We start from the raw sequence: 46,462 nt of genomic DNA, 5'->3' as shown, positions 1-46,462 counted from the left end.
CTTCCGTCCGGGAAGGAGTGCGCACGATGCCGTCCTGGCGGCGCAATCGTTCGTGCAGTCCGGACGGCGGATCGTTGTGGACGTGGATCTGGAGAAGTTCTTCGACCGGGTTGACCATGACATCCTGATCGACCGTCTGCGCAAGAAAACCGACAAGGCCATCAAGGCGTTCAAGGAGCGCATTCGCGAACTGACACCGCGCGTGACGGGTCGATCCCTGAAAGCGGTGGCAGAACGGCTGCGTATCTTCGTGTGCGGATGGAAAGCCTACTTCCGGCTGGCGCAAACATCTCGGGTCTGGCAAAGGCTGGACGAATGGATGCGTCACCGTTTGAGGGCTATCCAGCTCAAGCAATGGAAGCACGGCAGGACTATCTTCCGGGAACTGACGGTTCGGGGGGCAAAACCCGATGTGGCCCTACAGGTGGCGGCAAACGCCCGCCGCTGGTGGCGCAACAGCGGCAAGCTCATCAACGCCGTCCTCACCATCAGATGGGCCGACCAACTCGGAATGCCCAGACTCGCATAACCTCAATCCCTCGAACCGCCCGGTGCGGACCCGCATGCCGGGTGGTGTGGCAGGGGAGCGATCAAATATGATCGCCCCCTATGCCGATTTCCCTTGAGCGATCCGTCTTATGCGGCCTCGGTCGTGTGCGCCTTGCGAACTTCTTCGTCCGTGAGGATGCCGCTGGCGCGCAGCAGCGCCGCGAACCGGCCGTTGCTATGGCTGAGCTCATCGAAGCTGCCTTCTTCGACGACACGGCCACCGTCCAGGAACAGGACCTTGTCTGCTTCGCGAACAGTCGAAAGACGGTGCGCGATGATGAAGGTCGTGCGGTTCTGGCGCAGGTTGTCGATTGCGGCCTTAACGCGATTTTCGGTTTCGACGTCAAGCGCGCTTGTCGCTTCGTCGAGCACGAGGATCGGGGCATCCTTGAGGATGGCGCGGGCAATCGCCACACGCTGACGTTCGCCGCCGGAAAGCCTGTTGCCGCGTTCGCCGACATGGGTGTCGTACTGCTCTTCGCGCGTCTCGATGAAGTCGGCGGCAGCGGCCGCTTCAGCTGCTCGACGCATGTCCTCATCCGAGGCGCCTTCCCGGCCGAGGCGAATGTTGTCGCTGATCGAGCGGTTGAGCAGGCCGGCATCCTGGAACACCGTCGCGATATAGCGGCGCAGCGACTTGCGGGTGATCTTCGTCGTGTCGTGACCATCGACGAGGATCTGGCCGCTATCCGGGTCATACACGCGCTGCAGCAGGTTGATCATCGTGGTCTTGCCCGAACCGGTCGGACCGACGATCGCAACCGTCTGACCAGCCTTGGCGGTAAAGGACACGTTGTGCAAGCCCTGCGCGGTGTTGCCGAAGCGGAACGACACGTTGCGGAATTCGACTTCACCCTTCACGTCGGCGATATCGTCATTGCCGGCAGGCTCTTCGCGTTCACGTACGGAGTCTTCGAGCGAGTAGAAATCCTCGAGCTTCGAACGGGCCTCGAAAATCTGCGTGGCAAACTGGCGCATCTGGTCGAGACGCGAGATCAGCAGGTTCGCAAAGCCGATGAAGGCAATCACGTCGCCGATGCGCAGCTCGCCGGACTGAACCATGAGCGTGCCGATGACCAGGATGATCATCATCGCAATGGTCGAAGCCATGCGGTTCATGGCGCCCGCGAGAGCCCACCAGTCGAGAACCGGATACTGAGCCTGCAGCAGGCGCTCGGCAAACGACTTCAGTGCCTTGGTTTCTGCTTCGATGCGATTGTAGCTATGGAGGACCGATACGTTGCTGATCGAGTCGCTGACGTGTGAGAAAACGGTGTGGTAGTGGTTTTCGACCGACGCCTGGCCATCCTTGGTGCGGCTCATGACGAGACGACCAATCAGCCAATAGGCGACGCCGAGCACGACCAGCACGCCCGAAAGACGCAGGTCCATCGACATCGCAGTCGGCACCAGAAGCGCGATGGCAACGGCAGTCGCCAGGTGGTTGCGCATGAACTCGAGCCAAAGGCCAAAGAGCGTTTCGCATGCGCGCAGCAGCGTATGCAGCGCATTCGACGTGCCACGCTGATGATGCCAGGACAGCGGCATGGAGATGATACGGCCGAACGCTTCCGTCAGCAGTGTGGCGCGGCGGCCATGGGCCAGCCGGTCGGCCTCACGAGCGACAAGAACGAACGCTATGGTGTTGAAAACGGCAAAGCCGGCCCACATGAAAAGGATGGGTTTGACTTCGCCCTTGCCTGAAATTGCATCGATGATGCGACCGAACAAAATCGGTTCGGCGATTGTGATCGCGGCAAGCACGATGTTCGCAATAACGACCAGGGATACGCGGAGCTTGTAGGCGCCGAGATAGCGCAAAGCTCTAGCATAGACCTTGAATAGCGACACGGCGATACCTCTTGTGCATGTGCGAAATAATGGACGCTGCAACGCTACAAAAAGATACCTGAACCAGCGATTAACGAAGCGTTCAGACGAGCGGTCGCGGCAAATTTCTTTTAGGGAGCGCACCCACAGCAATCCATTCCGAGGGACTGAACTTTTTTGGGACGTATCGCAAATCTCGCAATTTTCACTTGCGTTGCATGGTCGCGCTGGCACACCATAGATTGACGTCTAAATGCGTCGCAGGGGCGCCCAACCAAACACTTCCCTTGGTCGTGATCATTCGGCTAGGAGCCCAACTGGCGTAGGGGCATTTATTTTGAGTATTCATTCATTAATTCAATTGCTTGTCGTTCTGGAAGAGTGTCGAAGACCCGAAGGAGTTGTTGGCGAACTGGAGCATGTCATCCACGCCTACGGCTTCCAGTATTATGGCCTTTTGCGACACCTGAAGGCGACTGAAGATCCAATCAGTCTTATGTTTGCCGGTCATTGGCCAGAGAAATGGCCGCAGATCTATATTTCGAAGAAGTATGTTCTGAGCGACCCGACGGTACGTTATCTCGCATATGCGCAAAGGCCGTTTCGCTGGAGGGACAGCCTGGCGGCCTTCCGGAAGGATCCGCACCATCGCCGGATGGAGCAAATGATGGCCGACGCACATAGCCATGGCCTGAAGGACGGCTACATTTTCCCAATCCAGGGCAGAAACGGCATCCTCGGCAACATGAGCGTAGGCGGGACACCCGTAGACCTCTCTCCTGTCGAGATTTCGCTCTTTGATGCCATTGCCCGAAAGGCTTTCTGGCGTCTCCTTGAGCTGAAGGGGGAGGCGGATGCGCTCGAAGAAGTTTCCGGCATCGACACGCGTTTGACGCGCCGGGAGATGGAAATACTTCAATATCTCGCGGAAGGCATGACCTCGGTTGAGATTGGCAAACGCCTCAAGATTTCAAACCACACCGTCGACTGGTACATGAACGGCCTACAAGACAAGCTGAAGGCAAAGAATAGACAGCATGCGGTCGCTGTCGCCTTCCGGCATGGGCTGATCACCTAGTCTTAGAGAAATTCTATTTCGGACGGTTCCGGAAATTGAACTTTCCGTGACAGCGCGTTAAGACTTCTCTTCGCGGGTGCAGCATTGCCCGTTTCGATGCCGTGAGGAGACTGCATTGCCCATATCCAAGATACTTGTTGCCAACCGTTCGGAAATTGCCATCCGCGTGTTTCGCGCGGCCAACGAGCTCGGGATAAAAACGGTCGCGATATGGGCGGAAGAAGACAAACTGGCACTGCACAGGTTCAAGGCAGACGAAAGCTATCAGGTCGGCCGCGGCCCGCATCTTGCCCGCGACCTCGGTCCGATCGAGAGCTATCTGTCGATCGATGAGGTGATCCGCGTCGCCAAGCTTTCCGGCGCCGATGCGATCCATCCCGGCTACGGCCTGCTGTCGGAAAGCCCGGAATTCGTCGATGCCTGCAACAAGGCAGGCATCATCTTCATCGGTCCGACGGCCGATACAATGCGCCAGCTCGGCAACAAAGTCGCCGCGCGCAATCTGGCAATCTCCGTCGGCGTGCCTGTCGTGCCGGCAACGGAACCGTTGCCGGATGATATGGCTGAGGTCGCCAAGATGGCGGCGGCGATCGGCTACCCCGTGATGCTGAAGGCCTCCTGGGGTGGCGGCGGACGCGGCATGCGCGTCATCCGCTCGGAAGCCGACCTTGCACGCGAGGTGACGGAGGCCAAGCGCGAAGCGATGGCGGCCTTTGGTAAGGACGAGGTTTATCTCGAAAAGCTCGTCGAGCGTGCGCGCCATGTCGAAAGCCAGATCCTTGGCGACACGCATGGCAATGTCGTTCATCTCTTCGAGCGCGACTGCTCGATCCAGCGCCGCAACCAGAAGGTCGTCGAGCGTGCGCCGGCGCCTTACCTGTCGGAAGCCCAGCGCCAGGAACTGGCGGCATACTCGCTGAAGATCGCGGGTGCCACCAACTACATCGGTGCGGGCACCGTCGAATATCTGATGGATGCCGACACCGGCAAATTCTACTTCATCGAAGTCAATCCGCGCATCCAGGTCGAGCACACGGTCACCGAAGTCGTTACAGGCATCGATATCGTCAAGGCGCAGATCCACATCCTTGATGGCTTTGCGATCGGTACACCGGAATCGGGCGTTCCCGAGCAGAAGGACATTCGCCTCAACGGCCATGCCCTGCAGTGCCGCATCACGACAGAGGATCCGGAGCACAACTTCATTCCGGACTACGGCCGCATCACCGCCTATCGTTCGGCATCCGGCTTCGGCATCCGTCTCGATGGCGGCACCTCCTATTCCGGCGCGATCATCACCCGGTACTACGATCCGCTGCTGGTCAAGGTCACTGCCTGGGCCCCGAACCCGCTGGAAGCGATCTCCCGCATGGACCGTGCATTGCGTGAGTTCCGTATCCGCGGCGTTGCGACGAACCTCACCTTCCTGGAAGCGATCATCACGCATCCGAATTTCAAGGATAACAGCTACACCACGCGCTTCATCGACTCGACGCCGGAGCTCTTCCAGCAGGTCAAGCGACAGGATCGCGCGACGAAGCTTCTGACTTACCTCGCTGATGTGACGGTCAACGGCCATCCGGAAGCCAAGGATCGACCGAAGCCGTCCGCCGATATCGCCGAGCCGATCGTCCCTTATACCAACGGTAGCGGCATCGCCGACGGCACCAAGCAGCTTCTCGACAAGCTCGGTCCGAAGAAGTTCGGCGAGTGGATGCGCAACGAAAAGCGCATCCTGATGACCGATACGACGATGCGCGACGGCCACCAGTCGCTGCTTGCGACCCGCATGCGCACCTATGACATCGCGCGGATCGCCGGCACCTATGCACACGCTTTGCCGAACCTCCTTTCGCTCGAATGCTGGGGCGGCGCGACGTTTGACGTTTCGATGCGCTTCCTGACGGAAGATCCGTGGGAGCRCCTGTCGCTCGTGCGCGAATCCGCGCCTAACCTGCTTTTGCAGATGCTGCTGCGCGGAGCAAACGGCGTCGGCTACAAGAATTACCCTGACAACGTCGTCAAATACTTCGTCCGGCAGGCTGCTGCCGGCGGCATCGATCTCTTCCGCGTCTTCGACTGCCTGAACTGGGTCGAGAACATGCGCGTATCGATGGATGCGGTGGCCGAGGAGAACAAGCTCTGCGAAGCGGCAATCTGCTACACCGGCGATATCCTGAATTCGGCGCGCCCGAAGTACGATCTCAAGTACTATACGGACCTTGCCGTTGAGCTCGAAAGAGCCGGCGCGCATATCATCGCGCTGAAGGATATGGCGGGCCTGCTGAAGCCGGCTGCCGCCAAGGTGCTGTTCAAGGCGCTGCGCGACGCCACCAGCCTGCCGATCCACTTCCACACGCACGACACCTCGGGCATTGCAGCGGCGACGGTTCTCGCGGCGGTCGATGCCGGCGTCGACGCGGTCGATGCGGCGATGGACGCGTTGTCCGGCAATACCTCGCAGCCCTGCCTTGGCTCGATCGTTGAAGCGCTGCGCGGCTCCGAACGCGATCCCGGTCTCGATCCGGAATGGATCCGCCGTATCTCCTTCTATTGGGAAGCGGTGCGCCATCAGTACGCGGCCTTCGAAAGCGACCTCAAGGGACCGGCCTCCGAAGTCTATCTGCACGAAATGCCGGGCGGCCAGTTCACGAACCTCAAGGAACAGGCCCGTTCGCTCGGTCTCGAGACGCGCTGGCACGAAGTGGCGCAGGCCTATGCCGACGCCAACCAGATGTTCGGCGATATCGTCAAGGTGACGCCGTCCTCGAAGGTCGTCGGCGACATGGCGCTGATGATGGTCAGCCAAGACCTGACGGTTGCCGATGTCGTCAGCGCCGACAAGGAAGTCTCCTTCCCGGAATCTGTTGTCTCGATGCTGAAGGGCGATCTCGGTCAGCCTCCATCAGGCTGGCCGGAGGCGCTGCAGAAGAAGGCACTGAAGGGCGATGCGCCCTATACGGTGCGTCCGGGTTCGCTGCTTGCCGACGCTGACCTCGATGCCGAGCGCAAAGCGATCGAGACCAAGCTGGAGCGCGAGGTCAATGACTTCGAATTCGCCTCCTACCTGATGTATCCGAAAGTCTTCACCGACTTTGCGCTGGCCTCCGACACCTACGGCCCGGTCTCCGTCCTGCCGACGCCGGCCTATTTCTACGGCCTTGCCGACGGCGAGGAACTGTTTGCCGATATCGAAAAGGGCAAGACGCTCGTCGTCGTCAACCAGGCGATGAGCCAGACCGACGAGCAAGGCATGGTGACTGTCTTCTTCGAACTCAACGGCCAGCCGCGCCGCATCAAGGTGCCGGATCGCGCGCATGGTGCGACCGGTGCCGCCGCCCGCCGCAAGGCGGAACCGGGCAATGCCGCGCATGTCGGTGCGCCGATGCCAGGCGTCATCTCGCGCGTCTTTGTCTCGCCCGGCCAGGCGGTCAATGCCGGTGACGTGCTTGTTTCTATCGAGGCTATGAAGATGGAAACGGCGATCCACGCCGAAAAGGACGGTGCGATCGCGGAAGTGCTTGTCAAAGCCGGCGACCAGATCGACGCCAAGGATCTGTTGGTCAGCTACGCGGGCTGACGAAGATGCGAAGGACAAAAAGAGGGTGGCCTTCGGGCCGCCCTTCTGCTTTTTATGCGCGAATTGATATGAGCAAGCTCAAGATTGTCGTCGAAAGACGTGAGGAACCAGCTCGACCGGCTTGCTTGTGGGGGAACGCGCTGCGCGCTGTCGCTCCACGCGCCCCTTAAATATCGTAGGTATGGGCGGCGTTGATCGTCGAGATGAAGCGTTTGGTGCGCTCTCGCTCCGGCGCCGTGAAGATGTTCCTTGCGCTTCCCGTCTCGACCACACTGCCGGCCTCGAGGAAGACAACGTCGTTGGCGATCTTCGAGGCAAGGCGCAGGTCATGCGTCGCCATTACCATCGTCGTGCCCTCGCGGGCGAGACGGCCGAGAACATCGACGACTTCGGCGGAAAGCTCGGGGTCGAGCGCCGATGTCGGTTCATCGCAGAGAAGAACTCGCGGAGAGGGAGCGAGCGCGCGGGCGATTGCGACGCGCTGCTGTTGTCCACCCGAGAGCGTCGAAGGCCAGGCGTCGGCCTTGTGCGCCATGTTGACCTTTGTCAGCAATTCCATCGCCCGTTCACGCGCCTTTTCCTTCGGCCACTTGAGCACGGTGATGAGGCCCTCCATTACATTCTCGATGGCCGTCTGATGCGGAAAGAGCTGGAAGTTCTGGAATACCATTCCGGTCTGCCGGCGGATCTTCTGGATCGCCTGCCAGCCGGTCTTCTGGCCTGGCGTAAAGCTTATTTTCTCGTCGCCGAGGCGGATCGTACCTGCTGTCGGGATCTCCAGCAGGTTGATGCATCGCAGCAGCGTGCTCTTGCCTCCGCCCGAGGGGCCGACGAGTGCGGTGACGCTGCCTTCCGGAATCCGGATGCTGATGTCTTTCAGGATGACGGCGTCGCCGAAGCGCTTTTCGATATGGGAAAGCTCGATCATGCGTTTGCCTCCAGCATGCCGCCATAGCGCGCGAAGCGACGCTCGAGGCGAACCTGCAACGCTGATAGGACGGAGCTCAAAGCAAGGTATATCAATGCGGCCTGGATGTAGAGGATGAGCGGCTCGTAAGTGGTCGCGACGATGCGCTGCGCAGCCTGGAACAGCTCCGGGACCGTAATGGCGGCCGCCAGCGACGTGTCCTTCACCAGCGAGATGAACGTATTGGAGAGCGGCGGTACAGCAACGCGCCCGGCCTGGGGCAGGATCGTGCGGCTCATCGCCTGGCGCCAGCTCATGCCGATCGAATAGGCCGCTTCCCACTGCCCCTTCGGCACGGAGGAGATAACGGCGCGGATGATTTCGGAGCTATAGGCGCCGATGTTGAGGGTGAAGCCGATCAGTGCTGCCGGAAAGGCGTCGAGCAGGATGCCGATGCTCGGCAGGCCGTAAAAGATGACGAAGAGTTGCACCAGCAGCGGTGTGCCCCTGATGGCCCAGACATAGAAGCGCGCGATGGCGGCGATCGGCGCCGGCGCGAAAAGCCGTGCGATTGCCGTCAGCAGTCCAAGGATGAGACCGAGTGTGAATGACAGGAGCGTCAGCGGGATCGTGAAGATCAGGCCGGCCCAGAGGAGCGGACCAAGCGACTCCGCCATCAGTTGAAGCCAGTGCGGCAAGGTTCAATCCTCAAAGAAGATGCGTCCAGCGAGGTTTCGCTGAACGCTTTCTCGGGAACATATAAAGGATGTGGCGGCGGCAGCAAGCCGCCTGCGTTACGAGTTACTTCGAAACGTCCTGACCGAAGTACTTGTTGGAGATCTTCTTGTAGGTGCCGTCGGCCTTGATGTCGGCCAGTGCCTTGTTGATGGCTTCCAGTAGCTCCGGCTCACCCTTGCGGATGATGATGCCGGAAAAATCGGCATTTTCCTGCTGGGCGACGATCTTCACCGGAGCGTCAGGCTTGTGCTTCTTGAAGTCGAGGAAGGAGAGGCTGTCGTTGATCGTCGCGTCTGCACGCTTGGTCAATACGAGCTGGATCGACTGGTCGAAACCATCGGTACCGACGAGTTCTGCGCCGGACTGTTCGGCAAGCTTGCCGAAGTTGCTGGTCAGCGACTGAGCCGACTTCTTGCCCTTCAGGTCCGCAAAGCCCTTGATGCTGTCGTCGCCGTCGCGAATGATGAGAACGGCCTTGGATGCGATGTAGGGCTCGGAAAAATCGTACTTCTGCTTGCGGGCTTCGGTGATACCGACCTGGTTGATGACCGTGTCGTAGCGCTTGGCATCAAGACCGGCGATCAGGCCGTCCCATTTGCCTTCGACGAATTCGGCCTTGACGCCGAGCTTGGCAGCAACCGCCTCGCCGATCTCCACGTCGAAGCCGACCAGCTTGCCGCTATCGTCATGATAGGTGAACGGGGCGTAAGTACCCTCCGTGCCGATCTTGAAGACACCCGCAGACTTGATGGCAGCGAGGTTTTCGCCGGCAACGGCGGGAAGAAGGGCGGCGGCCTGGATCAGTGCTGCAGCGGCGATAGTCTTCAGGAGGTTCATCTTTTTATCCAATTCACAAGGTGTTTGATGCACGAAAAATCGCAGAAAAGCTGATCGCTGCGAAGCGTAGAAAACTGCGAAGAAAATCGGCATCTGCGAATATTTTTCTCATTTATCACAGATTTGGCGCGCCCCGTTTCAGTTTGTGAAGATCGAGATAGCGCACCACACTTGCGTGCACGTTTGTATCCGTTTATGCATGTTTTTATCAGTTTTTGATCAACCAGGCTGAAGTCGGCATGAATGCGAACGAACTTCTCCTGCAGGAGCGCCAAAGCGTCATCCTGCGGAAGCTCCACAGTGATGGTCGGGTGCTAGCGGCAGACCTTGCAGTTGAATTCCGTGTATCCGAAGACACGGTCCGCAGGGACCTGCGCGAGATGGCAGCTGCCGGCCTGTGCGAGCGCGTCTATGGTGGCGCGTTGCCGGTTGCGCCCGCCGGCGGGAGCCTTGGCCACCGGGCAGGGATCGCGCGGGATCGCAAGCAGGCGCTCGCCGTCGCCGCTGTGTCGCAGATCGTTCCCGGCTCGACCGTGTTTTTCGATGCGGGCAGCACCAACCTCGCAATTGCGACGGCCCTGCCAATGGATTTGACCCTGACGGCAGCGACCAACGCGCCAGCGATCGCCGCCGCCCTGATCGAGAAGCCGGCGGTTAACGTGATCCTGATCGGCGGGCTTATCGACCGGCAGGTCAGCGGTGCGCTCGGCGCAAAGGCCATGCGCGACATGGAATCCCTGTCACCCGATCTTTGCATCCTCGGTGCTTGCGGGATAGATCTGACTRCTGGCGTGACGGCCTTCGGCTTCGAAGATGCTGAATTCAAGCGTTTTGCAGCATCGCGAAGCAAGAAGGTTCTGGTCGCCGCGACGTCCGACAAGTTCGGCACTGCCGCGCCACATAGCGTGCTTCCTGTGGCGCAGTGCGAGTGCCTGGTGGTCGAGCAGGACGCCGACCCAGCCATGCTGGCGCGCTATCGCGACAGCGGCTGCAGGACGATCGTGGCTGGCGGAACGACATAACTATCATTCAAGAAACGCGTCGGGCGAGTGCCGACGTCGAGACACTGTGGGAAGAGACATGGATCACGTTAACACAGCGCCGATGGTCAGAAGCGGCTACGTAACGAAGAACAGGATAGCGGTTTCGCTGCTGTTTCTCGTCAATGGCTTCATCGTTGGCTGCTGGGCGCCGAAAATTCCCGAATTCGCAGAGCGCCTGCAGCTGAGCAAGTTTCAGTTGGGTCTGATGATCCTAGTTCTTGGTGTCGGTTCGCTTACCCTGATGCCAATCGCGGGGGCGCAAATCGCGCGCTATGGCTCGAAACTTGTCGCGCAGATCGCTGCGGTGTGCCTTCTGCCAGCGCTGCTTGCACTGACGCTTGCGCCGAACGTTGCGACAGGGGCGATCTCGATCTTTCTGTTTGGCGGCTTCATGGGAGCCATGGACGTTGCCATGAATGCGAATGCGGTTGCGGTCGAGCAATCGATGCGGCGGTCGATCATGTCCTCGTGCCACGCCTTCTGGAGTTTGGGCGGTTTGATCGGCGCCGGCCTCGGTGGCCTGCTGATCGCCAAGGTCGGTGTGCTCTGGCATGCGCAGATTGCGACTGCGCTTGCGGCGATCGTTCTGGGCGTCGCCTGGAGGATGATCCTCGCGGACCCTCCGCATCCCGACGAGAAGAAGGAAAGGCTTCGGCTGCCACTGGTGCCGCTGCCGTGGCTGATGGGGTTGATGGCGCTGTTCTCCATGGTTCCCGAGGGCGCGGTGCTGGATTGGGGCGCGCTCTACCTGCGTGAGGAACTGGGAGCATCGGTGGCGCTTTCCGGCTTCGGCTTTGCGGCGTTTTCGCTGACGATGTCGGTCATGCGGTTTGGCGGCGATCTTGTTCGCGACCGGCTTGGGGGCGTGTTGACGCTTAGGATCTGCACGCTGTTTGCGATATCAGGCATGCTGCTCGCCGCCTTTGCGCCCAATGCGGAAATTGCGATCCTGGGCTTTGCGCTTTGCGGCATCGGGATCTCGAACATGGTTCCGATTGCGTTTTCGGCTGCCGGCAATATTCCGGGCCTGCGCGCCGGCATTGGCCTCTCTGTGGTAACCACCATGGGCTATTCCGGAATGTTGGTGGCTCCCTCCGCGATCGGCTTTGTGGCGGAGCATATCGGATTCAGTGTCGTCTTCATGGCTTTGCCGGTGTTGCTGGTCGTCGTGCTGCTGTTCTCGAACCTTGCACGCTATGCCGACGGCATATCGGGTGGCGGTCACTGAGACGGCTCCAAGCAAAAGTGATGTGCGGGGCGGTTGACAACAAAGCGGGCATGATCCACCTGAAAGACACGAAATTCAGGGGTTCAAGAACTCTATATGTCTTCTGCTGCAGATTTTGATCCGAAGCCGCGCCGCGCATCCGTTGCGGTCGATGTTGGTGGCGTCATCGTGGGTGGTGGTGCGCCTGTTGTCGTCCAGTCGATGACGAATACCGACACTGCGGATATCGACTCCACCGTTGCGCAGGTGGCGGCTCTTTTCAAAGCGGGGTCCGAGATTGTCCGCATCACCGTCGACCGCGACGAGAGCGCGGCCGCGGTTCCGAAAATTCGCGAACGGCTGCTGCGCCTTGGCATGGACGTCCCGCTCGTCGGTGATTTCCACTACATCGGCCACAAGCTTCTTGCCGACCATCCGGCTTGCGCCGAGGCGCTGGCGAAATACCGTATCAATCCGGGCAACGTCGGCTTCAAGGACAAGAAGGACAAGCAGTTCGGCGACATCATCGAGATGGCGATCCGCTACGACAAGCCGGTGCGCATCGGCGTGAACTGGGGCTCGCTGGATCAGGAATTGCTGACGGCGCTGATGGACCAGAACGCCGAGGCTGGGTCACCGCTCTCGGCGCGCCAAGTGACGCGTGAGGCGATCGTGCAGTCCGCCTTGATCTCGGCCAATCTGGCCGAAGAGATCGGTCTGCCGCGCAACCGGATCATTCTGTCGGCCAAGGTCAGCCAGGTCCAGGATCTGATCGCCGTCTATTCTATGCTCTCCGAACGCTCCGACCATGCCCTGCATCTCGGCCTTACCGAAGCCGGCATGGGCAGCAAGGGGATCGTCGCTTCATCGGCTGCCATGGGCTATGTGCTGCAGCAGGGGATCGGCGATACGATCCGCGTGTCGCTGACGCCGGAGCCGAATGGCGACCGGACGCGCGAAGTGCAGGTTGCCCAGGAGCTGCTGCAGGTGATGGGCTTCCGCCAGTTCGTGCCTGTCGTTGCGGCTTGTCCCGGCTGCGGGCGCACGACCTCGACCGTATTCCAGGAACTGGCGCAGAACATCCAGAACGACCTTCGCAAGAACATGCCGGTCTGGCGCGAGAAATATCCGGGTGTCGAAGCGCTGAACGTTGCGGTCATGGGCTGCATCGTCAACGGACCAGGTGAAAGCAAGCACGCCGACATCGGCATCTCCCTGCCTGGCACCGGCGAAACGCCGGCGGCGCCCGTGTTCATCGACGGCAAGAAGGCGTTGACCCTGCGCGGACCGAACATCGCTTCTGACTTTGAGGCGCTCGTGGTCGACTACATCGAAAAGCGCTTCGGGCAGAAGACGGCCGCCGAATAAAGCGGCAATCGAAAACGCTCAGATTCGGCTGGTCAGCAGCTTCAGCCCCGCAACACAGTAGAAGGCGGCCATAGCGCCTTCGATCCAGCGGCGTATGTTGCGGTAAATCTTCAACGCATGTGGTGTCGAGAACAACACTGCGTATCCCATGAAGACGGTAAAGCCTGTCACCATGCACACTCCGATGATCAGGCCGGCGACGGGTGCCGGCGCGCCCTGCGGCATGCCGAGCGCGATGATCGCCAGCCATGCGAAGATGGCCTTCGGATTGGTGATGTGGATACCATAGCCGCGCAGCAACAGGGCCCGCGTCGAAAGGTTCTTCTGCACGACAGCTGTCGGCAGGTCATTGTTGGCGCGTACGGCCTTGAAGGCCTTGTAGGCGAGATAAAGCAGATAGAGGCCGCCGAAGACCTTCAGGATCTCAAGCGCGATGGCGTAGGTCTGGAGGATGGTCGCAAGACCGAGAGCGGCGGCGCATGCCCAGGTGAACGAACCCGCGAAGATGCCAAGCGCGATGGTCATGCCTGCCTTCCGGCCATGCGTCATCGACGTCGACACGATGGCCATGATTGCCGGGCCAGGGCTGATGACGGCGATCAGATAGGCGACGTAGGCCGGCAGGATCTGCGGCAGGTAGGTCAGGATCTCATGCATCTTGCGTCTCTTGTTCGGCCACTCGGCTATTGCCGGTTTTTTTTGGCCCGGCTCCAAGCGAACGACAAGGGACTGCATCTCGTCAGGTGGCGGAAATATTGTCTCGGTGACGCTTTTTCAGCTCTTGCGTCCGGCAATGAAGCGAGCTGCGTCAGTCAGAACTGTGCCGCGCCCGGCATAGGGAGACAGCAGTTCTTCGGCCTCGCGCACATGCTCGGCAAGCTTGGCTTCCGCCCATGCCATGCCGTGCAGTGCCACCAATGTGCCCTTGCTGCGACCGGCGTCCTTACCCGTCGCCTTGCCCATTGTGGCTGCATCGGAGGTGAGATCGAGAATGTCGTCCGCGAGCTGGAAGGCGAGGCCGATCCTCTCGCCGAACTGACGCAGTCGTTTACGATCCTCTGGCGAAGCGCCGGCAATGATGGCGCCGGCTTCGCAGGCAAAGCGGATGAGCGCGCCTGTTTTCATGGCCTGCAGCGTCACGATGCCTTGTTCGTCCGGCGCTTGCTTCTCGGCGGCAAGGTCGAGTGCCTGACCGCCTGCCATGCCTCCGATGCCTGCGGCTCGCGCCAGCGCGAGCGTCAACACCACTTTGGCGGCATCAGGCAATTTCGTTTCGGGCGCAGCGATGATGTCAAAGGCATAGGTGAGCAGACTATCGCCAGTGAGGATGGCGGTCGCCTCATCGTAGGCGATGTGCACGGTCGGTTTGCCTCGACGCAGGTCGTCGTCGTCCATTGCCGGCAGATCGTCGTGAACCAGCGAATAACAGTGCACGCATTCGAGTGCCGCGCCCACACGCAGCGCCGCGTCTCTGTCCCCGCCGAGCAGCGATGCCGCCTCGATGACCAGGAAAGGGCGGAGCCGCTTGCCGCCGTTCAGGCTGGCATAGTGCATGGCTGAACGCAGCCGTTCCGGACGGACGATCTCGCCGTTCAATACGGATGATGACAGCAGAGTGTCGAGCACAGCCTCGACCTCGCGCGCGGTGGCCGTCAATCTGGCTTCGAATGTTTCAGAGCTTGCGTCCATGGCGCGCTGTTTGGCATGAGCTGCCTTCCCTCTGCAACGGAATTGTCGATCATCCGGCGAAGATTTCCTTTGTCTCTGGCAATGCCAGTTCGCAAACGGTATGGAGGAAAAGGGCAAGAGACTGGGTCGGGGAATTGGACATCACGCCGGAGAGAGAGGAAAGCATGACCGTGCCGTTTCACAGGCACGCGTTGTTTTGGCTCAAGGGCCGGCCCGTGATCATGCGCATCGCTCTCGCACTGGCGGCGCTCGTCATTCTTCCCTATGTCCTGATTGTCCTCTATCTGCTGCCTTTCGTTCACCCCGTTTCCACGCTCATGCTTCGCGATCTGGTGCTGCTGCGCGGCTACGACCGGCAATGGGTATCGCTCGACGATATCTCGCCGGTTCTCGTCCAGTCGGTGATGATGTCCGAGGATGGACAATATTGCTTCCACGGCGGTGTCGATTGGGGCGAGATGCGGATGTTGTTGGAGGATACGCTGAGCGGCCAGGCGACCCGTGGCGGCAGTACGATCCCGATGCAGACGGTGAAGAACCTGTTCCTGTGGAATAGCCGGTCCTTCGTTCGCAAGGCGATGGAGCTGCCGTTGGCTGTGACCGCAGATTTCGTCTGGTCGAAGCGGCGCCTGATGGAGATCTATCTCAACATTGCCGAATGGGGGCCGGGGATATACGGCATCGAGGCCGCGGCACGTCACCATTTCAACGTGCCGGCATCGAAATTGACCAGTCGGCAGGCCGCTCTTCTTGCCGTGTCGCTTCCCAACCCCTTCGATCGCAACGCCGGCAAGCCCGGGCGTGGCTTGCGACGGCTCGCCGGCCTGATCGAGCGGCGCGCGCGAGGGTCGGGCGATTACATCAGATGCATTTATGATTGATATCGCAATAAGTCGTTGGTGCTCATGAGTGTCATCTGGCATTCGTGCTTTAAAATTATGGACGGAAATCCCGCCATCAACGACCGGATTACCAGCGATGATTTCTGCCCTTTCGCCCAGCCTTCTGACCTATTCCGCCATTCATAATCCTGTCCCGCCGAGGCATCTCGGGACCCGCTACGACGCAACTGGGACGTTTCTGCGCGAGCCCGGCAATACGGTCGTCTGTCATCTGGTCGAGGGATCGCGCTCGCAGCAGGCGATCGTTGAAGCGCGTGAGACGTTTCTGGCGATGCCGGAAGCTTCGCAGTTCGCCTTCACGCCGATCTCCAGCCTGCACATGACCCTGTTTCAGGGTATTATCGAGTATCGCCGCACGCCGCCTTATTGGCCGGCGGATGTGGCGTTTGACACTGGGATCGAGCGCATGAATGAGATCTTTCTGGATCGGTTGCAATTCTTCGAGCCACTGGGCCCGTTTGAGGTTGAGGTCACGGAGGTCACGCCGGTCGGACTTGCGGTGGACGGCATTACCGCAGCGGACCGGCGGATCATGAAGGAATGGCGTGATGCGTTCGCCCCTGTGTTCGGTTACCGGCACCCTGATCATGACACCTATGCATTCCACGTCACATTCTGCTATCCGGTCGTGAGGCTGCCGGAAGCGGCGCTCCCGGCATGGCAGGCTATGCTCGATAGCGTGCTTGCCACACTGCGCGAAACCGCTCCGGTGATAGAATTGAAGCCTCCGGCCTTCTGCTCTTTCGACGATATGAACCATTTCGATGAGCGGCTTGTGTTCGCGCCTGCAGCGTAAAGGGAGATTTCATGGACAAGCTCACGCTCTACATCGGCAACAAGAACTATTCGTCCTGGTCGCTTCGGCCATGGATCGCCATGACGGCCGCCGGCATTCCCTTCGAGGAGGTGCTGGTTCCCTTCGATTTTCCCGCCGGCAATCCGCGCTTCAGGGAGTTCTCGCCAACGGGGCAGGTCCCTGTGCTTCAGCACGGCGATGTTCGTGTCTGGCAGTCACTGGCGATCATCGAATATGTTGCCGAACTCTTCCCGGAAGCCGGGATATGGCCAAATGAGCGTGGGAAGCGAGCGGTCGCGCGCGCTGTTTCCATGGAAATGCTTGCGGGTTTCAGAGCCCTGCGGAGCGCTTGCCCGATGAATATCCGGCGGCCGAAGGGCAAGATCGCGCTTGCTGACGGGGTCATGGCCGATGTCGCCCGCATCGAGACGATCTGGCGCGACCTGCGCGCCCACTCCGGCGGGCCGTTCCTTTCTGGCGGTTTTTCAGGCGCCGACGCGATGTTCGCGCCGGTTGTCAGTCGTTTCGAGGTATACGACCTGGTATCTGCCGGCGACACGCTCAGTTATATTGCAGCCGTCAAGGCGCATCCCGCCTGGAAAAAGTGGGAAGAGGCGGCGCGAGCCGAGCCCTGGATTGTCGAGGAAGACGAGGTCTAACCCTTGAATCGCAGGAATCTCAAAAAATAAGCTTGGGGACTGGTCAAGCCCCCTCAAGGCATGTATAAGCGCGCAAAATTTCCGAAATCGCGACACGTCGTTTCGGCCGCCGGTCTGGCCGTAGGATGTGTTTGCCCGTGAAGTGGAGTAAGAGAAATGGCTGTACCGAAGAGAAAAACGAGCCCGTCCAAGCGCGGTATGCGGCGCTCTGCCGACGCGCTGAAGGCTGCGACCTACGTTGAAGACAAGAACTCCGGCGAACTGCGCCGTCCGCACCATATCGATCTGAAGACCGGTATGTATCGCGGCCGTCAGGTTCTGACGCCGAAGGAAAGCGCATAATACACTTGCGCTCCGTCTGGGTAAGACTTGCGAGGTCGGCCATGTGCCGGCCTTTTGCTTTTTCCGACGACAGATACATTCTTTGGATGGCTTGAAGTCACGCGGCGATTTACGGCACTATTCTCTCGGTGGGGGAGATATTGCCACATGTTCAATGCTATACCGCTGATGATTATTCCGTTCATTCTCTACAATATGTCGATGCTGGGCTTGATGGGCGGCGGCGGGCTTCCATCGCTCGAAAACGATGTCATCGTTTTGTCGATGATTTCGGGGGCCATGTGGAGCATGTCGCTCGGCGACCTCTTCATCGTCATCGCGCTTGCAGTCCTGTTCTTCGAAATACTGAAGGCGACCCGCTATTACGGCAGCCTTACCAATCACATGTTGTCGATGCTCGTCTTTATTGCCTTCCTGGTCGAGTTTCTCCTCGTCCAGGATGCGGCCACCCAGGTTTTCTTCATCCTGATGACGATTGTGTTGATCGATGTGATTGGCGGCTTTGCCGTATCTATTCGCACCGCCAGGCGCGATGTTTCGATCGGGCTCTGACGCTTAGAGACTATCGAGCTTGTTCTGAAGGGCGCGCAGTTGTTCCTTCAGCTCGTCGATGTCCTTTGCTTCCGCTTTGCGGCTCTCCTTGGCCGGTGGCGTCATGAACGGCGAGAACATCTGCATGGCCTGCTGGAACATTTCGGTATTGCGACGGACCTGGTCTTCGACCAATTGCATCGGCAGTTGCAGGTTTTTGCCGATCGGCGTTTCGCCGAAAGCGCGCGTGACCTGCTCGCGCATCTGCGCCTGCTGTTCTGTAAAGGCGCGCATGGAGTGTTCCAGGAAGCTCGGTACGACCATCTGCATCTGGTCGCCGTAATAGGTAATCAGCTGGCGGAGGAACGAGATCGGCAGGAGCGTGTTGCCCGTCTTGGATTCCTGTTCGAAAATGATTTGTGTCAGTACCGAGTGGGTAATGTCGTCCCCGCTCTTTGCATCCTGGACCGTAAAATCCTCCCCCTTCTTTACCATCTCCGCCAGGTCTTCCAACGTTACGTAAGTGCTGGTACCTGTATTGTAGAGGCGGCGATTGGCGTATTTCTTGATTACGATCTGCCCGTCATTCTTCGCCATATCAGTCTCCCGAAGCCCGTCTGATTGTTATGGAAATTCCTCCACGGAGGAATGTAGACGCAAACGAAGCCCAGTGACAATCTCTTTGTGCGATGCGGCAACCCCTTTTGCAGCAGAGATAATTTGCCCTAGCTTAAGCAGTGCCTAAAATTGAATGTTAGCGTCTTGTCGTTTGACTTGGCGCTGAAGCTTTGTCAGTTTCCTCTGTATCTGATGGAGCTAACAGGAGATCGTCATGTCGAGTTCATCCATCGTCATCGCTAGTGCAGGCCGCACAGCCGTTGGCTCATTTAATGGCGCGTTCGCCACCGTTCCGGCCCATGAACTGGGTGCGGCCGCGGTCAAAGGTGCGCTGGAGCGCGCAGGCGTCGATGCCAGCGAAGTCGATGAAGTCATTCTCGGCCAAGTTCTTCCAGCTGGCGAAGGCCAGAACCCGGCCCGCCAGGCGGCGATGAAGGCGGGTGTTCCCAAGGAGGCGACGGCATGGGGAGTCAACCAGCTCTGTGGCTCCGGCCTTCGGGCCGTCGCGCTCGGCATGCAGCAGATCGCGCTCGGTGACGCAAAGATCATCGTCGCCGGCGGTCAGGAGTCGATGTCGATGGCGCCGCATGCTGCGCATCTGCGCGCCGGCGTCAAAATGGGCGACATGAAGATGGTCGACACCATGATCAAGGATGGCCTGACAGACGCCTTCTACGGCTATCACATGGGCATCACCGCCGAGAACATTGCCCGCCAGTGGCAGCTCTCGCGCGAGGAGCAGGACCGCTTTGCCGTCGCGTCACAAAACAAGGCGGAAGCTGCACAAAAGGCCGGTCGCTTCGCCGATGAAATTATTCCGTTCGTCATTCAGACACGAAAAGGCGACGTGACTGTCGACGCCGACGAGTACATCCGTCATGGCGCCACGTTCGATTCGATGGCCAAACTGCGGCCTGCCTTCGACAAGGAAGGCACGGTGACCGCGGCGAATGCCTCCGGCCTGAATGATGGCGCTGCTGCAGCCGTGCTTATGACTGAAGCTGAGGCCTCCCGTCGTGGTATCCAGCCGCTGGTCCGCATTGTTTCCTGGGCTACGGCAGGCGTTGATCCGCAGGTCATGGGAACCGGACCGATCCCAGCGTCGCGCAAGGCGCTGGAAAAAGCGGGTTGGTCTGTCGGCGATCTCGATCTGGTCGAAGCAAACGAAGCCTTTGCCGCGCAAGCATGCGCGGTCAACAAGGACCTTGGCTGGGATCCTTCGATCGTCAACGTCAACGGTGGCGCGATCGCGATCGGTCACCCAATCGGCGCGTCCGGCGCGCGGGTGCTCAACACGCTCCTCTTCGAGATGAAGCGCCGTGGCGCCAAGAAGGGATTGGCGACGTTGTGCATCGGTGGCGGCATGGGCGTCGCGATGTGCTTTGAAGCTCTTTGAACAGCAGGCAATCCAACCATAACCTGAGCCCCGCAGGATAGCGGGGCCTTCAAATGAGGGAGCGGAACATGAGCAGGGTGGCTGTTGTCACTGGTGGTACCCGCGGCATTGGCGCCGCGATTTCCGTCGCACTGAAGAATGCAGGCTATGCAGTTGCCGCCAACTACGCGGGCAACGACGAGAAGGCGAACGCCTTTCACAGCACGACAGGCATTCCCGTCTTCAAATGGGATGTTTCCGACTATGCATCATGCGGTGAGGGCATCGCGAAGGTAGAGGCTGAACTGGGTCCGGTCGACGTCCTTGTCAACAACGCCGGCATCACCCGGGACGCAATGTTCCACAAGATGACGCCGCAACAGTGGCACGAGGTCGTCAACACCAACCTCACCGGACTCTTTAACATGACGCACCAGGTCTGGGGCGGCATGCGCGACCGAAGCTACGGGCGCATTGTCAACATCTCTTCGATCAACGGCCAGAAGGGGCAGATGGGGCAGGCGAACTATTCGGCTGCCAAGGCTGGTGACCTCGGCTTCACCAAGGCACTCGCGCAGGAGGGTGCTGCCAAGAACATCACCGTGAATGCGATCTGCCCAGGTTATATCGGGACGGAAATGGTTCTCGCAGTCCCGGAGAAAGTCCTCAATGAACGGATTATTCCGCAGATTCCGGTAGGCCGCTTGGGCGAGCCTGAAGAGGTTGCCCGCTGCGTCGTCTTCCTGGTTTCCGATGATGCGGGTTTCATTACCGGATCGACGCTCAGCGTCAATGGCGGCCAGTTGTTCGTTTAGCGGATGGAGGCTGTAAGGCCGTTATCGTGGCTCTCGATCTGCTGCGAATAGCGGCCTTGCTGGCTACGCGTATCGTACGGATTCAAGTATGCCGCATAGGTCGCCATGGCGATCGTCAATATTGCGGCTGCGCCGATAATTCTGGTCATGCCCTGCACTCCGAATTCCCCACGGCCCATTGGTCGTTCAAACCGGTGTCGATATTGGGGCGGATTTGAGGAATTATTAGGCTGTCTTTCAGCCCTTTGGGTGACGCCTTGCCTTAGCCCTGACCGGCACCTTTTGCATTGCGCGATCTTCGCCGCGAAGGGCGGCAGCGGCCGTTGTCACGAATGCAGCCGCAATCAGGATGGCGACCGCGGAATTCAAGATAATCTGGGTCATGGGACCGTTCCTTTCCAAGTCGGCGGGACGTGGCTCGCCGCTGTTCTTGAAAGAAATATGCGCCTCACTCGCACGGTCCGGTAGATTGAACTTTGGCGACCGACTGTCGGCGTGGCGTTGACAATCGGGCGCCGAGCTCTCCTAAAGGTGCGGATTGCGGGGTCGGTATTTTGATACCAGCCGCTGGTTCACCGCTGCAGCGCCCGGCATGTTGGCGCTGAGATAGATCGGTGCGTCGCCGCTCTTCGCAAGCTCCAAAGCAACCTCTGCGAAGATCGCGTTGAGGACCGTTGCACCGATCGCCGTGGAAACCGGGCCGACCTTTAGCTCCGTGCCCGGGAGCGCAATCACCGCATCGCCAGGGGGAAGACCGTTGTCCAGCACGATATCGGCGATGTCGGCCAGCCGCCGTCGGCCGTTTGCAATCGCACTCGAATAGGAGACCGACGTGATCGCGATCACCTTGGCGCCGATTTCGTGGCCATAATCGGCAGCTTCGATCGGCGCTGCATTCACGCCGGAGTTCGATGCGATGATGATGACGTCGCCGGGCTGCATGCCATAGCGTTCGAGTACCGGTCGCACCAATCCTTGCGTGCGCTCGTAAACTGAACTGATTACGGCACTCTCGTGCAGCATTGCGGAACCGACGAGGACCGGGATCGTCAAAGCGAGGCCGCCTGCTCGATAGTGGACCTCTTCCGCCAGCATATGCGAGTGCCCGGTGCCGAACACATAGACCCGCTTGTCGTTGCGGGCGGCTTCCAGGATCGCTTTGGCCGCCAAAGCCATGGGCTCGGCGAGTTCCGTCTTCAAAGCCTCGAGCCGGCTAATCAGATTGGAAAAATAAGCATCGGTGATCGCGGTCATCACATCCTCGCTTTCTAGGCGGCTTCACCGCTGATGAAGGTCCGTGTGACCTCGAGGGCGTCGGTGAGATGCACCAGATCGGCCCGGGCGCCCGGTGACAGGTGTCCGCGGTCGTCAAGGCGCAGGAAGCGCGCCGGGTAGGACGTCGCCATGCGGAGGGTCTCCGCGAGGGTCAGTTCGAGATAGTTAACCCCGTAGCGGATGGTGGACGCCATATCGACATCGGAGCCGGCAAGCGTGCCATCCGAAAGAACCAGCTTCGAGCAGAATCCGCCCCTTTCGCGCCGAACCGTACGACCGTTCAGCGTGAAAGAGTCTTGCTCCGACCCAACCAGCGACATCGCGTCAGTGACGAAAAAGAGCTTGCCCTCACCCCGCTTGGCACGAAGCGCGGTTCGAAGCGCCTTCGGATCGACATGATGGCCGTCGGCGATGATGCCGCACCAGACCGAGGGGTGATCGATGGCCGCACCGACCAGACCGGGGGCCCGGTGGCCAAGCTGGCTCATGGCGTTGAAAAGATGGGTGACGCCACGTGCGCCGGCATCGAACCGTGCCTCTGCCGCCTCGCTGGAGCAATCGGAATGGCCGATGCTGACGGTGACACCGGCTTCGCTGAGTTCGCGCACCTGTTTCGCCGTGACCTGTTCGGCCGCCATCGTTACCAGCAGGGTGCCGATCGCCTCCTTGGCCGCGATGAACGCCTTCACGTCCTTGTCCTCGACCGGGCGCATGAGCTCGGCAAGATGTGCTCCCTTGCGGGCAGGCGCCAGATGCGGGCCCTCGAGGTGCAGACCCGCCACGCCGCGGTTCGACTTGACGGCTTCCTTGGCTGCCTCGATTGCCGCTACTGTCGCGTCCGCGGTATCGGTGATCAGCGTCGGTAGCAGCGCAGTCGTTCCGTAAGGGCGATGACCTTCGGCAATCATGTACATGGAGGCCGGCGACGGCTCGTCGTTGAGCATCCGGCCGCCACCGCCGTTCACTTGCGCATCGATGAAACCCGCGGAAAGCACGCCGCCTTCAAAGCGCGTGTGCTCACCGTCAGGCAGTTCGCCTGCCGCCGCAATTGCCTCGACGCGGCCGTTCGAGACAATGAGCGCCTTGTCGTCATGGAAGCGCTGACCATCGAAGATCCGCGCGCCGGAGAAGATCTTGCGAACCATCACATCGTCTCCGTGACCTTGAGCAGGTTGGCCGGCTTGTCGGGGTCGAATCCTTTCCGACGGGTGACCGACTCGATCAGGCGGTAGTAGACGAGCAGCGAAACGAGTGGGTCGAGCAACCCGCTGCCGGTCGTCGGCACCTGGACATTGATCCCGGAAACCGGCTTGGCCGAGAACGGCACGGTGGTGGCGCCCAGCTTTTGCAGTCGCTCCAGCGCCTGGACGTTGTTGCTGAAGGCCGGATCATCGGGCGTGAAAGCGACGATCGGAAAGCCAGGCTGAACAAGGCGCATCGGACCATGCATCAGCTCGGCAAGGGAGAAGGCTTCTGCATGCAGGCCTGCCGTCTCCTTGGCTTTCAAGGCTGCCTCAAGGGCAATGGCGAAGGCAGGGCCGCGACCGGCGGTGTAGAGCGAGCTGGCGTTGAATAGGACATCCTCTGCCGCCTTCGTATCGATGCCGCTGGTTGCCTGGAGGGCATCGGGCAGCTTTTCCAGGGAGGCGTGCAGATCGCGCTTGCCGCTGATGGCGGCCGTCACACCGGAAAGCGCGGCGACTGAGGCGATGAAGGACTTGGTCGCAGCTACGCTCTTTTCGGCGCCCGCGTTGAGCCCGAGAACGATGTCGGCCTGCTTGGCAAGCGGACTATCGGTGACGTTGACGACAGCGATCGTCGTTGCGCCGCCGCGTTTTGCCGCATCCTGCAAGGCAACGATGTCGGGGCTCGCGCCGGATTGCGACACCGTGAAGTGGATGCCACCCTTCAGATGCAGCGATGCGCCGTAGACCGAGGCGATCGAAGGGCCAACCGATGCGACGGGCACGCCACAGGTGATCTCGAACAGGTATTTGAAGAAGGTCGCGGCGTGGTCCGAAGAGCCGCGCGCCGCGGTCGTCACGACGCTCGGAGCCCCCGATGCAAACAGCTTTGCAATTTCGTCGAGGACGGGTCTTTCTTTCTGCAGCAGCGTTGCGACGACTTCCGGTGACTGGCCGGCTTCCTGCAACATTAGCGATGGGCTTTCACTCATAGGTCATCTCCGATTCTCAATTCCGCAACAAAATCATATGCATCACCACGATAGTGGGAGCGGGTGTATTCAACGATACGCTGGTCTTCCAGACGCGACACACGTTCGATCAGCAGTGCGGGCGCGCCGGCATTCACGTTCAGCGCAGCGGCCGACGACGGATCGAGCGTGACGGCCGTCAATCTCTGCAGCGCTCGGACCGGACGGTGGCCGTTCGCCGCGAGCGCTTCATAAAGAGATCCCTCGCCGCCACCACCTTCTCCCAGAAACTTTATCGGCACGACAGCACGTTCGATGGCAAGCGGGAGCCCGTCGGCAAGGCGCAGACGATCGAGGCGAAGAACAGGTTCATCAAGCCCAAGGCCAAGCAGGAACGCCTCTTCCGGAGATGGCGTATTGACCGTCCGAGACAAGATCCTTGCGGCTGGAGCGCGACCGCGCGAGCGCATGTCGGCAGAAAACGACGAGAGCCGCCACAGCGACTGTTCCATGCGCTCGACCTTGCTGGAAACGAAGGTGCCGCTTCCATGCCGCGACTCGAGCGTGCCGGAATTCATCAGGTCGCGATAGGCGGTCCGAACGGTGACACGCCCGACCTTCAAGGCTTCGGCCAGATCGCGCTCGCCGGGGAGCGCCGTTCCGGGCTTCAGCAACCCTTCCTGGATCAAACCGGTCAGCGCCTGTGCCAGCCGCTTGTAAAGCGGCCCGGTCAACGCCTCGTCGCGCAGGCCACGGCTGTTCAGTTCCGCTATCAGACTGGTTCTATCCATTTCGCAATAATAGAACCTATTTAGAACCAATCGCAAGCAAGAAATGACGCGCAAAAAAACCCCCGCAGGAAGCCTGCGAGGGTTGGCTCATTCGAGAACAAGGCGAGAGCGTTAGCTCTTCGAGAAAATGTAATCCGTTTCCTGACGCAACACTTCACCCGGGCGCAAAACGGCATCGGGGAAGCCCTCGTGGTTGATCGCATCCGGCCAGATCTGTGTTTCCAGGCAGAAGCCGGCGAAGGGACCATACTTGCGTCCATCGAGGCCTGGCACAGGCACGTCGAGTTTGAAGCCGGCGTAGAACTGTACGCCGGGCTCCGTCGTGCGAACTTCCAGCGAAACGCCTGAGTTCAGGCTGCGGGCAAGCGCGACGGAGCGCTTTGCGGTGCGTTCGGTGGAGAGGCAAAAATTGTGATCGTAGAGCGCCTGTTCGCTGCCGCCGAACCGCTTCATGGGCGACATCTCGCGGAAGTCGAAAACCGTTCCGGCGACAGGCCGTACCTCTCCGGTCGGGATCTGCAACTCATTCGTCACGAGGTAGCCGTCGGCTGCAATCATGATGTCGTGGCCGAGCGCATCGTCGCGGCCGTCGAGGTTGAAATAGGCATGCTGGCAGACGTTAGCGATCGTCGGTTGATCGCTCGTCGATTCGTAGGTCACGGAAAATTCGCCGTTGCCGTGTACCCAGTACGTGGCCTGGATGGTGCAGTTGCCCGGATAGCCGCCGCGACCGTCGGGATCGACGATCGTCAACACGACGCGGTCGGCATCATGCTCGACGATTGTCCAGTTCCGCTTGGCGATGTTGTCCTTGCCGCCGTGAAGATGGGTAACGCCCTTCTCGTTGAGATCGAGTTGATAGTTCTTGTCATCCAAAGTGAACTTGCCGCCGCCGATGCGGTTTGCGCAGCGCCCAGGCGTCGCTCCAAAGTAAGAGGAGTGGGCGGGGTAGCTGTCAAAATCGTCGAAGCCAAGCAGCAGCGGCGCATCGTGACCGTCAAGGCGGAGATCCTGAATGACGGCGCCCCAGGTGATGATCTTGGCGGTCAGCCCGCCACCCTTGATCTCGACACGAAAGACAGTCTCGCCCGACTGGGTTTGCCCAAAAACTTCCCGTTTCAACATTTCCGCCATAGCGACCATCCAGATATATCTTTAATTGAGGCAGGGAACCTGCCCCCATTTGCCGCAAACCGCAACGGGTGTCGTAAAAAAGAAGCACCGTCAGACCAAGCGGCGGCCGCTTGGCATCGGCTCCGTCAGTTGCCCTTGCCGATGTCGTTGAGATCGTAAGGTGTCGTCTGGTAGATCTCGTTGATCCAGTTGCCGAACAGCAGGTGCGCGTGGCTGCGCCAGCGATTTTGCGGCGCCAGCGACGGATCGTTGTGCGGGAAATAGTTGTGCGGCATCTTGATCGGCACGCCGGCATTCACGTCGCGGAAGTACTCGTCCGAGAGCGACGTTGAATCGTACTCCACATGATTGAACATATAGAGCCGCTTGCCCTTGCGTTCATGCACCAGGCAGACGCCCATTTCGCTGGATTCCATCAGGATCTCCAGGTCTGGTGACTTTTCGATGTCGCTGCGGCGAACCTCGGTCCAGCGCGACACGGGCACTTCGAAATTGTCGGAGAAACCGTTCAGGTAGACCGACGACGGCTTCAGATTCCGGTGTCGGTAGACACCGAAGGCCTTCTCCTTGAGTTCGTACTTCGGAACGCCGTGGAAATGATAGATCGCGGCCATCGCGCCCCAGCAGACGTTCATCGACGAATGGACGTTGGTTTCCGTCCAGTCGAAAATCTGCTGCATTTCACCCCAATAGTTCACGTCCTCGTAGGGCAGCGTCTCGATCGGCGCGCCTGTTGTGATGAAGCCGTCAAACTTGCGGTCCTTCACTTCCTCCCACGTCTGGTAGAAGGCGAGAAGATGGTCTTCCGAGGTGTTCTTTGCTTTATGGTTGCCCACGCGGATGAGCGAAAGCTCCACCTGCAGCGGCGAAGCGCCGACCAGGCGGGCCATCTGCAATTCCGTCTTGATCTTGTTGGGCATGAGGTTGAGAAGCCCGATCTGCAGCGGCCGGATGTCCTGACGGATTGCCGCCGTCTCGGTCATCACGCGTACGCCTTCCTGAACCAGGGTTTCAAACGCAGGCAAGGTATCGGGGATCTTGATGGGCATTGCGGTCACTCGATCAAAGAAACGAATATATCGCTATCGGTCCGCACGCGGCCCTTTAGCAACTTCTTTAACGTGGCTGCAAGCCGGCCGGCCAAATCACCACGGAGTGCCTTAAATAGCGCCAGTCGGGCTGCGAATCAATTGCTCATACGAAGAGTGGGGTCGATGCGAAGTCACTCACACGTTAAAGGTTGCTAGAATCTGTTGGTGGACACAGCGAATCACCACGTTTATTGAAGTAGAATGACGACTAGGGACGCGTAATGGCAGATGACCTCAAAGGCAGGCCAAGCATTCAAGGGCAGGACAGAGTAGGATACGACCTGAGCCTGGGCTATCGCTTGAGGGTCATGTTCTCGGCTTTCTGGCATTCGCCCGTGCGGGGAAGGGTCTTGGTGATCGCTACTGCGCTGATCGCCATCATTCTTGCGACCGCCTATGCCACCGTCATTCTCAACCAGTGGAACGCGCCTTTTTACGACAGCATCGCGCGGCGCGATCTGCCCGGCTTCTTCCATCAGTTGAAGGTCTTCGCGTTGATCGCCGGCATGCTGCTGCTGCTCAACGTCGTGCAGGCCTGGCTCAATCAGATGACCGCGGTCTACATGCGCGAAGGCCTGACGCGTGATCTTGTCAACCAGTGGCTTCAGCGCAAGCGTGCGCTTCGGCTTTCGGCCAGCGGCCTCATCGGCGTCAATCCCGATCAGCGCTTGCACGAAGACGCCCGCAACCTCGCGGAAAGCACCACGAGCCTGATGATCGGGCTGGTGCAGGCGACGATCCTGCTGATCAGTTTCATCGGCGTTCTGTGGGATCTCTCAAGCGGCTTTATCTTCCGTTTCGGCACGCATTCCTTTTCCATTCCGGGCTATATGGTTTGGGCTGCGATCTTTTATGCGGCGTCCGCATCGATTCTCAGCCAACTGGTGGGCCGCAAGCTTGTAAAGCTCAATGCGGATCGTTTCTCGAAGGAAGCAGAGCTTCGCTTCGCGCTGATGCATGCCAACGAGAACATGCCGGCGATTACCGTGGCACGCGGCGAGGAGAATGAGCAGAAACGCATCGACACCGACATCAGTGCGGTGCTTGCCGTCATCAAGCGGGTGGCGATGGCCAACGTCAACCTCACCTGGGTATCGGCCGGCTACGGTTGGCTCGTCGTTGTCATCCCGATCATTGTTGCCGCACCCGCCTACTTCTCCGGCGGCCTGACGTTTGGCCAGCTGATGGTGTCCGTGGGCGCCTTCAACCAGGTCAACACCGCCCTTCGCTGGTATGTCGCGAATTTCGGTCCCATCGCCGAATGGCGCGCCACGCTGATGCGCGTCACCGATTTCCGGCAGGCGCTCACCAGCATGAATGACGAAATCAATATGAAGGGAACGATCAAGTACGAACGGAACCCTTCCGGGAACTTGACGCTGGAGCATGTCCGGATCGCCGCCAAGATCGGCGAGGACATCGACCAGTGCGGTGGTTTCCGCGTGCACGAAGGCGCGGTGACGATCAAGGCCGGCGAAAAGGTCATGATCAACGGCGACCACAACGTGAATCGTAAATTGCTCTTCCTTGCGCTTTCCGAGCTTTGGCCGTGCGGCGGCGGCAAGATCGGCTTGCCGCCCACGGACGACATGCTTTTCGTCCCGCAGTCGGCCTACATTCCGGGTGGTACGCTTCGCGAAGCATTGGCGTTTCCGGAACCTGTTGACGCCTATCAGAATGCCGATGTCATTGCGGCGCTGGAAAAGGCAGGCCTCCAAAATCTGGTTTCCCGGCTTGATACCCGAGCCCGCTGGGACAAGCTGCTTGACTCTGACGAGCAGCGGGCGATCGGCTTCGCTCGCCTGCTTCTGGTGCGGCCGAAATGGATTGTATTCGACGAAGTGCTGGAGGGCATGGAGCCGGAATGGCAATCGACGATGATGCAGGTCCTCGCCTCCATGCCTGAGGCAACGATGATCTACATCGGTCGGTCAGACACTTACGTCGAGACTTTCAAGCCGCGCGTGCTGCATCTTGAAGCGCTGCATGCGAAGCCCGAAATGAAGGTCGTGGCAAAGGCACCGAACGCGCCGGCGCCAGCACTCTGAGCACTTACATCGGTGTGGTACGGCGCCGTTTGTGCCGACCGTGACATTCGCCGAGGACACAGTGCCATCGGCAGCTCTTTCACCCATTACGATCACGCGCGCTCCTGCGACAAGATCCTTCTTTCCCGCAGGGGCGATGGTAACGATGGGTGTATCGTCGGCAATGGATATCGTCTTTTCCTTGCCCTGATAGGTGAGCGTGATGGTGTGGCCGTCGACTGCCTTGACGGCCTTAGCGACGGTCGCGTTGGTCATCGTGCTGTTCGGTTTCAGGTCCCAGGGGCGACTGCCTTCTCCGGTGCCCTTCATGGCTGCCGGAAAGATCAGCACTTCGAGCGCACCATCGCCACCATCGGCTTTCGGCAACGAGGCGACGCCAACGAAATCCCCTGGCTTGATGTCTTCCACGGAGGCCTTCCTGATGCCGCGGACCTTCCAATCCGGCTTCAATTTTACCGTCTGCTCGGTGCCCTCTCGCGTTTTCACCACCAGCGTGTTGCCGTTCAGGCTTTCGATCGCACCGCGCACACGTTGCGCCTCCTGGGCGAGCGCATTGTGTGACGCGATAGTGAGGAAACCCGCGGCCCAGACGAGCCCGGTCAATGCTTTGAGAATGTGTGGCATGATCTGCTTCCTTGCCGTCGTACGAACTGCGGCTACGGGGCGCAGCTTAGTCCCGCCGGTCGAAGGCTGACGAATCAATGAAAAGTGAAGCCAGATTGCCCAACAACAGATGGGGCGGAATGGGAGGGTATGCTGTCTCAGCCCTCCAACTCCTCCCGCAGCATCTCAAGCTCCAGCCATTCCTCCTCCATCTTCGTCAGGCTGTCGCGGAATTTCTCCATCTCGGCCGCCAGGCGATTGAACGTGGTGGGGTCTTTGCTGAACAGGCTGGGATCTGCCATCCGCTCTTCGCGCTTGGCGATTTCGGCTTCCGCCTTGGCCATTTCCTTCGGAAGATTTTCGAGCGCGAACTTCTGCTTGTAGGAAAGCTTGCCTTTTCCTTTTGCCGTTTCGGCGGAAGCGGCTGCCTCCCGCGGCTTCGCTCGTTCCGCCGCCTTCTCGGCCTTCCGTCGCTCGTCGATAGCGCCCTTTCGTTGTGCCAGCATGTCCGAATAGCCGCCGGCATACTCGATCCAGCGACCGTCAGGTGCATCCGGCACAGCCGGCGCAATTGTAGACGTCACCGTGCGGTCGAGGAAATCGCGGTCGTGGCTGACGAGAATCACGGTGCCGGGGAAGCCGGCGACGATTTCCTGCAGCAGATCCAGCGTCTCGATATCAAGGTCGTTGGTCGGCTCGTCGAGGATCAACAGATTCGCCGGGCGCGACATGATGCGGGCCAGCATCAGCCGTGCGCGCTCGCCGCCTGAAAGGTTCCTGATCGGCGTGCGTGCCTGCTCGGGCTGGAACAGGAACTCCTTCATATAGCCGGTCACGTGCCGCTGCTCGCCGTTGACGAGGAGGTTCTCGCCGCGGCCATCGGTCAGGTAATGGGCGAGCGTCTCTTCCGGATTGAGGTCTTCGCGCTTCTGATCCAGCGTCGCGATTTCCAGATTGGTCCCGAGCTTGACCGTGCCGCTGTCCGGCAAGAGCTGCCCGGTCAGCATCTTCAACAGCGTGGTTTTGCCGGCGCCGTTCGGGCCGACGAGACCGATGCAATCACCGCGATGCACGCGGATGGAAAAGGGAGCGACGATCGGCCGGTCGCCGAAGGTCTTCGTGATCTTCTCGGCTTCGATGACGAGCTTGCCGGACTCCTGCGCATCGGAAACCGTTGCCTGCACGGTGCCCTGCGGACCTTTGTGGCCGCGATACTGAGTACGCATGGTCTGCAGTTCGCCAAGCCGGCGCATGTTGCGCTTGCGCCGGGCCGTGACGCCATAGCGCAGCCAATGCTCTTCGCGCTCGATCGCCTTGCCGAGCTTGTGCTGCTCGAGCTCTTCCGCCTCCAGAACCTGGTCACGCCAGGCTTCGAAATGGGCAAAACCCCTGTCGAGCCGCCGCGATGCGCCGCGGTCGAGCCAGACTGTTGCCGTTGAAACCTTCTCCAGGAAACGGCGGTCGTGGGAGATCAGGACGAGCGCACTGCGGCTCTTCTGCAGTTCGCCTTCCAGCCATTCGATGGTCGGCAGGTCGAGATGGTTGGTCGGCTCATCGAGCAGGAGGATGTCGGGTTCTGGCGCGAGTACGCGGGCGAGGGCAGCGCGGCGGGCTTCTCCGCCCGAGAGGTTTTGTGGATCTTCCTCACCGGTGAGGCCGAGATGCGAGAGGAGATAGGTGACGCGATAATGATCGTCACCCGGGCCGAGGCCGGCTTCGGCATAGGCCTGCACCGTCTTGAATCCGGTGAAATCGGGAGCCTGTTCGAGATAACGCACGGTCGAGGAGGGGTGGCGGAAGACCTCTCCCGACTGTGCTTCGACGAGACCGGCAGCAATCTTCAGCAACGTCGACTTCCCGGAGCCGTTGCGGCCGACGAGACAGATCTTGTCTCCGGGCTCCACCTGCAGGGCGGCGCCGGCAAGCAATGGCGTGCCGCCGAAGCTGAGAAAGACGTCGTCGAGTTTCAGAATGGGAGGCGCCAAAGATCAGACTCCGGAAAGATCATAGGGGCGGGCGAGCACAATGGCGCGGCCGCTCTCGAGCGAAAAGCGCACTTTGCCTTTCGCGACATTGGAAATGGTGCGTGACGAGCCGAAGGGCAAATGGAAGTCGGCAAGCGGGTAGCGCGCGTTTTCGATTGTCAGGCCGCGAAGTTCGCTGAAACCAGGCACCGAAAAGAGACTGTCTGGTGGCAGGTCCAGTTCGATTGCGCCTGAAATCAGCGGCACAGCCTCTTCGCTGCCAGACGTGAGCAGTACGTCATAACCCTGCTCCGCCAGGCTGACGGCATAGAGCAGGTGCTGGATGGCATGGTCGGAACGTTCGCCTGCAAGGGCGCCGGCCAAGACGAGGTGTTTCGCGCCGCGGGCGACCGCTTCCGCAACCGCAATCTCGCCGTCGGTTGAGGCCTTGGCAGCGGGATAAGGTTGCCTGGGGACGTCAGGAAAAGCGGCTTCGAGATCCGCCGGCGTGGAATCGAAATCGCCGACCCACAATTCCGGAACGACGCCGAGCGCTGCCGCATGACGCATGCCACCATCGGCGGCTATGAAACGGCTGCCCGAGATGGCATGTCGCAGGCGGTCGGTCATCTGCAACTCGCCGCCAAGCAGAATGGTGAAGGTGGATTGGCTCATGGGCACTGCCCATAGCGCAAACCAGGGGGGAAGGGAAAGGGCCGCGGCTCAGGCTTCGTCAGCGATATCCTTGACGCGAGCCTCAAAAACACTTTCGAAGCCGGAAATGAACTTCTCGAATAGCTCTCCGAACGCCTCGATCTCCTCCGGCTTCCAGTCTTTGACCACTTCGGAAACGAATGCGAGCTTCTGCGCGCGTATTTCCGACAGCAGCCTCTGCCCGAGCGGCGTCATCACGACGATGATCCGCCGCGCATCCGCCTGAGATGCCTTTCGCCGCAGAATATTCCGCCCCACCATTTCAGCGACGATGCGGCTTGCGCGCGAGGGGTCGATCCGCATCATCTCGGCAATCGTCCCAACCGTTACGTCGCCAGCCTCATGTGCACGCCGCACAGCGTCCAGCACGTCGAGGTGTGACAGCTCGAGGCCCGGTGCGACACTTTGGATCGCGAGCCGACCGATCAGTCTCCGCCCGGTCATGAGACGCATACGGGTCATGCTTTGCCCAATGCGCAGGATGTCCGGCTCGTGCGTCTCGGCGTCAGTATCGGTCAGATTCGTCAAGCTCTCGTTCATTGCGGAAACATAGCATCTCAGGCGTCAATTGAAAATATGCCATTGTCAATCAAGTGACATTGACAAATATATGCTAACAGCACATAAATAAGCCACTCCCCAATATGGAACGACGCTTCATGGATACTCAAATTGCCGCGGCGCCGCTTGTGACGGATCACCGCCGGCGGTTCATCCTCTTCCTTTTCCTGATGGCGGCCATGTTCATGGCGACACTCGACAACCAGATCGTCGCAACGGCTTTGCCGACGATCGTCGGCGAGTTCGGCCACCTCGAGCGGTTCAGCTGGGTCGGCTCCGCCTATCTTCTCGCCGTGAGCGCGGTGATGCCGCTCTATGGCAAGCTCGGTGATCTCTTCGGCCGCAAGTATGTAATGATGGCCGCGATCATGATCTTCACGGTCGGTTCCGCCGTCTGCGGACTGGCGGTATCCATGAACACGCTGATTGCGGCCCGCGTGCTGCAGGGACTTGGCGGAGGCGGGATCATGGTCTCGATCTTCGCCGTCAACGCGGACCTCTTCGAGCCGCGCGAACGGGCGCGGTACCAGAGCTATTCCAGCCTCGTTCTGATGGCCTCGGGCGCTATCGGACCCGTCCTTGGCGGGGCAATGAGCGATCTTTTCGGCTGGCGCTCGATCTTCCTCGTCAATGTTCCGATCGGTTTCGTCGTCCTTGTCGGTCTGGCTTTGATGCTGCCCTACCGGAAGCCCAACCGCCGTCCGAAGATCGATTACGCCGGCGCCCTGCTGCTCGCCTTGACGACGGCAAGCATCGTTCTCGCCGCCGATGGCTCTCAGGTTTTCGGCTCGCTTGTCGCTCCTCAAAGCCTGGCGATCATGGCGCTCGGTGTAGCGGCGGCGATCGGTTGGATCTTCGTCGAGTGTCGCGCCGCGGAGCCGATCGTTCCCCTGTCGCTGTTTCGCAATTCGACATTCAGCCTGCTGCTCATCATGTCAATCATGAGTGGCGCGATCGGCATCGGCATGGTCAATTATTTCGCATTGTTCCTGCAGACGACGACCGGCCTTTCGCCGTCCGCGGCCGGGGCCTTCTTCATTCTTCTGACCGGCGGCATCGTCTGCGGGTCGCTCTCTGCGGGCCGCATCATCTCCATCACCGGGCGCTACAAGCCGTTCGCGATCGCAAGCCTGACCTGCAGTGCCATCGCGTTTGTGCTGCTCACTCAGGTTCATGTCGGAACACCGGTCATGGTGATCGGGGCGGTGATGGCTCTCCACGGCTTCGGCGTCGGCCTAGCACAGCAGGTCCCGGTCATCGGCGTCCAGAATGCCGCTCCGGCGCGCGACGTCGGCGCCGCAACGGGATCAGTGACGCTGTCACGCATGGGCGGTGCATCGATTGCCATCTCCATTTATGGTGCGATCATCGGCTCGCAGCTCGGTAAGACCGGACTCTCCATTCCCGGCGTGACCGATATCGAGCAGCTGACGCCAAAGATGCTCGCGGCGTTGCCGGAGCAGGTGCGGCAGGCCGTCGCCGACGTCTATGCCAATGCGTTCACGCCGCTTTTCATCGCTTCGTGCGCGATCGCTCTCATCGGCCTTTGTGCTGCCTTGATGCTGAAACCCACGCAGTTGCCACGCGTGGTAGAGGTGCGACCGGCGGCAAGTGCCGAAGCCGCCGAGTAAATGCCAATGGCGGCCCAAGGGCCGCCCCTTGCAAGACGCCTAGCGTGGCGATACATCTCAAGCGCTCTAACGGGGTGCCCGTGCCATCAGGCACGCGGCTGAGAGGCTGAAAGCCAACCCGCGGAACCTGATCCGGCTAACACCGGCGGAGGGATTAGACGCGTGACATCTGGCACCGCCCTTTTCCCCTTCAAGCAAACCAGAGGAGAGGTGCCATGTTCAAATTCAAATTCCCGAGCCGTTCGTTGCTTGCCACGATCTTCATCGCGACTGCAACCCTGACCGGCGCCGGCGCGCAGGCGGCAGACAAGACGCTTACCGTCTACACTTATGAAAGCTTCATATCCGAATGGGGTCCGGGGCCGAAGGTCAAGGAAGCGTTCGAGAAGACCTGCGGCTGCAATGTCAATTTCGTCAGCGTGGCGGATGGCGTGGCACTGTTGTCGCGTCTTAAGCTCGAAGGCGCCGGCACGAAGGCAGATATCGTGCTTGGCTTGGATACGAACCTGACCACGGAAGCGAAGGCGACCGGCCTGTTCGATGCGAGCGGTATCGATGTCGGCGGGCTCAAGGTGCCGGGCGACTACAAGGACGATGTATTCGTGCCGTACGACTATGGCCACTTCGCCGTCATCTACGATACCCAGACGATCAAGAACCCGCCGCAAAGCATGAAGGACCTAGTCGAAGGCGACCCTTCGCAGAAGATCGTCATCGAGGACCCGCGCACCTCGACGCCCGGGCTCGGTCTCCTGTTGTGGGTAAAATCCGTCTACGGCGACAAGGCGCCGGAGGCCTGGGCAAAACTCAAGAAGCGGGTTTTGACGGTAACGCCCGGTTGGTCAGAGGCCTATGGGCTGTTCACCAAGGGGGAAGTACCGATGGTGCTTTCCTACACGACATCGCCTGCCTATCACATGGTCGCGGAGAATACGGACCGCTACCAGGCCGCTGCATTTTCAGAGGGCCATTACATACAGATCGAAGTGGCCGGACTGCTGAAGAATGCGCCTGACAAGGAACTTGCGCGCGATTTCCTGAAATTCATGGTGACGCCGGGCTTCCAGGACACCATTCCGACCAACAACTGGATGATGCCGGTTTCCGCGACATCGCAACCGCTGCCGGATGCGTTCGGCAAGCTCGTGAAGCCATCAAAGACCTTTCTGATGAGCTCTGACGAAGTTGCCGAGAATCGCAAAGCCTGGATCGACGAGTGGCTGGCTGCCATGAGCATGAACTGATGCTTTTGACCAAGGCAGAGATGCGACGGGCGATGCTGGGCGGGGCCGCGAGCCTCGCCGGCATTATCGCTTTCGTCGGCCTTGCGGTCCTTGCTTTGCTTCTCTCGAGCGGCGGTTCGTCGATTCTTGCGACCGTGTTTGAACCGTACATCCTGCGGATATTGCGTTTCACGCTGTTGCAGGCCGTGCTCTCCACCGCGCTCTCCATCGTTTTTGCCATTCCGGTCGCGCAAGCCCTGGCGCGTCAACGGCATTTCCCCGGCCGTATCTGGATTATCAGGCTGATGGCCGTGCCGATGGGGCTTCCGGTTCTGATTGGGGCGCTCGGATTGATCGGTATCTGGGGGCGGCAGGGCATCATGAACTCGGCGCTGCTTAAGTTCGGCCTGGCGGAACCGGTCAGCATATACGGGCTCTCGGGGATCCTGCTGGCGCATGTCTTCTTCAACATGCCACTGGCGGCCCGCCTGATGCTGGCCGCACTGGACCGTGTGCCATCGGAATATTGGCTGATGGCGAGTGGCTTGGGCATGCGCTCCGGCTCGACTTTTCGCTTCATCGAATGGCCGGTCCTGCGCTCGGTCGTCCCCGGTATCGCCGGCCTGATTTTCATGCTGTGCGCCACGAGCTTCACGCTTGTGCTGATGTTGGGTGGTGGCCCTGCGGCAACGACGGTCGAGGTTGCCATCTATCAGTCCCTGCGCTTCGATTTCGACCCTGGCCGGGCCGTTACGCTTTCCCTGCTTCAGATCGTACTTACATCAATGATCCTCGGAGCCCTGTCGCTTCTCCCCGCTCCCGAGGACGAAGGGATGACAGTTGGCAAGCCTGTCGGGCGTCCGGATGGGCGACTACCGGGCGCGCGGCTTGCGGATGGTGGCGTCCTGCTGCTTGCCACGCTGTTTCTAGCGCTCCCTTTAATGTCTGTGGTCCTGGCCGGCCTGCGGTCCGATCTGATGAAGCTCTTGCGCGAGCCCATCTTCTGGCAATCGGCTGCGACCAGCCTGGCTATCTCGATCTCCGCGGCGGCTCTCGCTTTGCTGATTTCGATGACGTTGGTGAGCGCGCGCCGCGCGGCGCTTCTCCGGGGTTCAGGGACCTTCGGCAGGAGGCTTCTTTTTGCCGCCATGGGCGGCGCGTCGTCGCTGGTGTTGCTCGTGCCGCCAATCGTCCTTGCGACCGGTTGGTTCCTTGCCTTGAGAAATGTCAGTGACGTGAGTGCTGTCGCTCCGCTGCTGATTGTCGCCATCAACGCGTTGATGTCGCTGCCCTTTGTGATGCGTGTCCTTGAGCCGGCTTTCATCGTCCACGAGCATCGGACGCAGAAGCTTGCGGCGAGTCTCGGTGTCACAGGTTGGGCGCGGCTGCGCCTCATCGACACGCCAGCCCTGTTCAAGCCGATGCTTACGGCATTTTCGTTCGCGATGGCGCTGTCGCTCGGCGATCTGGGCGCGGTTGCGCTGTTCGGTTCGGACGGCTTCGTCACCCTGCCATGGCTCGTCTATAGCCGTATGGGCAGCTATCGGACGAACGATGCGGATGGGCTGGCGCTGATCCTTGGCGTCGCCTGCCTGCTGCTCACGATTGCCGGTACGATGGGCCCCGTGCGCCGAGAGGTTGCCGTCCATGGTTGATCCTAAGTTCGCGATCGAGATGCAGCGGGTCGGTCTTCAGCTCGGCAATCAGAATTTTCAGTTTGATTGCCGGCTTCCCACCGGTGCCGTAATTGCCGTGACGGGGGCGTCCGGGGCCGGCAAGTCAACCTTCCTCAATCTGCTTGCCGGCTTCGACACGGCTCTCAAGGGGCGGATCCTGATCGCCGGAAAAGATGTGACCGAGGTTTACCCGGCGCAGCGGCCGGTCTCCCTGGTCTTCCAGGATAACAATCTGTTCGCGCACCTCGATATCTTTACCAACATCGGCCTTGGCATTAACCCGTCGTTGAAACTCACGACCGCAAATTGCGCAACCATCTCGTCTTCTCTTGAAAAGGTGGGACTCGCCGGTTTCGAACGGCGGATGCCAGGGACGCTCTCCGGCGGGGAACGGCAGCGGGTAGCCTTTGCACGCGCGCTTGTTCGCAACCGGCCGGTGCTGCTGCTGGACGAGCCCTTCGCGGCGCTTGACCCCGGTTTGCGAAACGGAATGGCGGCGCTGCTGCTCGACATGCATAGTGAAACCGGCAATACCGTCGTCGTCGTCTCGCACGATCCGGACGAGGTGAAACGGATCGCAGACTTCGGTCTTTTCCTTGAAGACGGCAGGATTGTCGTGGCGGCTCCAATTGACGAATTTCTGGGCCGCGCGGACCATCCAGGATTGACGCAATTTCTCCGCAGTTGACGAATCTGGCAGTCGCAACGGCACTTTCGCCATAATTTGAGGCGACCGAGGAAACTCAAAAGCACGTTAGGCTTGCTAAAATACAACGGCGCCACATTTACTCAGAGTCTCGCTATGCAACCGATGCGGAAATCAGTTACAGCAAAGACTTGTGTCCCCGATTGTGCAGTGCAAGAGCGGGGACGGACGCCTGTTGAATCACGATGAGACCGGCCGGGTCGCGGAAGTGGACCGGTTGACACGCAAGATGACTTGGAGAGCCAGACTGGACAGTATGCCGACGTGGAAATTCCCCGCGCCTTCCAGTGATGTGCTCTCGTCTGCGTGCCGTCTGGTGCGACGAGCCTCGGTCGTCTGTGCGACAAGCATGGCGCTGTATGGTTGTCAGTCCATTCTCGAGCAGTCCTATCAGCCAAGCGTTGCGCCGTCCTCCAATCCGCAGATCGTCGATGAAGTCCAGAAGAACGATCCGCGCGCTGCCATGGGTGCGCGCGAACATCCGCGCATCGTTGCGAGCTATGGAGGCGAGTACAAGGACGCAAAGACCGAGCGCCTGGTCGCCCGGATCACGGGCGCGCTGACGGCCGTCTCCGAGAACCCGAGCCAGTCCTATCGCATCACCATCCTGAACTCGCCGGCTATCAACGCATTCGCTCTGCCGGGCGGTTATCTCTATGTGACACGCGGTCTGCTGGCGCTCGCCAACGACGCATCCGAGGTCGCTGCCGTTCTCTCGCATGAGATGGGTCACGTTACCGCAAACCACGGCATCGAACGGCAGAAGCGCGAGGAGGCGGAAGTCATTGCCAGCCGCGTCGTTGCCGAGGTGCTGTCGAGCGATATTGCCGGCAAGCAGGCTCTGGCGCGCGGCAAGCTCCGATTGGCTGCTTTCTCGCGGCAGCAGGAATTGCAGGCCGACGTGATCGGCGTCCGTATGCTTGGTGAAGCAGGCTATGATCCCTATGCCGCTGCGCGGTTCCTGGACTCCATGGCCGCCTATAGCCGTTTCATGTCGGTCGATCCTGAGGCGGATCAGAGCCTCGACTTCCTCTCCAGCCACCCGAACTCTGCGCAGCGCATCGAACTCGCGCGCGATCATGCACGTGCTTTCGGCCAGGAAGGCAAGGTTGGCGATACGGGCAGGGACTATTATCTCGATGGGATCGATGGCCTGCTCTACGGCGACAGTCCGGAGGAAGGCTATGTCCGCGGCCAGACCTTCCTGCATGGCGGGCTTGGCATTCGCTTCGACGTACCTCCCGATTTCAAGATCGACAACAAAGTCGAGGCGGTTATGGCGACCGGTCCGGGCGACATCGCAATCCGCTTCGATGGTGTTGCCGATAACCAGAACCAAAGCCTGACCAACTATATCTCGAGCGGCTGGGTTACCGGTCTCGATCCGTCGACCATTCAGCAGATCACGGTCAACGGTATGGAGGCCGCAACGGCACGCGCGAGTGCAGATCGTTGGGATTTCGACGTCACGGTGATCCGCAACAATGCGCAGATTTTCCGGTTCCTGACGGCCGTCCCGAAGGGAAGCCCGGTCTTGCAGCAGACGGCCGACGTCTTGCGGGCAAGCTTCCGCCGCATGACCCCGGAAGAAACGGCTTCCCTGAAGCCTCTGCGGGTCCGGGTCGTCAAGGTACGGCCAGGCGAGAACATCACGACGCTTGCTTCGCGGATGATGGGCACGGATCGAAAGCTCGATCTCTTCAAGCTTATCAATGCCCTGCCGACCGGCGCCGCTGTCTCTCCCGGCGACCGCGTCAAGATTATTGCGGAATAGAAAGAGGCCCGGTTTTCACCGGGCCAGTTGCATCACTGGGGGAGTAAGCTCTTTCAGGCCGATGCGGCCATATACGGGTCAGCACTCACGAGAGCGCTGCGGAGTTTTTCCATCGCCCGGCTTTCGATCTGCCGGACGCGCTCCTTGGAAATGCCGAGATCTGCACCGAGTTCCTCAAGCGTAGCGCCATCTTCGGCGAGCCTGCGGGCGCTGATGATCTTCATTTCCCGCTCATTGAGGTGCTTCAGGGCCGAAGCGAGCCAATTGCGCCGGCGCTCGCCGTCGATCATGTTCGATACCTGCTCGTCTGGGAGAGGATCGTCGCTGACGAGGAAATCCATCTTCTCGGCGCTGTCGGCATCACCCGAGACTGAGGGCGCCTGGAGTGAGGCGTCATTGCTCGAGAGCCTGGCGTCCATCGTCTGGACGTCTGAAAGGCTGACGCCGAGGGCTGCCGCGATTTCCTGGTGGATGGACTGGAGCGTGAGCTGCGTGTCGCCCCTGGCAAGCTTGGCGCGCAGACGGCGAAGATTGAAGAACAGGGCCTTCTGGGCAGAACTCGTACCGCCGCGAACAATCGACCAATTGCGTAGGATGTAGTCCTGGATAGAGGCGCGGATCCACCAGCTTGCATAGGTGGAGAAGCGGACATCACGCTCGGGCTCAAAGCGGGCCGCAGCCTCCAGCAGACCGACGTAGCCTTCCTGGACAAGGTCGCTCATCGGGAGGCCGAAGTTGCGAAACTTTCCGGCCATCGAGATAACGAGACGCATATGGGCCATGGCGATCTGGTTACGGGCGCCACGATCATCATTGTTCTTCCAGCGGATTGCGAGATCGTGTTCCTCTTCGCGAGCAAGGTAGGGAGCCGCCATGGCGATTTTGATCATGCGCCGGTCTGCTGACATGTTCTTCATATCGGTCTCCTGAGGCGTGACGCCAAAAAAGGGCAAAGAAATCTTGCTTCCGGACATTGGCTGCCCAGATCAAATTCATGTCTTGAACGTATAAAGGCCCCGAACTCTGGACGTTTCCAGATGGGGCCCTAGCTTAGGGTTATGCGCCGGTAATACGGCCGGGTAGGACCAGTTTCTTCAAGTTGCCGGATAGGCAGGACGTGGAAGGCATGATCCGCTCCTCATCGATCGTTTCCAGGATGCGAGCGTTCGAGGAGGGTAATGTCAGTTCCCGACGCGGTCCGCAGCTACATCTTTAAAACGCGCCACCTCGGAAAAAGTTCCAATAAAAAACCCGGCACAAGGCCGGGTTTTTTTCAGGAAAAACAAGGAAAGCTTATGCAGCTTCATCCTGAGATTCGTCTTCTTCGATTGCCTTGCCGCGCTTCGGACCCTTGTTGAGGTTGGTCTCGACGAGGCGAACGGCTTCGGTTTCCGACATCTTGTTCACGGCAGCGATTTCGCGTGCCATGCGATCAAGTGCAGCTTCATACAGCTGACGTTCGGAATAGGACTGTTCCGGCTGGTTCTCGGCGCGATAGAGATCGCGGACAACTTCAGCAATGGAAATGAGGTCGCCGGAATTGATCTTCGCATCATATTCCTGGGCGCGACGGGACCACATGGTACGCTTGACGCGCGCCTTGCCCTGCACAACCTTCAATGCACGCTCGACGAAATCGGTTTCGGAGAGCTTACGCATGCCGATGCTCATGGCCTTGGCGACCGGCACTTTCAGACGCATCTTGTCCTTCTCGAAATCGATAACGAAAAGTTCAAGCTTCATGCCTGCTACTTCTTGCTCTTCGATGGCGCTGATGGTACCGACGCCATGTGCGGGGTACACGATCGATTCACCGGTCTTGAAGCCGTGACGTGCGGAAGAAGGTTTTTTCTGCTGGGTCGTCATTCTATTCAAACACTCCCTGTTACGCTCCCGGCTGCAGCCGGAGCCGGGTCAGTCAAGCCCGGATGAGACGGTCGGATCCGTCGGGTGACTTACTTCTGGTCCCACCGGACAAAAACAAACATATCCATGCGCACAAGCTTAGAGCCTCACAGCTCAAGGCGTTGATATGTCACGGAAACCGCGTTTTTGGATTTGTTTTGCTTTCGTGGTGGTTTGGGCATACTTCATGCCGCAAATGGATCAGTGTCGGGAACCTATCACAAAAATATGACGAAATCAATAATTTGCTGCACCTGAGTCATGCGCGCAACACATGACACCCATATGCTGCAGGCACGCTTCAGGCATTTTTTACGTCACTGAACCCGGTTTCAGGCCGAGGTTTGGGGGAAGATCAGTCGCCCGCTCCGGGCTTCTCCGAGAAGTACTTCTCGAACTTGCCGGTTTCGCCGTCCATTTCCTTGGCTTCCGGCATGGCATCCTTCTTGATCGTGATGTTCGGCCAAATGCTCGCATATTCGGCGTTGACCTTGAGCCACTTGTCGAGGCCCGGCTCCGTATCCGGCTTGATGGCTTCGGCAGGACATTCCGGCTCGCAAACGCCGCAGTCGATGCATTCGTCAGGATGAATGACGAGGAAGTTCTCGCCTTCATAGAAACAGTCGACGGGGCAGACTTCCACGCAATCGGTATATTTGCAGCGAATGCAATTGTCGGTCACGACATAGGTCATGAAGAACTCCAGGACTTCCACACAATGGGGCCGGGCAACCTGGAACGTCGCGCCTTTCCCCTAACCGGAAAGGAAGCAGTGAAATGCGGGGGAGGCATTTACGCTATCCGGCAAGTTGATTGTGACGTATCGGCTTTGTCTGCGGATTTCAAGAATAAAGACGTCGCAAAACCCGGCTGTTCGGACAGAGTTTTCTAATCCTCGTCCGACATCAGCTTGTCGATTGCACGGCGGTCCTTTTTCGTGGGTCTGCCCGTGCCCGTAGCGCGCATCGCCTGTTCGTAAGGTGTCAGGCGCTTTGCCTCGTCGGGTGGCGGGGTCAGGTCCTCATAGAGCAGTCGGGCTTCCTCGTAGGGACCACGTCGCTCGCCGCCCGATTTGACGATGAGGACAACATCGCGGCGCTCCAGCGCCAGCTCGACCCTGTCGCCCGTCTTGACCATTTGGCTCGGTTGAAGGGCGCGCTCGCCATTGATCCGCACATGCCCGGATTGAATGTGGCTTTGTGCCAGCGAGCGCGATTTCACCATGCGCGTGAAGAACAGCCACTTATCGATGCGCTGTCGCGAACCGCTTCCTGGCTGTGTCTCACTGCTCATCCGCTTACTTCTTCATCTGCTCCTTCAAGGCAGCGAGCTTGGCGAAAGGAGAATCCGGATCGATCGGCTTTTCCTTGCGCGGTGGCTTTGCCTCGAAGCGCAACGGCTGTGGTCCGCCACGGTTGTTGTTGCGATCCTTGCGGTCGCCACGGTCCTGACGGTCGCCACGCTGTTCGTTGCGGTCACCGCGTCCCTGCTGTGGCTTGCCGCCATCCTTGCCGCGATGCTGGCGGTTGCCGTCGCGGCCCTCGCCATTCGCAGCACCCTGGCGGCGATGTTCGGACCCCCGGTCCTGGCCGCGATTGTTGCCGCCACGGCGTTCGCCCGGGCTGCGAGCCTGACGCTGGTTGTCCGTACGGCCACCAAGGCGCCAGAGAAGGACCGGCTTCGGCTCCTCGGCTTCTTCGGGATTTGCGATGACCGGCTGTTCGGCTGCCACTGCTTCAACAGCAGCTGGGGCTTCGGAAGGGGCTTCCTCCGATGCGCTGTCGGCATCGTCGTGATCTGCCTTCTCCGCATTATCCTCAACCGCCGTCTCGGTCGCCGGCGCTGCGGCAGCGTCCTGAGCCGACAGATGGGCAGCTGCCTCTTCCGCCTTGACGGCATCGGCGCGATAACCGAGCCCCTTCAGGATCTCTTCCATGTCCTCCAGCGTTGCGCCGAGGATCGAAAGCATGGCGGTTGTCGTCGTGAAACGGCGACCGTCATAAGCGCCTTCGGGACGATTGGCCTGGCCCGGCTTCCACTGAAGGAGCGGGCGAATAATGTCGGCCAGGCGCTCCAGAATGTCGATACGGACCGCGCGTTTGCCAAGGAACCGGAAGCCGGCCAGCTTGTAGAAGGTGCGCTCGAAGCCCGGATCGGTAACGACCGAGGTACGGCCTGCCGCCAGCACGGGAATGAGATCGCCATAACCTGGCTTGTCGAGGCCATCATTCTTCAACGCCCAGAGGAGCGTGATGAGCTCTGCCGGGGCGGGCTTGAGAAGTGCCGGAACGAAGATGTGGTAGGCGCCGAAGCGGACACCGTAGCGGCGCATTGAGGCCCGCGCATCCTGATCCAGCGACTTCACTTCTTCGGTCACGTCGCGCCGGAACAGTACGCCGAGGTTCTCGACAAGCTGGAATGCCAGGCCCTTTGCAAGGCCCTGCAGGTCCTCTGCGCGGGACAGATCGTCAAGCGGCTTCAGGACGGTGCTGATGTGGTGATTTACGAAGCGCTCGATACGAGCGGCCACATGGTCGCGGGCATTGCCGGTCAACTGCTCGTCGGCGAGAATGATGACACGCGGGCGCATGACATGATCGCTGCCTGCCAGGCGTGCCACCGGGTCGCCCAGCCAACGGATCGAACCGTCGGAGCTGATCGCGAGGTCGCCATTGCCGGCCGCATGGAGGCGAGCCGCACGTGCCTCGAATTCCAGAGCGAGCGCCTTCTGCGAAGCAGACTGGACAGCCTTAGCGTCCGGTCCCTCCGCTCCCGAAATGGGCGTGAACCGGAATCCCGACAGTTGCCCCACATGATGTCCTTCTACGAAGACATCGCCATTTACACTGATTTCAGCTTCCAGCATCGCATTCTCTCTCAGGCGCTTCATGAGCACAGATGTCCTGCGATCAACAAAGCGTTTCGTCAACCTTTCATGTAACGCATCGGACAATCGATCTTCGATTTCCCGCGTCTTTTCCTGCCAGTGTGTCGGATCGGCAAGCCAATTGGGCCGATTCGATACATAGGTCCAAGTTCTTATCTGCGCGATTCGCGCCGAAAGCGTGTCAATCTCACCGTCTGTTCGATCCGCGCGGTATACCTGCTCGGCAAGGAAGTCCTCGTTTACCGTGCCATAGCGGACGAGATCGGAAAAGAGGGTGGAAATCAGATCGGCGTGTTGGGCCGGTGCAATGCGGCGATAGTCCGGAAGCGCGCAGGCTTCCCATAGTTTCTCGACGCGCGCCGGATTGTTCGCAAGGTCGATGATCTCGGGGTAGCGCGACAGCTGTTCCAGCGCTTGCTGGTCGACGGCGGGGAGCGCGCGTGTCAGGCCAGAAACCGTAGGGCCGGTCTCAAGGCTCACGCGGAGCGCATGCAGGGAGCTGAAGTCGAGGTTCTTCGTGCGCCACTGCAGCACTTTCACATTGTCGAACTCGTGGCCTTCGATGCGTTCAACCAATTCCTCATCAAAGGGATCGACCTGACCGGTGACGCCAAACGTCCCGTCGCGAACATGTCGACCGGCACGGCCGGCAATCTGCCCAAGTTCGGCGGGGTTGAGGTTACGAAACTGATAGCCGTCGAATTTGCGATCCTGCGCGAAGGCGACGTGGTCGACGTCGAGATTGAGGCCCATGCCGATCGCATCCGTGGCGACCAGATATTCCACATCGCCGGCTTGGTAGAGTGCCACCTGCGCATTGCGGGTGCGCGGACTGAGGGCTCCGAGAACGACGGCGGCCCCGCCGCGCTGCCTGCGGATCAACTCGGCAATCGCATAGACTTCGTCGGCAGAGAAGGCGACGATCGCCGAACGCTGCGGGAGGCGGGTAATCTTCTTCTGTCCGGCATAGAACAGGTGGGAAAGCCGGGGACGCTCGACGATGGTAATTCCAGGGAGCAGTTGCTGCAGGATCGGACGCATTGTACCGGCGCCGAGCAACAGCGTCTCGTCGCGGCCGCGCAGATGAAGGATCCGGTCCGTAAAGATGTGCCCTCGCTCGAGGTCGCCGGCGAGTTGAACCTCGTCAATGGCGACGAACGCCGCCTTCGTCTCGCGTGGCATTGCCTCGACGGTGCAGACCGAAAAGCGGGCGTTGGGAGGCGATATTTTCTCTTCGCCCGTTACCAGGGCAACGTTTTGAATTCCGACCTTTTCGGCGACGCGTGTATAGACCTCGCGCGCCAGCAGCCGCAGCGGCAGCCCGATCACGCCGGTGCCATGGGCAACCATGCGCTCAATGGCATAATGCGTCTTGCCGGTATTGGTTGGTCCGAGCACCGCGGTTACTCCGCGCCCACTCAGTATCATCGGCTGCGATGTCAGTGTCATGGTCCTGCAGA

At 60.0% G+C, this 46,462-nt stretch carries 42 protein-coding genes, 1 pseudogene and 2 riboswitches; of the genes and pseudogenes, 19 read left to right on the top strand and 24 right to left on the bottom strand.

Annotated features, from left to right (window positions below):
* The coding region (locus tag AC1DE4_RS12410; RefSeq protein WP_477881486.1) for a group II intron maturase-specific domain-containing protein at positions 1 to 529 on the top strand (529 nt) is incomplete at its 5' end.
* Positions 530 to 636: 107 nt separating this feature from the next.
* On the opposite strand, the gene AC1DE4_RS12405 is transcribed toward AC1DE4_RS12410, so the two are convergent.
* Positions 637 to 2,400 carry a glucan ABC transporter ATP-binding protein/ permease gene (locus AC1DE4_RS12405; protein WP_018855922.1) on the bottom strand — a complete coding sequence of 588 codons (1,764 nt, stop codon included), beginning with the start codon at positions 2,398 to 2,400 and terminating at the stop codon, positions 637 to 639.
* A 316-nt stretch (positions 2,401 to 2,716) separates the two neighbouring features.
* On the opposite strand from AC1DE4_RS12405, the gene AC1DE4_RS12400 reads away from it, so the two are divergent.
* On the top strand, positions 2,717 to 3,457 hold the full coding sequence (locus tag AC1DE4_RS12400) for a helix-turn-helix transcriptional regulator (protein ID WP_025658053.1): 741 nt from the start codon (positions 2,717 to 2,719) through the stop codon (positions 3,455 to 3,457).
* 115 nt (positions 3,458 to 3,572) lie between these two features.
* Positions 3,573 to 7,037, top strand: a complete 3,465-nt coding sequence (pyc, locus tag AC1DE4_RS12395; RefSeq protein ID WP_477881484.1) for a pyruvate carboxylase — start codon at positions 3,573 to 3,575, stop codon at positions 7,035 to 7,037.
* Positions 7,038 to 7,203: 166 nt separating this feature from the next.
* Here the strand turns inward: pyc and AC1DE4_RS12390 are convergent, their stop codons facing one another.
* The 3 genes from AC1DE4_RS12390 to AC1DE4_RS12380 all read right to left on the bottom strand — a co-directional run bounded on the left by AC1DE4_RS12390 (position 7,204) and on the right by AC1DE4_RS12380 (position 9,519).
* Positions 7,204 to 7,965, bottom strand: a complete 762-nt coding sequence (locus tag AC1DE4_RS12390) for an amino acid ABC transporter ATP-binding protein (protein ID WP_025658055.1) — start codon at positions 7,963 to 7,965, stop codon at positions 7,204 to 7,206.
* A complete protein-coding gene (locus AC1DE4_RS12385; protein WP_025658056.1) occupies positions 7,962 to 8,642 on the bottom strand; it encodes an amino acid ABC transporter permease in 681 nt (226 codons plus the stop codon). Before AC1DE4_RS12385 ends, AC1DE4_RS12390 begins: the two co-directional genes overlap by 4 nt.
* Before the next feature lie 103 nt (positions 8,643 to 8,745).
* Positions 8,746 to 9,519, bottom strand: coding sequence for an amino acid ABC transporter substrate-binding protein (locus tag AC1DE4_RS12380; protein WP_477881482.1), 774 nt, complete (start codon positions 9,517 to 9,519; stop codon positions 8,746 to 8,748).
* A gap of 239 nt (positions 9,520 to 9,758) precedes the next feature.
* On the opposite strand from AC1DE4_RS12380, the gene AC1DE4_RS12375 reads away from it, so the two are divergent.
* The 3 genes from AC1DE4_RS12375 to ispG all read left to right on the top strand — a co-directional run bounded on the left by AC1DE4_RS12375 (position 9,759) and on the right by ispG (position 13,137).
* A complete protein-coding gene (locus AC1DE4_RS12375; RefSeq protein WP_477881480.1) occupies positions 9,759 to 10,541 on the top strand; it encodes a DeoR/GlpR family DNA-binding transcription regulator in 783 nt (260 codons plus the stop codon).
* A 58-nt stretch (positions 10,542 to 10,599) separates the two neighbouring features.
* Positions 10,600 to 11,790, top strand: coding sequence for an MFS transporter (locus AC1DE4_RS12370; RefSeq protein WP_477881478.1), 1,191 nt, complete (start codon positions 10,600 to 10,602; stop codon positions 11,788 to 11,790).
* Between the two features lie 96 nt (positions 11,791 to 11,886).
* A complete protein-coding gene (ispG, locus tag AC1DE4_RS12365) occupies positions 11,887 to 13,137 on the top strand; it encodes a flavodoxin-dependent (E)-4-hydroxy-3-methylbut-2-enyl-diphosphate synthase (RefSeq protein WP_018855914.1) in 1,251 nt (416 codons plus the stop codon).
* Between the two features lie 18 nt (positions 13,138 to 13,155).
* On the opposite strand, the gene AC1DE4_RS12360 is transcribed toward ispG, so the two are convergent.
* Positions 13,156 to 13,794 (bottom strand): LysE family translocator, encoded by a 639-nt coding sequence (locus AC1DE4_RS12360; protein ID WP_025658061.1) that lies wholly within the window; start codon positions 13,792 to 13,794, stop codon positions 13,156 to 13,158.
* Positions 13,795 to 13,911: 117 nt separating this feature from the next.
* On the bottom strand, positions 13,912 to 14,826 hold the full coding sequence (locus tag AC1DE4_RS12355) for a polyprenyl synthetase family protein (RefSeq protein WP_477881475.1): 915 nt from the start codon (positions 14,824 to 14,826) through the stop codon (positions 13,912 to 13,914).
* A 134-nt stretch (positions 14,827 to 14,960) separates the two neighbouring features.
* Here AC1DE4_RS12355 and mtgA point away from each other — a divergent pair, with 134 nt between their 5' ends.
* The 5 genes from mtgA to AC1DE4_RS12330 all read left to right on the top strand — a co-directional run bounded on the left by mtgA (position 14,961) and on the right by AC1DE4_RS12330 (position 18,077).
* Positions 14,961 to 15,707, top strand: a complete 747-nt coding sequence (gene mtgA, locus AC1DE4_RS12350; RefSeq protein WP_025658063.1) for a monofunctional biosynthetic peptidoglycan transglycosylase — start codon at positions 14,961 to 14,963, stop codon at positions 15,705 to 15,707.
* Positions 15,708 to 15,804: 97 nt separating this feature from the next.
* A complete protein-coding gene (locus AC1DE4_RS12345; protein ID WP_477881472.1) occupies positions 15,805 to 16,524 on the top strand; it encodes a DUF1868 domain-containing protein in 720 nt (239 codons plus the stop codon).
* An 11-nt stretch (positions 16,525 to 16,535) separates the two neighbouring features.
* Positions 16,536 to 17,183, top strand: a complete 648-nt coding sequence (locus tag AC1DE4_RS12340) for a glutathione S-transferase family protein (RefSeq protein ID WP_477881470.1) — start codon at positions 16,536 to 16,538, stop codon at positions 17,181 to 17,183.
* A 156-nt stretch (positions 17,184 to 17,339) separates the two neighbouring features.
* Entirely contained in the window at positions 17,340 to 17,525 is a 186-nt protein-coding gene (gene rpmF, locus AC1DE4_RS12335) for a 50S ribosomal protein L32 (RefSeq protein WP_016556742.1), read from the top strand.
* Positions 17,526 to 17,672: 147 nt separating this feature from the next.
* Positions 17,673 to 18,077, top strand: a complete 405-nt coding sequence (locus tag AC1DE4_RS12330) for a hypothetical protein (protein ID WP_025658066.1) — start codon at positions 17,673 to 17,675, stop codon at positions 18,075 to 18,077.
* 3 nt (positions 18,078 to 18,080) lie between these two features.
* Here the strand turns inward: AC1DE4_RS12330 and phaR are convergent, their stop codons facing one another.
* Entirely contained in the window at positions 18,081 to 18,653 is a 573-nt protein-coding gene (phaR, locus tag AC1DE4_RS12325; RefSeq protein ID WP_018855907.1) for a polyhydroxyalkanoate synthesis repressor PhaR, read from the bottom strand.
* 235 nt (positions 18,654 to 18,888) lie between these two features.
* Between phaR and AC1DE4_RS12320 the strand changes: the two genes are divergently transcribed.
* Positions 18,889 to 20,070, top strand: coding sequence for an acetyl-CoA C-acetyltransferase (locus AC1DE4_RS12320; RefSeq protein ID WP_025658067.1), 1,182 nt, complete (start codon positions 18,889 to 18,891; stop codon positions 20,068 to 20,070).
* A gap of 68 nt (positions 20,071 to 20,138) precedes the next feature.
* Positions 20,139 to 20,864: a beta-ketoacyl-ACP reductase gene (gene phbB, locus AC1DE4_RS12315; protein WP_025658068.1), complete on the top strand. Its 726-nt coding sequence runs from the start codon at positions 20,139 to 20,141 to the stop codon at positions 20,862 to 20,864.
* On the opposite strand, the gene AC1DE4_RS12310 is transcribed toward phbB, so the two are convergent.
* From AC1DE4_RS12310 to metA, 8 genes are all read right to left on the bottom strand, one after another.
* Positions 20,861 to 21,013, bottom strand: a complete 153-nt coding sequence (locus AC1DE4_RS12310; RefSeq protein ID WP_167354919.1) for a hypothetical protein — start codon at positions 21,011 to 21,013, stop codon at positions 20,861 to 20,863. The two genes, phbB and AC1DE4_RS12310, sit on opposite strands and share 4 nt — an antisense overlap.
* 88 nt (positions 21,014 to 21,101) lie before the next feature.
* Positions 21,102 to 21,248 (bottom strand): hypothetical protein, encoded by a 147-nt coding sequence (locus AC1DE4_RS12305; RefSeq protein ID WP_018855903.1) that lies wholly within the window; start codon positions 21,246 to 21,248, stop codon positions 21,102 to 21,104.
* Positions 21,249 to 21,389: 141 nt separating this feature from the next.
* Entirely contained in the window at positions 21,390 to 22,118 is a 729-nt protein-coding gene (locus AC1DE4_RS12300) for an SIS domain-containing protein (protein ID WP_477881467.1), read from the bottom strand.
* Between the two features lie 14 nt (positions 22,119 to 22,132).
* A complete protein-coding gene (gene nagA, locus AC1DE4_RS12295; protein ID WP_477881465.1) occupies positions 22,133 to 23,284 on the bottom strand; it encodes an N-acetylglucosamine-6-phosphate deacetylase in 1,152 nt (383 codons plus the stop codon).
* Positions 23,284 to 24,315 (bottom strand): SIS domain-containing protein, encoded by a 1,032-nt coding sequence (locus tag AC1DE4_RS12290; protein ID WP_025658071.1) that lies wholly within the window; start codon positions 24,313 to 24,315, stop codon positions 23,284 to 23,286. The genes nagA and AC1DE4_RS12290 overlap by 1 nt, the downstream gene beginning before the upstream one ends.
* Positions 24,312 to 25,085, bottom strand: coding sequence for a GntR family transcriptional regulator (locus AC1DE4_RS12285; RefSeq protein ID WP_477881462.1), 774 nt, complete (start codon positions 25,083 to 25,085; stop codon positions 24,312 to 24,314). Before AC1DE4_RS12285 ends, AC1DE4_RS12290 begins: the two co-directional genes overlap by 4 nt.
* Positions 25,086 to 25,196: 111 nt before the next feature.
* Positions 25,197 to 26,219 carry an aldose epimerase family protein gene (locus AC1DE4_RS12280; protein WP_477881460.1) on the bottom strand — a complete coding sequence of 341 codons (1,023 nt, stop codon included), beginning with the start codon at positions 26,217 to 26,219 and terminating at the stop codon, positions 25,197 to 25,199.
* 125 nt (positions 26,220 to 26,344) lie between these two features.
* Positions 26,345 to 27,268 carry a homoserine O-acetyltransferase MetA gene (gene metA, locus AC1DE4_RS12275; protein WP_018855897.1) on the bottom strand — a complete coding sequence of 308 codons (924 nt, stop codon included), beginning with the start codon at positions 27,266 to 27,268 and terminating at the stop codon, positions 26,345 to 26,347.
* Positions 27,269 to 27,303: 35 nt separating this feature from the next.
* A riboswitch (SAM riboswitch) is annotated at positions 27,304 to 27,381 on the bottom strand.
* A gap of 150 nt (positions 27,382 to 27,531) precedes the next feature.
* Here metA and AC1DE4_RS12270 point away from each other — a divergent pair.
* Positions 27,532 to 29,358: an SbmA/BacA-like family transporter gene (locus tag AC1DE4_RS12270; RefSeq protein WP_029867636.1), complete on the top strand. Its 1,827-nt coding sequence runs from the start codon at positions 27,532 to 27,534 to the stop codon at positions 29,356 to 29,358.
* A 15-nt stretch (positions 29,359 to 29,373) separates the two neighbouring features.
* On the opposite strand, the pseudogene AC1DE4_RS12265 reads toward AC1DE4_RS12270, so the two are convergent.
* The 4 genes and pseudogenes from AC1DE4_RS12265 to AC1DE4_RS12250 all read right to left on the bottom strand — a co-directional run.
* Positions 29,374 to 29,982, bottom strand: a pseudogene (locus AC1DE4_RS12265) (DUF5666 domain-containing protein); the annotation flags it as partial.
* A 137-nt stretch (positions 29,983 to 30,119) separates the two neighbouring features.
* Positions 30,120 to 31,946 carry an ABC-F family ATP-binding cassette domain-containing protein gene (locus AC1DE4_RS12260; protein WP_477881458.1) on the bottom strand — a complete coding sequence of 609 codons (1,827 nt, stop codon included), beginning with the start codon at positions 31,944 to 31,946 and terminating at the stop codon, positions 30,120 to 30,122.
* Positions 31,947 to 31,949: 3 nt separating this feature from the next.
* The gene (locus AC1DE4_RS12255; protein ID WP_025658078.1) at positions 31,950 to 32,600 is read right to left on the bottom strand and encodes a thiamine diphosphokinase; all 651 of its coding nucleotides are present in this window, start codon (positions 32,598 to 32,600) and stop codon (positions 31,950 to 31,952) included.
* A 48-nt stretch (positions 32,601 to 32,648) separates the two neighbouring features.
* A complete protein-coding gene (locus AC1DE4_RS12250) occupies positions 32,649 to 33,179 on the bottom strand; it encodes a MarR family winged helix-turn-helix transcriptional regulator (protein ID WP_029867647.1) in 531 nt (176 codons plus the stop codon).
* 119 nt (positions 33,180 to 33,298) lie between these two features.
* Here AC1DE4_RS12250 and AC1DE4_RS12245 point away from each other — a divergent pair, with 119 nt between their 5' ends.
* From AC1DE4_RS12245 to AC1DE4_RS12225, 5 genes are all read left to right on the top strand, one after another.
* Entirely contained in the window at positions 33,299 to 34,831 is a 1,533-nt protein-coding gene (locus tag AC1DE4_RS12245) for an MDR family MFS transporter (RefSeq protein ID WP_477881455.1), read from the top strand.
* A gap of 60 nt (positions 34,832 to 34,891) precedes the next feature.
* Positions 34,892 to 35,002, top strand: a riboswitch (TPP riboswitch).
* Between the two features lie 44 nt (positions 35,003 to 35,046).
* Entirely contained in the window at positions 35,047 to 36,075 is a 1,029-nt protein-coding gene (thiB, locus tag AC1DE4_RS12240; protein ID WP_025658081.1) for a thiamine ABC transporter substrate binding subunit, read from the top strand.
* Positions 36,075 to 37,709, top strand: coding sequence for a thiamine/thiamine pyrophosphate ABC transporter permease ThiP (gene thiP, locus AC1DE4_RS12235; RefSeq protein ID WP_477881491.1), 1,635 nt, complete (start codon positions 36,075 to 36,077; stop codon positions 37,707 to 37,709). The genes thiB and thiP overlap by 1 nt, the downstream gene beginning before the upstream one ends.
* Positions 37,702 to 38,418, top strand: a complete 717-nt coding sequence (locus AC1DE4_RS12230) for a thiamine ABC transporter ATP-binding protein (RefSeq protein ID WP_477881453.1) — start codon at positions 37,702 to 37,704, stop codon at positions 38,416 to 38,418. The genes thiP and AC1DE4_RS12230 overlap by 8 nt, the downstream gene beginning before the upstream one ends.
* A 247-nt stretch (positions 38,419 to 38,665) precedes the next feature.
* Positions 38,666 to 40,210 (top strand): M48 family metalloprotease, encoded by a 1,545-nt coding sequence (locus AC1DE4_RS12225; protein WP_025658084.1) that lies wholly within the window; start codon positions 38,666 to 38,668, stop codon positions 40,208 to 40,210.
* Between the two features lie 53 nt (positions 40,211 to 40,263).
* Here AC1DE4_RS12225 and AC1DE4_RS12220 read toward each other — a convergent pair whose 3' ends face one another.
* The 5 genes from AC1DE4_RS12220 to AC1DE4_RS12200 form a co-directional block, all read right to left on the bottom strand.
* Positions 40,264 to 41,127 carry an RNA polymerase factor sigma-32 gene (locus AC1DE4_RS12220; RefSeq protein WP_018855886.1) on the bottom strand — a complete coding sequence of 288 codons (864 nt, stop codon included), beginning with the start codon at positions 41,125 to 41,127 and terminating at the stop codon, positions 40,264 to 40,266.
* Positions 41,128 to 41,503: 376 nt separating this feature from the next.
* On the bottom strand, positions 41,504 to 42,076 hold the full coding sequence (locus AC1DE4_RS12215; RefSeq protein WP_007528356.1) for a CarD family transcriptional regulator: 573 nt from the start codon (positions 42,074 to 42,076) through the stop codon (positions 41,504 to 41,506).
* A gap of 394 nt (positions 42,077 to 42,470) precedes the next feature.
* Positions 42,471 to 42,809 (bottom strand): ferredoxin FdxA, encoded by a 339-nt coding sequence (gene fdxA, locus AC1DE4_RS12210; protein WP_025658085.1) that lies wholly within the window; start codon positions 42,807 to 42,809, stop codon positions 42,471 to 42,473.
* 194 nt (positions 42,810 to 43,003) lie between these two features.
* Positions 43,004 to 43,408: an RNA-binding S4 domain-containing protein gene (locus tag AC1DE4_RS12205; RefSeq protein ID WP_062373987.1), complete on the bottom strand. Its 405-nt coding sequence runs from the start codon at positions 43,406 to 43,408 to the stop codon at positions 43,004 to 43,006.
* Between the two features lie 4 nt (positions 43,409 to 43,412).
* Positions 43,413 to 46,451 (bottom strand): helicase-related protein, encoded by a 3,039-nt coding sequence (locus tag AC1DE4_RS12200; RefSeq protein ID WP_025658087.1) that lies wholly within the window; start codon positions 46,449 to 46,451, stop codon positions 43,413 to 43,415.
* Positions 46,452 to 46,462 lie beyond the last annotated feature (11 nt).

The organism is Rhizobium sp. 10N414 (assembly GCF_056394785.1).
This window is presented reverse-complemented; position numbering and strand designations above follow the sequence as displayed.

What these genes read in the sequence shown, in the direction of transcription:
- AC1DE4_RS12280 (WP_477881460.1), bottom strand. Translation starts at nt 26,219, where the DNA reads ATGGCGGAAATGTTGAAACGGGAAGTTTTTGGGCAAACCCAGTCGGGC.
- fdxA (WP_025658085.1), bottom strand. Translation starts at nt 42,809, where the DNA reads ATGACCTATGTCGTGACCGACAATTGCATTCGCTGCAAATATACCGAT.
- phaR (WP_018855907.1), bottom strand. Translation starts at nt 18,653, where the DNA reads ATGGCGAAGAATGACGGGCAGATCGTAATCAAGAAATACGCCAATCGC.
- AC1DE4_RS12285 (WP_477881462.1), bottom strand. Translation starts at nt 25,085, where the DNA reads ATGGATAGAACCAGTCTGATAGCGGAACTGAACAGCCGTGGCCTGCGC.
- nagA (WP_477881465.1), bottom strand. Translation starts at nt 23,284, where the DNA reads ATGGTTCGCAAGATCTTCTCCGGCGCGCGGATCTTCGATGGTCAGCGC.
- ispG (WP_018855914.1), top strand. Translation starts at nt 11,887, where the DNA reads ATGTCTTCTGCTGCAGATTTTGATCCGAAGCCGCGCCGCGCATCCGTT.
- AC1DE4_RS12300 (WP_477881467.1), bottom strand. Translation starts at nt 22,118, where the DNA reads ATGACCGCGATCACCGATGCTTATTTTTCCAATCTGATTAGCCGGCTC.
- thiB (WP_025658081.1), top strand. Translation starts at nt 35,047, where the DNA reads ATGTTCAAATTCAAATTCCCGAGCCGTTCGTTGCTTGCCACGATCTTC.
- AC1DE4_RS12380 (WP_477881482.1), bottom strand. Translation starts at nt 9,519, where the DNA reads ATGAACCTCCTGAAGACTATCGCCGCTGCAGCACTGATCCAGGCCGCC.
- AC1DE4_RS12250 (WP_029867647.1), bottom strand. Translation starts at nt 33,179, where the DNA reads ATGAACGAGAGCTTGACGAATCTGACCGATACTGACGCCGAGACGCAC.
- AC1DE4_RS12225 (WP_025658084.1), top strand. Translation starts at nt 38,666, where the DNA reads ATGACTTGGAGAGCCAGACTGGACAGTATGCCGACGTGGAAATTCCCC.
- AC1DE4_RS12390 (WP_025658055.1), bottom strand. Translation starts at nt 7,965, where the DNA reads ATGATCGAGCTTTCCCATATCGAAAAGCGCTTCGGCGACGCCGTCATC.
- AC1DE4_RS12270 (WP_029867636.1), top strand. Translation starts at nt 27,532, where the DNA reads ATGGCAGATGACCTCAAAGGCAGGCCAAGCATTCAAGGGCAGGACAGA.
- AC1DE4_RS12215 (WP_007528356.1), bottom strand. Translation starts at nt 42,076, where the DNA reads ATGACGACCCAGCAGAAAAAACCTTCTTCCGCACGTCACGGCTTCAAG.
- AC1DE4_RS12305 (WP_018855903.1), bottom strand. Translation starts at nt 21,248, where the DNA reads ATGACCCAGATTATCTTGAATTCCGCGGTCGCCATCCTGATTGCGGCT.
- AC1DE4_RS12245 (WP_477881455.1), top strand. Translation starts at nt 33,299, where the DNA reads ATGGATACTCAAATTGCCGCGGCGCCGCTTGTGACGGATCACCGCCGG.
- AC1DE4_RS12360 (WP_025658061.1), bottom strand. Translation starts at nt 13,794, where the DNA reads ATGCATGAGATCCTGACCTACCTGCCGCAGATCCTGCCGGCCTACGTC.
- AC1DE4_RS12345 (WP_477881472.1), top strand. Translation starts at nt 15,805, where the DNA reads ATGATTTCTGCCCTTTCGCCCAGCCTTCTGACCTATTCCGCCATTCAT.
- AC1DE4_RS12355 (WP_477881475.1), bottom strand. Translation starts at nt 14,826, where the DNA reads ATGGACGCAAGCTCTGAAACATTCGAAGCCAGATTGACGGCCACCGCG.
- AC1DE4_RS12330 (WP_025658066.1), top strand. Translation starts at nt 17,673, where the DNA reads ATGTTCAATGCTATACCGCTGATGATTATTCCGTTCATTCTCTACAAT.
- AC1DE4_RS12255 (WP_025658078.1), bottom strand. Translation starts at nt 32,600, where the DNA reads ATGAGCCAATCCACCTTCACCATTCTGCTTGGCGGCGAGTTGCAGATG.
- AC1DE4_RS12310 (WP_167354919.1), bottom strand. Translation starts at nt 21,013, where the DNA reads ATGACCAGAATTATCGGCGCAGCCGCAATATTGACGATCGCCATGGCG.
- AC1DE4_RS12340 (WP_477881470.1), top strand. Translation starts at nt 16,536, where the DNA reads ATGGACAAGCTCACGCTCTACATCGGCAACAAGAACTATTCGTCCTGG.
- AC1DE4_RS12205 (WP_062373987.1), bottom strand. Translation starts at nt 43,408, where the DNA reads ATGAGCAGTGAGACACAGCCAGGAAGCGGTTCGCGACAGCGCATCGAT.
- metA (WP_018855897.1), bottom strand. Translation starts at nt 27,268, where the DNA reads ATGCCCATCAAGATCCCCGATACCTTGCCTGCGTTTGAAACCCTGGTT.
- phbB (WP_025658068.1), top strand. Translation starts at nt 20,139, where the DNA reads ATGAGCAGGGTGGCTGTTGTCACTGGTGGTACCCGCGGCATTGGCGCC.
- AC1DE4_RS12230 (WP_477881453.1), top strand. Translation starts at nt 37,702, where the DNA reads ATGGTTGATCCTAAGTTCGCGATCGAGATGCAGCGGGTCGGTCTTCAG.
- AC1DE4_RS12370 (WP_477881478.1), top strand. Translation starts at nt 10,600, where the DNA reads ATGGATCACGTTAACACAGCGCCGATGGTCAGAAGCGGCTACGTAACG.
- AC1DE4_RS12200 (WP_025658087.1), bottom strand. Translation starts at nt 46,451, where the DNA reads ATGACACTGACATCGCAGCCGATGATACTGAGTGGGCGCGGAGTAACC.
- AC1DE4_RS12290 (WP_025658071.1), bottom strand. Translation starts at nt 24,315, where the DNA reads ATGAGTGAAAGCCCATCGCTAATGTTGCAGGAAGCCGGCCAGTCACCG.
- thiP (WP_477881491.1), top strand. Translation starts at nt 36,075, where the DNA reads ATGCTTTTGACCAAGGCAGAGATGCGACGGGCGATGCTGGGCGGGGCC.
- AC1DE4_RS12220 (WP_018855886.1), bottom strand. Translation starts at nt 41,127, where the DNA reads ATGAAGAACATGTCAGCAGACCGGCGCATGATCAAAATCGCCATGGCG.
- AC1DE4_RS12320 (WP_025658067.1), top strand. Translation starts at nt 18,889, where the DNA reads ATGTCGAGTTCATCCATCGTCATCGCTAGTGCAGGCCGCACAGCCGTT.
- rpmF (WP_016556742.1), top strand. Translation starts at nt 17,340, where the DNA reads ATGGCTGTACCGAAGAGAAAAACGAGCCCGTCCAAGCGCGGTATGCGG.